Origin of the sequence: Methylobacter tundripaludum SV96 (assembly GCF_000190755.2) — a bacterium.
GTDB lineage: Bacteria > Pseudomonadota > Gammaproteobacteria > Methylococcales > Methylomonadaceae > Methylobacter_A > Methylobacter_A tundripaludum.
The window spans coordinates 1,958,485-2,016,155 of sequence record NZ_JH109152.1 but is presented as its reverse complement, the minus strand read 5'-3'; the positions used below and the strand labels follow the sequence as shown (position 1 = coordinate 2,016,155).

55 protein-coding genes and 1 other annotated feature (2 of these 56 only partly in view) are annotated in these 57,671 nt (G+C 49.3%); of the genes, 31 read left to right on the top strand and 24 right to left on the bottom strand.

Annotated features, from left to right (window positions below; translation table 11 throughout):
• A protein-coding gene (waaC, locus tag METTU_RS09175) for a lipopolysaccharide heptosyltransferase I (protein WP_006891138.1) crosses the window boundary here: on the top strand, window positions 1-890 show its 3' portion. 115 nt of this gene lie to the left of the window's left edge; the window shows 890 of its 1,005 coding nt (coding positions 116-1,005); its start codon lies off the left edge, out of view; the stop codon is at window positions 888-890.
• 238 nt (window positions 891-1,128) lie between these two features.
• Here the strand turns inward: waaC and METTU_RS22370 are convergent, their stop codons facing one another.
• The 3 genes from METTU_RS22370 to metG all read right to left on the bottom strand — a co-directional run bounded on the left by METTU_RS22370 (window position 1,129) and on the right by metG (window position 4,842).
• Window positions 1,129-1,407 (bottom strand): VPEID-CTERM sorting domain-containing protein, encoded by a 279-nt coding sequence (locus tag METTU_RS22370; protein ID WP_006891136.1) that lies wholly within the window; start codon window positions 1,405-1,407, stop codon window positions 1,129-1,131.
• Window positions 1,408-1,882: 475 nt separating this feature from the next.
• The gene (locus tag METTU_RS09170) at window positions 1,883-2,461 is read right to left on the bottom strand and encodes an RnfABCDGE type electron transport complex subunit B (protein ID WP_006891135.1); all 579 of its coding nucleotides are present in this window, start codon (window positions 2,459-2,461) and stop codon (window positions 1,883-1,885) included.
• 362 nt (window positions 2,462-2,823) lie between these two features.
• Window positions 2,824-4,842, bottom strand: a complete 2,019-nt coding sequence (gene metG, locus METTU_RS09165; protein WP_006891134.1) for a methionine--tRNA ligase — start codon at window positions 4,840-4,842, stop codon at window positions 2,824-2,826.
• A gap of 189 nt (window positions 4,843-5,031) precedes the next feature.
• Here metG and apbC point away from each other — a divergent pair, with 189 nt between their 5' ends.
• On the top strand, window positions 5,032-6,123 hold the full coding sequence (gene apbC / locus METTU_RS09160; RefSeq protein ID WP_006891133.1) for an iron-sulfur cluster carrier protein ApbC: 1,092 nt from the start codon (window positions 5,032-5,034) through the stop codon (window positions 6,121-6,123).
• Between the two features lie 206 nt (window positions 6,124-6,329).
• Complete coding sequence (dcd, locus tag METTU_RS09155; RefSeq protein WP_006891132.1) at window positions 6,330-6,896, top strand: dCTP deaminase; 567 nt, start codon at window positions 6,330-6,332, stop codon at window positions 6,894-6,896.
• A 99-nt stretch (window positions 6,897-6,995) separates the two neighbouring features.
• On the opposite strand, the gene METTU_RS09150 is transcribed toward dcd, so the two are convergent.
• Entirely contained in the window at window positions 6,996-7,253 is a 258-nt protein-coding gene (locus METTU_RS09150) for a YcgL domain-containing protein (protein WP_006891131.1), read from the bottom strand.
• A gap of 86 nt (window positions 7,254-7,339) precedes the next feature.
• Between METTU_RS09150 and METTU_RS09145 the strand changes: the two genes are divergently transcribed.
• From METTU_RS09145 to METTU_RS09130, 4 genes are all read left to right on the top strand, one after another.
• Entirely contained in the window at window positions 7,340-7,945 is a 606-nt protein-coding gene (locus METTU_RS09145; protein ID WP_006891130.1) for a CPBP family intramembrane glutamic endopeptidase, read from the top strand.
• A 133-nt stretch (window positions 7,946-8,078) separates the two neighbouring features.
• Complete coding sequence (locus METTU_RS09140) at window positions 8,079-8,516, top strand: Hsp20/alpha crystallin family protein (RefSeq protein WP_006891129.1); 438 nt, start codon at window positions 8,079-8,081, stop codon at window positions 8,514-8,516.
• A gap of 393 nt (window positions 8,517-8,909) precedes the next feature.
• On the top strand, window positions 8,910-9,866 hold the full coding sequence (locus METTU_RS09135; RefSeq protein ID WP_006891127.1) for a DnaJ C-terminal domain-containing protein: 957 nt from the start codon (window positions 8,910-8,912) through the stop codon (window positions 9,864-9,866).
• Window positions 9,863-10,180 (top strand): chaperone modulator CbpM, encoded by a 318-nt coding sequence (locus tag METTU_RS09130; protein WP_006891126.1) that lies wholly within the window; start codon window positions 9,863-9,865, stop codon window positions 10,178-10,180. Before METTU_RS09135 ends, METTU_RS09130 begins: the two co-directional genes overlap by 4 nt.
• A gap of 157 nt (window positions 10,181-10,337) precedes the next feature.
• Here METTU_RS09130 and METTU_RS09125 read toward each other — a convergent pair whose 3' ends face one another.
• Window positions 10,338-11,930, bottom strand: coding sequence for an OprO/OprP family phosphate-selective porin (locus METTU_RS09125; protein WP_006891125.1), 1,593 nt, complete (start codon window positions 11,928-11,930; stop codon window positions 10,338-10,340).
• A gap of 177 nt (window positions 11,931-12,107) precedes the next feature.
• Here METTU_RS09125 and METTU_RS24010 point away from each other — a divergent pair, with 177 nt between their 5' ends.
• From METTU_RS24010 to mazF, 3 genes are read left to right on the top strand one after another with little or no spacing between them, the layout of a single operon-like run.
• Window positions 12,108-12,320: a hypothetical protein gene (locus METTU_RS24010; protein WP_217182803.1), complete on the top strand. Its 213-nt coding sequence runs from the start codon at window positions 12,108-12,110 to the stop codon at window positions 12,318-12,320.
• Entirely contained in the window at window positions 12,289-12,534 is a 246-nt protein-coding gene (locus tag METTU_RS09115; RefSeq protein WP_006891124.1) for an AbrB/MazE/SpoVT family DNA-binding domain-containing protein, read from the top strand. The genes METTU_RS24010 and METTU_RS09115 overlap by 32 nt, the downstream gene beginning before the upstream one ends.
• Window positions 12,534-12,866, top strand: coding sequence for an endoribonuclease MazF (gene mazF, locus METTU_RS09110; protein ID WP_006891123.1), 333 nt, complete (start codon window positions 12,534-12,536; stop codon window positions 12,864-12,866). Before METTU_RS09115 ends, mazF begins: the two co-directional genes overlap by 1 nt.
• 194 nt (window positions 12,867-13,060) lie before the next feature.
• Here mazF and METTU_RS09105 read toward each other — a convergent pair whose 3' ends face one another.
• Window positions 13,061-14,434: a sensor histidine kinase N-terminal domain-containing protein gene (locus METTU_RS09105; RefSeq protein ID WP_006891122.1), complete on the bottom strand. Its 1,374-nt coding sequence runs from the start codon at window positions 14,432-14,434 to the stop codon at window positions 13,061-13,063.
• Window positions 14,427-15,101, bottom strand: coding sequence for a response regulator (locus METTU_RS09100; protein WP_006891121.1), 675 nt, complete (start codon window positions 15,099-15,101; stop codon window positions 14,427-14,429). Before METTU_RS09100 ends, METTU_RS09105 begins: the two co-directional genes overlap by 8 nt.
• Before the next feature lie 90 nt (window positions 15,102-15,191).
• Between METTU_RS09100 and METTU_RS09095 the strand changes: the two genes are divergently transcribed.
• The 4 genes from METTU_RS09095 to METTU_RS09080 all read left to right on the top strand — a co-directional run bounded on the left by METTU_RS09095 (window position 15,192) and on the right by METTU_RS09080 (window position 20,055).
• On the top strand, window positions 15,192-15,833 hold the full coding sequence (locus METTU_RS09095) for a carbonic anhydrase family protein (protein WP_006891120.1): 642 nt from the start codon (window positions 15,192-15,194) through the stop codon (window positions 15,831-15,833).
• Between the two features lie 97 nt (window positions 15,834-15,930).
• Window positions 15,931-18,246, top strand: coding sequence for a SulP family inorganic anion transporter (locus tag METTU_RS09090; RefSeq protein WP_006891119.1), 2,316 nt, complete (start codon window positions 15,931-15,933; stop codon window positions 18,244-18,246).
• 402 nt (window positions 18,247-18,648) lie between these two features.
• Window positions 18,649-19,275, top strand: coding sequence for a DUF5610 domain-containing protein (locus METTU_RS09085; RefSeq protein ID WP_006891118.1), 627 nt, complete (start codon window positions 18,649-18,651; stop codon window positions 19,273-19,275).
• 276 nt (window positions 19,276-19,551) lie between these two features.
• Complete coding sequence (locus METTU_RS09080; RefSeq protein WP_040580297.1) at window positions 19,552-20,055, top strand: RcnB family protein; 504 nt, start codon at window positions 19,552-19,554, stop codon at window positions 20,053-20,055.
• 213 nt (window positions 20,056-20,268) lie between these two features.
• On the opposite strand, the gene METTU_RS09075 is transcribed toward METTU_RS09080, so the two are convergent.
• The 4 genes from METTU_RS09075 to recC all read right to left on the bottom strand — a co-directional run bounded on the left by METTU_RS09075 (window position 20,269) and on the right by recC (window position 25,419).
• Entirely contained in the window at window positions 20,269-20,772 is a 504-nt protein-coding gene (locus METTU_RS09075) for a hypothetical protein (protein WP_006891116.1), read from the bottom strand.
• A gap of 157 nt (window positions 20,773-20,929) precedes the next feature.
• The gene (locus tag METTU_RS09070) at window positions 20,930-21,388 is read right to left on the bottom strand and encodes a hypothetical protein (RefSeq protein ID WP_006891115.1); all 459 of its coding nucleotides are present in this window, start codon (window positions 21,386-21,388) and stop codon (window positions 20,930-20,932) included.
• Window positions 21,389-21,459: 71 nt separating this feature from the next.
• Window positions 21,460-21,990, bottom strand: a complete 531-nt coding sequence (locus tag METTU_RS09065; protein WP_169624879.1) for a hypothetical protein — start codon at window positions 21,988-21,990, stop codon at window positions 21,460-21,462.
• Window positions 21,991-22,185: 195 nt separating this feature from the next.
• Window positions 22,186-25,419 carry an exodeoxyribonuclease V subunit gamma gene (recC, locus tag METTU_RS09060; protein ID WP_006891113.1) on the bottom strand — a complete coding sequence of 1,078 codons (3,234 nt, stop codon included), beginning with the start codon at window positions 25,417-25,419 and terminating at the stop codon, window positions 22,186-22,188.
• Window positions 25,420-25,664: 245 nt separating this feature from the next.
• Between recC and rpiA the strand changes: the two genes are divergently transcribed.
• Window positions 25,665-26,318 (top strand): ribose-5-phosphate isomerase RpiA, encoded by a 654-nt coding sequence (gene rpiA, locus METTU_RS09055; protein WP_006891112.1) that lies wholly within the window; start codon window positions 25,665-25,667, stop codon window positions 26,316-26,318.
• A gap of 83 nt (window positions 26,319-26,401) precedes the next feature.
• Here rpiA and gspD read toward each other — a convergent pair whose 3' ends face one another.
• The 11 genes from gspD to gspE form a co-directional block, all read right to left on the bottom strand.
• Window positions 26,402-28,540: a type II secretion system secretin GspD gene (gene gspD / locus METTU_RS09050; RefSeq protein ID WP_006891111.1), complete on the bottom strand. Its 2,139-nt coding sequence runs from the start codon at window positions 28,538-28,540 to the stop codon at window positions 26,402-26,404.
• Window positions 28,537-29,190 (bottom strand): hypothetical protein, encoded by a 654-nt coding sequence (locus METTU_RS09045; protein WP_006891110.1) that lies wholly within the window; start codon window positions 29,188-29,190, stop codon window positions 28,537-28,539. Before METTU_RS09045 ends, gspD begins: the two co-directional genes overlap by 4 nt.
• Window positions 29,187-29,774 carry a type II secretion system protein GspM gene (gene gspM / locus METTU_RS09040; protein WP_006891109.1) on the bottom strand — a complete coding sequence of 196 codons (588 nt, stop codon included), beginning with the start codon at window positions 29,772-29,774 and terminating at the stop codon, window positions 29,187-29,189. Before gspM ends, METTU_RS09045 begins: the two co-directional genes overlap by 4 nt.
• Window positions 29,771-30,943: a PilN domain-containing protein gene (locus METTU_RS09035; RefSeq protein WP_006891108.1), complete on the bottom strand. Its 1,173-nt coding sequence runs from the start codon at window positions 30,941-30,943 to the stop codon at window positions 29,771-29,773. Before METTU_RS09035 ends, gspM begins: the two co-directional genes overlap by 4 nt.
• Window positions 30,918-31,928 carry a type II secretion system minor pseudopilin gene (locus METTU_RS09030; RefSeq protein WP_006891105.1) on the bottom strand — a complete coding sequence of 337 codons (1,011 nt, stop codon included), beginning with the start codon at window positions 31,926-31,928 and terminating at the stop codon, window positions 30,918-30,920. Before METTU_RS09030 ends, METTU_RS09035 begins: the two co-directional genes overlap by 26 nt.
• On the bottom strand, window positions 31,925-32,701 hold the full coding sequence (locus METTU_RS09025; protein ID WP_006891104.1) for a prepilin-type N-terminal cleavage/methylation domain-containing protein: 777 nt from the start codon (window positions 32,699-32,701) through the stop codon (window positions 31,925-31,927). Before METTU_RS09025 ends, METTU_RS09030 begins: the two co-directional genes overlap by 4 nt.
• Window positions 32,698-33,099, bottom strand: a complete 402-nt coding sequence (locus METTU_RS09020) for a type IV pilus modification PilV family protein (protein ID WP_006891102.1) — start codon at window positions 33,097-33,099, stop codon at window positions 32,698-32,700. Before METTU_RS09020 ends, METTU_RS09025 begins: the two co-directional genes overlap by 4 nt.
• On the bottom strand, window positions 33,092-33,616 hold the full coding sequence (locus tag METTU_RS09015) for a GspH/FimT family protein (RefSeq protein ID WP_006891101.1): 525 nt from the start codon (window positions 33,614-33,616) through the stop codon (window positions 33,092-33,094). Before METTU_RS09015 ends, METTU_RS09020 begins: the two co-directional genes overlap by 8 nt.
• The gene (gene gspG, locus METTU_RS09010; protein ID WP_006891100.1) at window positions 33,607-34,080 is read right to left on the bottom strand and encodes a type II secretion system major pseudopilin GspG; all 474 of its coding nucleotides are present in this window, start codon (window positions 34,078-34,080) and stop codon (window positions 33,607-33,609) included. Before gspG ends, METTU_RS09015 begins: the two co-directional genes overlap by 10 nt.
• Window positions 34,081-34,092: 12 nt before the next feature.
• On the bottom strand, window positions 34,093-35,307 hold the full coding sequence (locus METTU_RS09005; protein ID WP_006891097.1) for a type II secretion system F family protein: 1,215 nt from the start codon (window positions 35,305-35,307) through the stop codon (window positions 34,093-34,095).
• Window positions 35,308-35,605: 298 nt separating this feature from the next.
• Complete coding sequence (gspE, locus tag METTU_RS09000) at window positions 35,606-37,288, bottom strand: type II secretion system ATPase GspE (RefSeq protein ID WP_006891096.1); 1,683 nt, start codon at window positions 37,286-37,288, stop codon at window positions 35,606-35,608.
• A gap of 576 nt (window positions 37,289-37,864) precedes the next feature.
• Here gspE and guaB point away from each other — a divergent pair.
• The 3 genes from guaB to tadA all read left to right on the top strand — a co-directional run bounded on the left by guaB (window position 37,865) and on the right by tadA (window position 41,492).
• Window positions 37,865-39,331: an IMP dehydrogenase gene (guaB, locus tag METTU_RS08995; RefSeq protein WP_006891094.1), complete on the top strand. Its 1,467-nt coding sequence runs from the start codon at window positions 37,865-37,867 to the stop codon at window positions 39,329-39,331.
• A 122-nt stretch (window positions 39,332-39,453) separates the two neighbouring features.
• Complete coding sequence (gene guaA / locus METTU_RS08990) at window positions 39,454-41,040, top strand: glutamine-hydrolyzing GMP synthase (protein ID WP_006891093.1); 1,587 nt, start codon at window positions 39,454-39,456, stop codon at window positions 41,038-41,040.
• A complete protein-coding gene (tadA, locus tag METTU_RS08985; protein WP_006891091.1) occupies window positions 41,031-41,492 on the top strand; it encodes a tRNA adenosine(34) deaminase TadA in 462 nt (153 codons plus the stop codon). Before guaA ends, tadA begins: the two co-directional genes overlap by 10 nt.
• A gap of 13 nt (window positions 41,493-41,505) precedes the next feature.
• On the opposite strand, the gene mltF is transcribed toward tadA, so the two are convergent.
• Together mltF and pgi are read right to left on the bottom strand one after the other, a co-directional pair.
• Window positions 41,506-42,969, bottom strand: coding sequence for a membrane-bound lytic murein transglycosylase MltF (mltF, locus tag METTU_RS08980; protein WP_006891090.1), 1,464 nt, complete (start codon window positions 42,967-42,969; stop codon window positions 41,506-41,508).
• A gap of 23 nt (window positions 42,970-42,992) precedes the next feature.
• On the bottom strand, window positions 42,993-44,630 hold the full coding sequence (gene pgi, locus METTU_RS08975; protein WP_006891089.1) for a glucose-6-phosphate isomerase: 1,638 nt from the start codon (window positions 44,628-44,630) through the stop codon (window positions 42,993-42,995).
• 271 nt (window positions 44,631-44,901) lie between these two features.
• Here pgi and METTU_RS08970 point away from each other — a divergent pair, with 271 nt between their 5' ends.
• The 13 genes from METTU_RS08970 (at window position 44,902) to rfaD (ending at window position 56,837) form a co-directional block, all read left to right on the top strand.
• Window positions 44,902-45,492, top strand: coding sequence for a hypothetical protein (locus METTU_RS08970; protein WP_040580281.1), 591 nt, complete (start codon window positions 44,902-44,904; stop codon window positions 45,490-45,492).
• Between the two features lie 135 nt (window positions 45,493-45,627).
• Window positions 45,628-46,527: a cupredoxin domain-containing protein gene (locus METTU_RS08965; RefSeq protein WP_006891086.1), complete on the top strand. Its 900-nt coding sequence runs from the start codon at window positions 45,628-45,630 to the stop codon at window positions 46,525-46,527.
• 63 nt (window positions 46,528-46,590) lie between these two features.
• A complete protein-coding gene (locus METTU_RS08960; protein WP_006891084.1) occupies window positions 46,591-47,016 on the top strand; it encodes a YqaA family protein in 426 nt (141 codons plus the stop codon).
• 79 nt (window positions 47,017-47,095) lie between these two features.
• Window positions 47,096-47,881, top strand: coding sequence for a hypothetical protein (locus METTU_RS08955; RefSeq protein WP_006891082.1), 786 nt, complete (start codon window positions 47,096-47,098; stop codon window positions 47,879-47,881).
• Between the two features lie 98 nt (window positions 47,882-47,979).
• The gene (locus METTU_RS08950) at window positions 47,980-48,405 is read left to right on the top strand and encodes a desulfoferrodoxin family protein (protein WP_006891080.1); all 426 of its coding nucleotides are present in this window, start codon (window positions 47,980-47,982) and stop codon (window positions 48,403-48,405) included.
• A gap of 105 nt (window positions 48,406-48,510) precedes the next feature.
• Window positions 48,511-49,614, top strand: a complete 1,104-nt coding sequence (rfaQ, locus tag METTU_RS08945) for a putative lipopolysaccharide heptosyltransferase III (protein ID WP_006891078.1) — start codon at window positions 48,511-48,513, stop codon at window positions 49,612-49,614.
• A gap of 117 nt (window positions 49,615-49,731) precedes the next feature.
• Complete coding sequence (locus METTU_RS08940) at window positions 49,732-50,457, top strand: glycosyltransferase family 25 protein (RefSeq protein WP_006891077.1); 726 nt, start codon at window positions 49,732-49,734, stop codon at window positions 50,455-50,457.
• A 25-nt stretch (window positions 50,458-50,482) separates the two neighbouring features.
• Window positions 50,483-51,229, top strand: coding sequence for a glycosyltransferase family 2 protein (locus tag METTU_RS08935; RefSeq protein WP_006891075.1), 747 nt, complete (start codon window positions 50,483-50,485; stop codon window positions 51,227-51,229).
• 2 nt (window positions 51,230-51,231) lie between these two features.
• Window positions 51,232-52,080: a glycosyltransferase family 2 protein gene (locus METTU_RS08930; RefSeq protein WP_006891074.1), complete on the top strand. Its 849-nt coding sequence runs from the start codon at window positions 51,232-51,234 to the stop codon at window positions 52,078-52,080.
• 29 nt (window positions 52,081-52,109) lie between these two features.
• A complete protein-coding gene (msbA, locus tag METTU_RS08925) occupies window positions 52,110-53,903 on the top strand; it encodes a lipid A export permease/ATP-binding protein MsbA (RefSeq protein WP_006891073.1) in 1,794 nt (597 codons plus the stop codon).
• A gap of 11 nt (window positions 53,904-53,914) precedes the next feature.
• Window positions 53,915-54,472: a D-sedoheptulose-7-phosphate isomerase gene (locus tag METTU_RS08920; RefSeq protein ID WP_040579725.1), complete on the top strand. Its 558-nt coding sequence runs from the start codon at window positions 53,915-53,917 to the stop codon at window positions 54,470-54,472.
• Window positions 54,472-55,896, top strand: a complete 1,425-nt coding sequence (gene hldE / locus METTU_RS08915) for a bifunctional D-glycero-beta-D-manno-heptose-7-phosphate kinase/D-glycero-beta-D-manno-heptose 1-phosphate adenylyltransferase HldE (RefSeq protein WP_006891071.1) — start codon at window positions 54,472-54,474, stop codon at window positions 55,894-55,896. The genes METTU_RS08920 and hldE overlap by 1 nt, the downstream gene beginning before the upstream one ends.
• Complete coding sequence (rfaD, locus tag METTU_RS08910; protein WP_006891070.1) at window positions 55,893-56,837, top strand: ADP-glyceromanno-heptose 6-epimerase; 945 nt, start codon at window positions 55,893-55,895, stop codon at window positions 56,835-56,837. Before hldE ends, rfaD begins: the two co-directional genes overlap by 4 nt.
• A 447-nt stretch (window positions 56,838-57,284) precedes the next feature.
• Window positions 57,285-57,671, top strand: a sequence feature (16S ribosomal RNA rRNA prediction is too short); it runs 115 nt beyond the window's last position.

The window sequence follows — 57,671 nt, the reverse complement described above, 5'->3', positions numbered from 1 at the left end:
TTGAGGAGCGCTTTGCCGAGGTTTTAAAAAACAATCCCGACATCGATAATATTCTGACGGTTAACCTGAAAGCCTTAAAAACCAACAAGGCCGGGATTTTTGCGCAGCTCAAGAAAATTCGCGGCTATGCAAGTAACAATTATGACCTGGTTATCGACGCCCAAGGGCTGATCAAGTCGGCCGCCACCGCCAAGATTATAGGAAAGCGCATCGCCGGATTCGATGCCGATTCAATCCGAGAAAAAGCCGCGTCATGGTTTTATGACATCAAAGTCGCCTGTGCTTATGATGTCAACACCATCGACAGAAATGCCTTGATACTGTCCAGTCCCTTAGGCATCGACATCAGCACCGAGCAAATCCTCAACAAAAAGCCGTTTTTGTTTTTTAACAACGAAGACCCGCAAATTTATGACTACCTGTTAAAAGACCGGATCAATATTGTGCTGGTGATCGGTTCAACCTGGGACAGCCGCAACTATCCGGCCGCCAAGTTTGTAAAAATAGCAGAGGCGTTGCAGCAAAACTGCCTGGTCATCTGGGGTAGCGAGCAGGAAAAAGCCAGCGCGGAATGGATGGCGATGCAATCCGACCTGATTAAAGTCATGCCCAAGCTGGATTTGAACAGCCTGAAGGCATTGATTGCCAAGGCCGATTTACTGATCGGCAACGATACCGGGCCGACCCACATGGCTTGGGGATTAAACAGGCCATCAATCACCATTTTCGGCCCGACGCCGGTCAGCCGGGTTTACCAGACCGACATCAACAAAGCGGTTAAGTCCGCATCCATCGTTAATCCGTATAAACTCGACAAGCGGGATTATTCGATTAAGGATATTGATGAGCAGGAGATTATCAAGCAGGCGAAGTTTTTATTGTCGTTATGAAAACGTGGTTAGATCTAATGCTTTGCAGTTTCTATAATGAACCCAAACTTAAAGTATTGGGGTACTTCGATTGAGCTGAATGCCTCCTAAATACCGACAGGCCGTCGACCGTATCAATAGTGGATTCGCCGGAAATAAGACCTTGAGCTACGCTTGCGAGGTCTTATTCTGGTCTACACCACTAACAATAAGTCTACGGCTTTGCCGGGGCGATTTAACTCGATCGCTATAATAAATTTTAAGAGCGTTTAGCTCGATATTTTTCACTAGCTATCAATAAACTGCCAATTAATATGGCAATTGCATTAGTTCCTGATGATGCATTAATTTCTGGAGCTTGTGCTACACCACCATGACCTATTATATTATGGTCTCCTCCTGTGTTAGTGGCAGGGATATTGTTGTTAATAAAAGCTTCTATTGGGGGGCGTTGATCAGGGTGTTTAACAAAGTAAGCAACGCCACCGGCTGAAGCTAAAAAAACAGATAAAATAAGTGCTATTAAATAATTTGACATAATAATTACCTCACGTTAGCTATATTTATAACCTGAATTGGTATAAACAAAACCAGAATATAGGAAAAGATAATTTATACCATTCGTTGAAATACTTAATCTTAGAAAAACGTCAAATTAAATAACGGTGGACTGCTGCAAATGGGCGGAACTCAACGACCAAAATTATCATTCTGGTGAATCTATTGGTTCTTCTCGATTACGTGGGTAACGTTGCAAGGCGGATTGTTTGTGGGGTGACCCTACGTCATCCTATTTCTTAGTACTGTAGGTCGAAATAAGCTGGTTCGAGCGACAGAGAGAACTAGCGTTTCCGGCAAACACCCCAGATTCGCCGGAAAAGCTTCCGCTCCTTACCTACATCCATGTAGGCAACGCCACCTCGCGCTACGCGCTTGGATGGTCTTATTCCGGTCTACGCCATTTTGATCGGGGTTGGGGGACGGGATTGTACCCCCCCAACCCGACCGCTATCCTATTTTTTAGCCGCTTGCATCTTCAGAAATGCCTGTTTCTTCTTTTTCACACGCTCCGCTTTTTCAGCTTCTTCTTGTTCCTTGCGCGAACAGCGCGCATCGTAGCGCCGTTTTGCCTGGGCGGATTTTTGCGCCCGAGTTTTTTCGGCATTGTTTGGCGGCGCGGCTTGCATGATGATGCAATCGACCGGACAAGGCGCTATACACAATTCGCAACCGGTACATTCCGAGGCTATAACCGTGTGCATCAATTTTGCCGCGCCCACTATCGCATCGACAGGACAATCGGCGATACATTTAACGCAACCGATGCAGTCTTCCTCGATAATAAACGCGACGCTTGGGGGCTTGTGCAGACCGAATTCGGTATTCAGCGGCTTGGGAGAGACGCCTAATAAATCGGCCAGGTCCCGTATGCCCTCGTCACCGCCTGGCGGGCACTGGTTGATGTCCGCTACGCCCGAGGCGATGGCCTCGGCGTAGGGGCGGCAGCCTTGAAAGCTGCATTGTCCGCATTGGGTCTGCGGCAGTAATGCATTGATTCGGTCGATCAAAGTAGGATTTTCGAACATAGGCATCTACACAAGCCCTATAGCGGTCATTCCGGCAGGGATTGCCGGAAGTACGACCGCAAGGATAGGGGAGCTAGAATCGCGTCTGGAACAGCGATCGAGAGCAATATATGGGGCAATTGCCGAGAGCACAGGGATGTGAAGAATATACAAAAAAGGTTTCATACGACTAAAAAAATGATTATCGATCCCTGAGCATTGCCATCCATGGCGTCTGGATCCCGGCACAAATCTGTCTGGAACAGATTTGCATTAACCCGAAGGGCGTCAGGCAGGGAAAGCCTGACGTGAATCCCTGCCGCGATGACGTGCTTCGAAGATTCTTATGTTAATAGTTCCCAGGCCGGAGCGTGGTAACGATAACGAAGTTACTTAACCCGCATCCCCGGCTCGGCACCTTCATCGGGACTCAAAACCCAAATATCCTTGCCACCGGGACCTGCCGCCAGCACCATGCCTTCGGATAGGCCGAAACGCATTTTCCTCGGCGCAAGATTGGCGATGACCAGGGTCAGCTTTCCTTCCAGATCTTCCGGGCTATAGGCGGATTTAATCCCGGCAAAGATGTTGCGGGTTTCATCGCCGATATCCACGGTCAACTGCAGCAACTTGTCCGCGCCTTCGACGTGATCGGCCTTGATGATTCTGGCGATACGCAAATCGAGTTTGGCGAAATCGTCAAACTCAATGGTGTCGGCTATCGGTTCGAATTTTTTAGCTTTCACAGGCTCGGCGGTTTTTTCCAGGTTTTCTTTGGACGCTTCGATAATCGCCGCGATTTTATCGGCTTCAACCCGCGTCATCAGCGGTTTGAATTCGTTGATCGCGTGATTTAACAAAGGTTTGGCATCAACCGGCCAGGCTTGCGCTTCGATATTTAAAAAGCTTTCCGCATTACCTGCCAACACAGGAATAACCGGTTTCAAGTAAACGGCCAGCAGCCGGAACAGGTTGAGTCCCATGGTGCAGACTTCGTGCAGTTCTTGGTCCTTGCCTTCTTCCTTGGCGATCAGCCACGGTTTTTTCTCGTCGATATACTGATTGGCTTTATCGGCCAGCGCCATGATTTCGCGCATGGCTTTGCCGAATTCGCGGGCCTCGTAAAGTTCGGCAATTTGCGTGTTGGCGGTAACGAATTCATGGAACAGGGCTTGTTCCGAACATTGTTCCGACAACCTGTTATCAAAGCGTTTGGCGATAAAACCGCTGCAACGGCTGGCAATATTGACTACTTTGCCGACCAGGTCGGAATTAACCCGTTGGCTGAAATCGTCGAAATTCAAGTCCAGATCGTCGACCCCGGCGCTGAGCTTGGCGGCAAAATAATAACGCAGGTATTCAGGATTCAGGTGGTCCAGGTAGGTTCTGGCTTTGATAAAGGTGCCGCGCGATTTGGACATTTTTTCGCCGTTCACGGTTAAAAAACCGTGCGCGAAAATCGCACTGGGCGTCCTGAAATGCGCGCCGCTCAACATCGCAGGCCAGAATAAGGCATGGAAATAAATGATGTCTTTGCCGATGAAATGATACAGCTCGGCATCGCTGTTTTTGGACCAGAATTCATTGAAGTCCAGTCCCTGCTTATCGCACAGGTTTTTAAAGCTGGCCATGTAGCCGATCGGCGCATCCAGCCACACATAAAAATATTTGCCCGGCGCATCGGGGATTTCAAAGCCGAAATAGGGCGCGTCGCGGCTTATGTCCCATTGCTGCAAACCGCCATCCAGCCATTCGGCCAATTTGTTGCTGACTTCGGGCTGCAAGTGACCGGCATGGGTCCACTCGCGCAACATGTCGCTAAAGTTGGCCAGGTCGAAAAAATAATGCACGGAATCTTTATCGACGGGCTTTGCGCCTGAAATTGCCGAAACCGCGTTTTTCAGCTCGGTCGGCGCATAGGTTGTACCGCAGACTTCGCAGCCGTCGCCGTATTGATCGGCCGCGCCGCATTTGGGGCATTCGCCTTTGATAAAGCGGTCGGACAAAAACATGTTCTTAACCGGATCAAAAGCCTGGGTAATGGTGCGCGAGCTGATATGTCCGGCATCGCGTAAACGCTCGTAAACCAGCGATGACAAGGCCTTATTTTCTTCGGAATGGGTGCTGTGGTAATTATCGAACGCCACGCTGAACTCGGTAAAGTCGGCCAGATGCTCTTTGCCGACCTGGGCGATCAGTTGTTCCGGGGTAATGCCTTCGCGATCCGCCCTGAGCATGATCGGCGTGCCGTGGGTGTCGTCCGCGCAAACGTAATAGCAGAGGTTGCCGCGTTGTTTCTGGAAACGCACCCAAATGTCGGTTTGAATGTATTCAACCAGGTGACCGAGATGAATGGGGCCGTTGGCGTAAGGCAGTGCGCTGGTGACGAGGATTTTTCTATCTGACATAGTGTAAAAGCTCAAGCAATTCGAAGGCAAAATTAGCTGGTTATTATGGCATAAAATAAACGCAAGCTGCGATTATCGGGCATCTAAAAAGTGCAATATAACGGGGGAGTCGGTAAAATGTTTTGTATCTTGAGCTAAATGCTTGGTTATTGATCAGGCGCATTTTATTGACACCTATGGAGCATGGACATGGCAAGCATCGAAAAGGCTGATGTAGAAGATCTTCTGCAAACATTCATCGACCCCAACAATGGAACCGATCTGGTTTCGGCAAAATCGGTCAAAGCCATCGTTATCGATGGTAACAACGTCAGCGTTAAACTGGAGTTGGGCTATCCCGCCAAAAGCTATATCGCCGAACTCAAAGCCGCAGTTGAAGAGCATCTGAAAACATTGGCAGGCATCGGCGATGTCAGCGTTGAAGTCAGCGTAAAAATTCTTTCCCATGCCGTACAACAGGCATTAAAGCCGCTGCCCAACGTCAAAAACATTATCGCCGTGGCCTCCGGCAAAGGCGGCGTCGGTAAGTCGACGACGGCGGTCAACCTGGCACTGGCGCTGGCCGCAGAAGGCGCTAATGTCGGCATTCTGGATGCGGACATTTACGGACCCAGTATCCCGATGATGCTGGGACTTTCGGGCCTTCCTGAAAGCAAAGACCAAAAAACCATGATGCCCAAGATCGCTTACGGCGTGCAGACGATTTCTATCGGCTATCTGGTTGAGGCCGATCAAGCCATGATCTGGCGCGGCCCGATGGTTACCACGGCCTTGCAGCAACTGCTCAAAGACACCAACTGGGACAACCTGGATTACCTGGTTATCGATTTGCCGCCCGGCACCGGCGATATTCAGCTAACCTTGTCGCAGCAGATTCCGGTCAGTGGCGCGATTATCGTCACCACGCCGCAGGATATTGCCCTGATTGATGCCCAGCGCGGCTTGGGCATGTTCGAGAAAGTCAACGTGCCGGTATTGGGTCTGGTTGAAAACATGAGCATGCATATTTGCAGCAACTGCGGCCATGAAGAAGCCATATTCGGTGAAGGCGGCGGGCTTGCGATGGCCGAGCGTAACCGAATCGAGTTTCTCGGTTCCTTGCCTTTGGACATTAATATCCGGCAATTTGCCGATTCCGGCAGGCCGACCGTGGTTGCCGACCCGGACGGGCGGCCTGCGCAAATTTACAGGCAGATTGCACGTAAAACAGCGGCCAGACTGGCGTTGAAGGCTAAGGATTTCACCACGAAGTTTCCCAAGATCGTCGTGCAGAATACCTGATTGTATCGGTTCCGTAAAAACCTACTTAGCCATCGAATACAATGGAACGCAGATGACGCGGATGAATATGATGAACACGGATAATTCAATAAAAATCTTACATATCATAATTATCAGCGTCATCTGCGTTCTATTTTTCTAACTGCTGAGTAATTACGTTCTATGTTAAAATCCGCCTTTTTAAATCAATCAGGTAGTAATACTCCATGAGCATTAAGTCGGACAAGTGGATACGTCGCATGGCGGAACAACAGGGCATGATCGAACCGTTTGAAAGCGGCCAAGTCAGGGATTCGGAACGCGGCCGGGTCATTTCCTACGGCACATCCAGTTACGGCTACGATGTCCGGTGTTCGGACGAATTCAAGATTTTCACCAATATCAATTCCGCGATCGTCGATCCCAAAGACTTTGATTCAAACAGCTTTGTCGACGTTAAGTCCGATGTCTGCATTATCCCGCCGAACTCATTCGCCTTGGCCAGAACGGTTGAATACTTCCGCATTCCCCGCGATGTATTGACGATTTGCCTTGGAAAATCTACCTATGCCAGATGCGGCATTATCGTTAATGTCACCCCGCTGGAACCCGAATGGGAAGGCCATGTGACGCTGGAGTTTTCCAATACCACCACGCTGCCCGCAAAAATCTATGCCAATGAAGGCGTGGCGCAAATGCTGTTTTTCGGCGGCGACGAAATTTGTGAAACCTCTTACAAAGACCGGGGCGGCAAGTATCAGGGACAAACCGGCGTTACCTTGCCGAAAGCGTAAATAGATTGATTCACCACGAAGGCACGAAGAGCACGAAGTTTTTGCCTCAGCTTTTCTCCGTGCTCTTCGTGCCTTCGTGGTTTTATGCTTTTATCAAAATTACTGAATTGTTACCGGCGCAGGCAGATTGATCGGCGGTAGCTGCACAAAAAAGCCTTTCGCCTTCAGGCTATCAATCACTTTTCCGGCTTCTTCCTTGGCCAGTTTACGTTCCGGCGTCAGCTCCAAATCCATCACAAATTCCATTTTGCCAAAGCTGCTGAAAAGCGCTTCCGGTACCCTCGAAAAATCGTCTTTTTTATCAACATACAAATAAAGATGTTCTTTTTTCAAGCTTTTATAAATAAAACACAGCATAGTGTTAGTCGCAATAATGAATCAAAAACCACCATTTTAACCATTTTTGATTAGAATGACCTTTTCTTGCTGCTCAGTTAATAGAAATGGATAAACATCCTACCAACCACGATGGTTTTTTTAAAAAGGCTTGTGCTTTTGAAGCGGCCCTGATTTTGGTCGCGGTTTTTTTAGGTTGGATCGCGGACATCAATCCTTTCGCTGACCTGTATTTTTCAGAGTCGGCCATCGCTTACGGCGTGATAGGGACAATACCTTTATTTTTACTGTTCCTGACCCTGGAGCAAATGCAGACAGAGTCATTAATAAAGATTAAAAACATGCTGTTTGAGACCTTGGGCTCCAATTTGCATCGTTACCACTGGACTGATTTATTGATACTGGCGTCAATTGCCGGGCTATCGGAAGAGCTGTTGTTTCGCGGTGTTATCCAGCCCTGGATGGAGTCTTCCTGGGGTTTGACCGCAGGCTTGGTCGGCAGCAATATTATTTTCGGCCTGGCTCATGCCGTGACGCCGCTTTATGCGGTGCTGGCGGCTTTAGTAGGGATTTATTTGGGTTTATCTATGGATTATGGCGGTGACAGGAATTTACTACTTCCGATTGTTATTCACGGCTTATACGATTTCCTGGCGTTTATCGCGCTGCTGCGTGCGTACCGGGCAAGTCGCTTAACCGATTCAAAAGAGTAACATTAAAAATCTAACGCCCAATTACATTAAGCGACTTGACAAAAAAACCGCTGCCCCCACATATTTAATGAAGACAAGTAATCGTTTTCAAGTTTGTTATTGAATTAAGACATTAATCTTTAGGAGACAAGAAATGGCTATCGTACGTTATGAACCGTGGGGATTACTGAACCAATTACAAAGAGAACTGACGCTTTCGCGGGATGAAAAAGCGGGTGAAGGTTCGATTGCAACCGCAGAATGGGCTCCTGCGGTCGATATAAAAGAAGAAGTCGATAAATTCGTTATCCTTGCCGATATTCCAGGTGTTAAACCGGAAAACATCGAAGTCAGCATGGAAGCAGGCGTGTTGACGGTAAAAGGCGAAAAAGAAACCGAATCCAAAACTGAAAAAGAAGGCTATAAACGGGTCGAAAGAACCTCCGGTTCTTTTTATCGTCGATTCAGCCTGCCCGATTCTGCCGATGGCGATGCCATCAATGCAAAATGCAAACTCGGCGTACTGGAAATCATCATTCCCAAACGGGAAGCCATTAAACCAAAACGCATCAATGTCATGTCGGAGGAATAATTCCAGGCTCCCATTACGCCATTAATCCGGATTTTGTAAAAATAGAACAACCTGAGTGGTAGGCATACCCTAAAGGCAACCCAATAGGTGAATAAGATGCCAATGATCACTTTTACTCTGTTTGTAAAGCGCCTGCTGCTATGTTTAGCCATTCTGGTTGTTCATTATATTTTCGCGTTTGTCCCCATATCGGAGTTCTTTTTACTCTATATTATTTTTTTCAAGCCGAAATGGTTTGAGGTTTTTTAAGCTTGAATGATTGGCGGCCGGCCTGACAAGCTTGTCGCCTTGGCTGAATGCTTGAAGCTCACCATTAACTGATTTATGCTGGCATGGAAATACCAAATCTACCTGAATTTTTCAGGTTCTCAATTGTAATCGGACGGGCACAGCATGCAGTATAAAGATTACTACAAGATAATGGGGCTATCCAGAAACTCCACTCAGGACGAAGTCAAGCGCGCCTATCGTAAACTGGCGCGTAAATACCATCCCGATGTCAGCAAGGAAAAGGATGCCGAGGCAAAATTCAAGGAACTGGGCGAAGCTTACGAAGTACTCCAGGACCCTGAAAAAAGAGCCGCTTACGATAAATTGGGTACCAAGTGGAAAGCCGGTGAGGATTTCAGGCCGCCGCCAAACTGGGATGAAGGCTTCGAGTTCAAAGGTGGCGGTTTTACCGGTGGCGACGCCGGCGCCTTTAGTGATTTTTTTGAACAATTGTTCGGACGCGCCGGATCTCGTCCTACTGACCGTGGGCCGCACGGCTTTCATGTGCGGGGACAGGACAGCCATGCAAAAATTTATATCGACCTGGAAGACAGTATCCACGGCTCGACGCGCAATATTTCCCTGAGCACGCCGGAAATGGATGTGCAAGGTTATGTAAAGGTTAAACACCGAAGCCTGAACATCAAAATTCCCAAAGGCATTAAACCCGGACAACATATCCGGCTGGCAGGGCAGGGCGACCCCGGCTCAGGCGGCGGCAAAGCCGGCGACCTGCTGCTTGAAATAGCCTTTAACAGCCACCCGCTGTATCGGGTTTCCGAAACCGACATCTACCTGGAGCTGCCCGTTACGCCTTGGGAGGCGGCATTAGGCGCTAAAATAAAAGTGCCTACGCCGGAAGGAAGCGTTGACCTGAAAATACCGCCCAATTCCCGGCAAGGCAGCAAGCTGCGTTTAAAAGGCCGAGGGCTTCCAGCCAAAACGCAGGGCGATTTTTTCGTCGTACTGCAAATCGCACTGCCGCCTGCAAACACCGAGCGCGCCAAAGCGGTCTACCAAAAAATGCAGCAAGAACTTGATTTTAACCCGCGCTTATCTTTGGGGGTAAAAAGCCTATGAATTCACATGATTTATTGCCAGTGCATACCGGAACGGTCATTGAAGATGACAGTCTGACTCTGGAGCAACTGTGCCATGCTTGCGGCGTTCATGCTGACTGGGTTATCAGTCTGGTTGAAGAAAGCATTATCGAACCGGAAGGAGACGATATACATTTGTGGCGTTTTTCAGGAACATGTCTGGTGCGGGTACGCTCCGCGCTAAGGTTGCAGCATGATCTGGGCGTCAATCTGGCCGGTATCGCGCTGGCGCTGGATTTGATGGAGGAGCTTGAAAACCTGCGTACCCAATTAAAAATAATGGGGCATGATTGAGAATATTGGCCAGTTAAGGCAGGTGATTTATAGGATTGGCGACCATAAAAAAAGCCGCACTGAAGATTCAGTGCGGCTGTGTATTGGCTTTCGCCAGAGTCAATTTCGTTAAACTGCCTTAAGAGTAAGCACCAATCTAACGAGTCTTAACCCATCTTTACCAGTCAAGCTGAACGCGTGTTTCAATCGCGTCCAAATCGGCATTGTTAAATGCACGACTAGTCGTATTGGCAACTGCTCCGGTATTAATATCCAGCGCATGAACCCAGTTAGCCATTACACGCACATGCGAATTAGGATACCAGTTGACGCCAAACTTCGCAGTTGATGTTCTTCCGCCTTTTATGTTAAGAGTATTCAAATCGAGCGCATCGTAACCCGCTGCAAGCTCCCATGCACCCCAGCCGCCTTTCATATCAAAATTACGATTGGGTTTTAAGCGATCCCAGGCACCGGTCTTGGATTTATAATTACGCGACTCGCCAGTTAAGAAATAGGTTACATAGCCGTAGTAACCATCCAGAGTTTCATTGTCATAGCCTCTGCCGGTAACATTCGTCGCGATATATTCGCCTTGTGCTGAAAACGGCCCATAGACCAGAGCAGATTCTGCGCCAAAACGGGTCAGATGATTTGCCTGGTTCCCTGTACGGCTGTTGCCTGAAGTCAGATTCCCCGTATTTACTATATTGGTACGGTCTACGTTATTATTGAGGCCGTGGGCGTACGAAATACCACCGCTACGTAACGCACTACCGTCAGCCAAATAATTGTTATTAACATTGATATACGACCCCGATGTACCTACATGCAGGAACTTGGTTTTGCTTTCCATCCACGGCATGCCGGTCACTCGAGCGTTAACTTCCCAGTTAGTATCGCCACTGCTGCCGTTACGGTTAGCGTTTCCGTTAGTGCCGGTCGCGCTGTTGCTGGCGCCGTTTGCGCCAACAGGTTCTGTTTGTAACGATGTAGCCACCTGCCAGCGATCGGTCGCATAGTTAGCGCCGATACCCATTTTGTAAGTATTCAGGTCGTCGACGAAAGTGTCGACGGCTTGGTTACGTTGGATGAATGTGATATAGCGGTTGCTGGTGGCTTCTTCTAAGCTGAACGGCTCTTTGAAAGCACCGAATTTAATTGAAAACGGTTTGGAAAAATTATAACCAATGAAAGCATCGGTAACCCCGGCGCCTGTCGTGCCGTTACCGCGAGTGAAATCGTACTCAAATTTGTAAAAACTACTTTTAAAGAATGTACCTTCAACCCCCAGACGGGCACGACGAATCGACATGCCATCAGCCAATTGGTTATTCGGATTAGGTCCGGTAGCAGTGGCGACACGGTCGGTCACATTGGTCTGAGAATCCACTTGCAAACGACCGTTAATACCGGCGGTGAAATTGCCGTCGTTGGTCGCAAAATGGATACCGTCGTCGAGTTTAACATGAGCTTTTCCAGGAGCTGTTTCTTCTTTTGCATGTTCTTCCAGCGCTTTAATAGCATTGTCTTTTAAAGCCAAATCTTCACGAATCGCTTTAATTTCTGCCTGGTCTTCTGCTTTAACCGCTGGTTTGGCAGTAGCGCTCTGAACTTTTTCGAAAGACCCCATAAGTTCCCGGCCACGACCGGGTTCTGCATAAATCTGTTTGGTTTTGGTATCAACATAAAGATCCATGGCAAAAGCGCCGGATGTTGCGCCTGCACCTAAAACGGTAGCGATTGCCAATGTAAGTTTAGATATTTTCATATTTTGCTCTTGGTTGTTATCAAAAAAGTTTGAGCAAGAATATGGAAATTAAATGACAGCTTAATGACGGTTTTATTACAGTTTGATGACAGGGCAACAAATCGGCAAATAAGTTGTAAGTTTGCAAAAAAATAAATTTGTTGGCCGGGCTTGTTGCCATTTCTAATAAAAACCAACATGTTACCGATTGTCTTTTTAGCAACAAAAAACGCTATAGGTTCGGCGTTAATCATACTGTCACTTGCACGCTATGCGTTAAATAACCCTTTAAAAGCTGGTTTATGTGGCTACAAAGTTGCTACCATACTGAGGAGTCGCTACAATGAAGCTACTTTAAATATTCTTCGAGAGAATGGCGATGCAAACTCAAATCAAGAAGTGGGGCAATAGCGCGGTGGTGCGTTTACCGGCAACGATGCTCGCACAGTTAAATCTTAGCGTGGGGTCACCGGTAGACCTCAAAACAGAAGGCGACCGGCTTGTTATAGAGCCAAGCTTGAATCGCGAGTACAAATTATCTGATCTTTTGGAGGGCATTACCCCTGATAATTTGCACGAATCAATAGATTGGGGCGAGGCAGTCGGTCGGGAGGTTGCTGCCTGATGGCGACAAAATACGCTCCAGAGCGCGGTGACATCGTGTGGCTCACCTTTGATCCACAGGCTGGGCACGAACAGGCCGGTCGTCGACCAGCGTTGGTACTATCGCCAAAGGCCTACAACGCAAAGACAAGTTTGGCTCTAATTTGCCCTATCACTAGCCAGACGAAAGGATATCCATTCGAGGTGGCGCTACCCAATGGCCACGTAAACGGTGTGATTCTGGCTGATCAAGTGCGCAATCTCGATTGGACAGCGAGGCGTGCAGAGAAAATTTCTTCGGTTTCCGACGAGGTTCTATCTGAGGTGTTGGCGAAGCTATCGGCGTTAATGTAATTCAAGCCTCTAAACTCAAGCGGGACGAGGGTTTGTAACCCCGTCCCTAACGTTTTGCGGGTCGCTGAGCTAAGTGGCTATACTCCATCAACTCAAAACATTCCGAACGGGGCAACATGCCCCGTCCGGCACTGGGGTCCAAACTATCTGAAGAATAAACTCAATTCGGTCCGCAACAGTCAACGGGTTTATTTTCACGGTTCCTTAAAAAACAGCTCGATTTGAGTGCCGCCTACCGCACTAAGGCGGTGTAACTCAAGCCGCGCCTTATGCAAATCGGCAATTTCCTTGACGATTGCCAGTCCCAATCCGCAACCGTCGCCGGGGCTTCCGGGGATGCGATAAAATCGTTCGAAAACTTTGCCCATTTCAACCTCAGGTATACCGGGTCCATCATCTTCGACGATCAGGCAGGGCGATGGGTAAGATTGGACTTTAACTATTATATTGCCCTGGTCATGACCGTAACAAATGGCGTTATCCAACAAGTTAGCCAGCAATTCCCGCAGCAGAACTTCATCGCCGCGCACATACAATGCCCGCTTAGAGCCTTCAAAACTAAGCTCCATATGCCGCTGCAACGCTTTAGGCACCCAGTCCATGCAGGTTTCTTTTGCCAGTTTGCATAAATCGACCGGCCGCAATTCATAATCGCCATCAATGGGTTCCGACCGGGCTAATATCAATAATTGCGTGGTCAGATGCGACATCCGGTCGGCGCTGCCTTGGATCTGTATCAGCGCAGGCTTCATTGCCGACAAGTCCTGTTCGCGCTGGGCACGTTCGACTTGCAGTTTCAGGCCCGCCAGCGGGGTGCGCAATTGGTGCGCGGCATTGGCAATAAAACGTTGCTGGGTGGCGATAGCTAAGCCCAAGCGTTCCAATAAATCATTAATGGTATCGGTCAGCGTCCGCACTTCCAAAAAAACATGCTGTTCTGGAATGGGCCGCAAATCACGCGACGAGCGCTGGGCGATTTCATTGGCTAAAGTGTGCAAGGGCCGCAAGCCGCGTTTTACGCCAACGACCAGATAAATGCCGGCCAACAAAACCAGCACCATCTGCGGCACCAGGTCGGCCAACAAAATATCCATCATCATGTTGCGCCGTTTATTCAAGGTCTCGGCAACGTGGACGAATACCTTTTCCGAGCTATGCTCAGGCGTAATCAACATAGACACCACCCTGACCGGTTCGCCATACATTTCGTCGTCAAAATAAACAGGCCGCGTCCAATCGGTTTCCACATCAAACGGCTCGGGTACGAATTTGTCGCCCGCCAGCATGCCTTGTTCTTCCGAGATGATTTTAAAATAGGTTTTGTCCGATTCATCCCATTTAAAAATCTCAAGTGCGGCCGGAGGCAATTCGACGATCACTTTGCCGTCGCGCACCTTGATTTCCTGGGTTAGCGACCGAGCGGAATCGAGCAGCCAGCGGTCGTAAGCCACGTCGACATGGTGCAAGGTGACAAAATAAGACAGCACCGACTCGACGCTGATAAAAAAAATCAACGGAACGGCCAAGCGTAAAAGAATCTCGGTTTTGAGACTGCGCTGTTTATTCATCATCCGACCTCTCCAGCAAATAACCGAGTCCGCGCACCGTCCTGATCACCGCGCCATAAGGTTCGATGCGTTTGCGCAAGCGATGTACGTAGATTTCAACAGCATTATCGGTCAGCGCGTCGCCATCCACGGCCAGACGTTGCGCTATGCGGTCTTTACTGACGACTTTTCCGGCCTGAATCAGCAGGATTTCCAGTACGCCGTATTCCCGCGCCGACAGGTTGATCGTCTGGCCGTCGACCAAAACCTGATGGTTATGGGTGTCCAGTGCCAAACGGCCGATCACAATATCGTTGCTAAAGCCCCCGTAACAACGCCGAATCAGCGCGTGAACCCTGGCTTCCAATTCCCGGAGCTCAAAGGGTTTGGTCATATAGTCGTCAGCGCCCTGTTCAATGCCGTTGATCCTGTCGTTGACGCCGTCGCGCGCCGTCAAAATCAAAATCGGCAACGGAATTTTCCTGCTGCGCAGTTTGCGCAGCAGTTCCAGCCCGTCCATATCCGGCAGCCCCAAATCCAGCACGATCAAATCGAAGCCTTGCGCCTGAAGCAGCTGATCCGCATAACCGCCGGTCGTGGCGGAAGTCACCGAATAACCGCTGCCGCTCAAGGTGTGCGTCAAGCCGTCAGCCAGAACGGCGTCGTCTTCTATCAATAAAATGTTCATGCACTCATGGTGTTGCGAAAGGTTGTTGAAAGGTTAAGGGGCTAGGATAAGCGTTACCAATCTACACAGTGATATACAAAATCCGAAAAAATGAAAACGTTAACTAAAGAATTACAAGCCGCCATTACTCCGGCTATGGCCTTGGACTTATTAAAAGAAGGCAATAAGCGCTTTGTAAACAACCTTAAAGTAAACCGCAACCTGTTGCAACAGGCGAATGAAACCTCCGACGGCCAACACCCGTTTGCGGTTATTTTAAGCTGCATAGATTCCCGCACATCGGTCGAGTTGATTTTCGATCAGGGCTTGGGCGACGTGCTGAGCGTACGCATTGCCGGAAATGTCATCAATGAAGATATTTTAGGCAGCATGGAATTCAGCTGCAAAATATTAGGGGCTAAGATAATCGTGGTTTTGGGGCACAGCAAATGCGGAGCGATAAAAGGCGCTTGCGATCACCTGGAAATGGGCAATCTGACTGCGCTGTTAAGCAAAATACTACCCGCTGTCTACGCTGAAAAATCCGTGACCAAAAACCGCGATTCCGACAACGAGGAATTTGTCGAAAAAGTAGCCGCGATTAATGTAAAAAAAACAGTGCATGCCATTATCGAGCGCAGTCCCATTTTAAAAGAAATGATTCTAAGCCGCGCGATTGAGATTATCGGCGGCAATCATGATATTGCCAGCGGCGAAGTCCGTTTTTATGACGACACTTTGATTGTTGGCTGATGTTACAGCCATTAAATCTACAACTGAAAGATACATCAGGCTATAAATAAAGCATGCACCTAAAAAACAGCACACCCCATTCACGAGGAAATCACCCATGATTTTGCAACGATTAAAGCTTTTCAACACCTTGTTTGACAGTCGCTGGGAGGATTTAACCCGCGAAACCTGGATACAGACGACCTATCGGGACTTTAGCGCCGGATTGATCGTAGCGCTGACCGCAATTCCGATGGCCATGGGTTTTTCAATGGCGATGGGGCTTCGTCCTGAGCAAGGCATTATTGCCGGTGCTTTGGCCTGTGCGGTAGGCCGAACCTGGGGCGGCTCCAAATATCAGGTTTACGGCCCTACCGCAGCCTTTATTCCGTTAATTGCCGGGCTAATGGCCAAGTACGGCGAAGCAGGCGGCGGCACCTTTCCGGAAGCCCATGGGTTTCTGGTGTTGGTGTCGATCATAGCCGGTGTGATATTAATGCTGATGGGCGTATTCGGCCTCGGCAAATACGCCAAACTGGTGCCGAATTCGATCGTCGTCGGTTTTACCGTCGGCATTGCGGCCGTTATCGCGCTGACCAATGTCGAGGATATTCTGGGCTTGGAAAACTTCAAGGACTTACTGGGCCAGGATGAGGACATAAAAGGCGGTATTTTGCATAATATTACGCTCGCCTTCTCTAATCTGGACAAAATAAACGGCTGGTCGGTACTGATAGGCTTGGGCACCTTTGTCTTGACCAAGTATCTGTTGCGCGTTTCGGTATTTATTCCGGCTCCGCTGATCGCTATCGCAACATCGACGGTGGTGGCGGCAACATTATTGGGCGATAAGGGGATTATCGTCGTCGGCGATATTTACGGCTCAATCCCTAACCATTTTTTCGTCTTTACGCCGCCTGTTCTGCCGGGCATGACTTCGGGCGTTATCATCGATATTATCTATTTCGCCTTAGCCATCGTCTTCGTTTCCGGGGTCGAGAGCCTGCTTTGTTCGTCGATGGCCGACCGTCTTGCCGATAACCGTAAAACCCCGTTCAATCCCGACAAGGAATTTTGGGGCCAGGGCTTGGTGCAAATTATTGTACCGCTGGTCAACGGCTTTCCCTGCACCGGCGCTCTGGCCCGGACTGCAACCAGTATCAAGGCCGGAGCCGTCACTCCGCTGGCGGGTTATTTCAAGGCGATCCTCAAACTGGCTTTGGCTTATTATATAGCCAGCTATCTGGAACTTGTCCCGATGGCCTGTATCGGCGGCATTTTACTGTGGGTGGCGAGCAATATGTTTAAACCGGCTGAAATCAAAGAAGTCTTGAAACACAATAAATTTCATGCAAGCTTGATGCTTTATACCGCGATTATGGTGCCCATGACCGACTTTCTGACCGGCGTTCTTTCCGCGTTGATTCTTTATGCCGTGCTGTTTAAATTTCTGGATAAACCGGTTAAGCGCGAAGAACATCTCGTGGAAATTACTGGCGAAGCGCAAAAAATCATGGCTTCGCCCGGACAATTTAATTGCGTTACCGTTCCCTTGTCGATGACCGATGAAGATGCTGAGTTACTGCATTATGCCTCCACGCTTGCAGCGCGGGACATTGCCAAGGAATTCCGTTTCGTGCATGTGATTCCGCCGCAAAAGCAACCGATGCGGCCAAAACAGGAAGAGTCCATCAAACAGCGCATTTACGATGAAGTCGAAAAATATTTCGATGCGGCTGCTATAGAAGAGGTGACATTAAGCGCTCACGTCATGAGCGGTGCATCGCGTCTCGACAAGCTGATTGAATATACGGTTACCTCCAACTCAGACCTGATTCTGCTGGGTCATCGTAAAAGCCGCACAGGGCAACGCTCGTTGGGCCGCCGCTTAGCGATGGTCACCAACGCCTCGGTCTGGATGGTACCTGAGGACACCGCCCGCGACATCAAGCGGATTATGGTTCCCATCGATTTTTCCCAGCCTTCGGCAGACAGTTTATCGCAGGCGACTGCGCTGGCGAAACTGCACGGCTTGAGCGAGATAACGGCGGTACATGTCTATTTCGACGATTCGACGGTACGCTACGAGGAGCATATTAGCGAGATCAAATGGCATGAGGTGCATGCCTTTGAGGAGTTCTTGTCCAATATCGATACGCACGGCATAACCATCAAACCTGATTTTGTCGAGAGCAGCATCCCAGCCAAGGCGATTTTGCGCAGAGCCAAGGAACTTGAAGCCGATCTGATCGTAATGAGTACCCGCGGTCACAGCAACGCGGTGACTATTCTGCTCGGCAGTGTAACCTCGGAACTGATGGCGGATTCGCCGATTCCAATTGTTGCCATTAAACATTTCGGCGATAAACTGGGCCTGTTTGATACTTTAATCGCCAACCGGTTCTGGGAACATTCCGAACCTAAAACCAGCTAAATCTTCCTTCAGCAAATACCGGCCTGTGACTATCAGGCCGGTATTCTTTTTGGGATATTGACCACAAACAAGTTGCGCATCTGCCGATTGTTCAGCCATTTTGTGTATGAGGATCCCTGTCCTTTGTCAGCAAAGCCAAGTTTATCGAGCATGACACTCTGGAAACAGTCGAGGATTTTCGGCTAGGCGCAGGATGGCGACATGACTGATTTATGCGGCAAGGAAAAGATAAAAAAACATGAGGCTTTAGCGGTGCCGTATGACCCGGTTAATTTATCCTGAAAAAAGACATTCAGTTTGTGTGTTAGTGGCCGATAATTACAGTGTAAATGTTTATTTTCTTCTGACAAAAGAAACTGAATACTTGTAACGTTAGCACTCACTTTGATGAGGGGAATGTCGATGGAAATTAAATCAGAACAACCGTCAAGCTACACGGTCAATGCCGCTAAAACGACCAAACAGGCCGGCGTACCGTCCGATATCCACGTATCGGAACAGGCGCACACAAAAAAAGCCGACGATGTGCAGGACTCGGCGGCGGTCACGACCAAAAAACAATTAAACCAAAGCATTTTACAAGCCTCTATGGATGTGAGCCTGAGCGCCGGCAACCAACCGATGGTCTTATTATTTAAGACTGCGATTGAAGGCGTTAACAAGGCGTTAGAGGGGCAACTTGGCCCCAACGCCATTCAACATGCCTATGAAGACGGTCTCGATGTATCGCCGCAAGCCACTGCTGATCGGATTGTACAAATGAGTACGGCTTTTTTTGATAAGTATCAGGCTAGCCATCCGGACTTAAGCACCGAAGACGCCCTAAGCTCATTCACAAAGGTGATTAGCGGCGGAATCGATAAAGGTTTTAAAGATGCTCGGGATATTTTGGAGGGTCTTAACGTATTAAAGGAAGGCAATATCGCCAACAATATTGACGCTACTTACGACTTAGTGCAAAAAGGTCTACAAGCCTTTGTGGATAATTATAAAAAACCGGAACAGACGAAGTCTGACGCTTCGGCATAAGGTTTGTGGCTATGCCAATTGGTGTGTATTGCGCGCACAAGGTTGGGCATAAAAGGCATGCTCAACAGGAATGGATGACAGGGCTAAAGCATAAGATATAGCTTCCCGGGCAGTTCGTCGTATTTTGTCAGGGTCTTTACCTATTGAATGACGGCATTATCGCCAGTAGTATTGCGTCCTAAGCAAACTTCAAAATTCGTTATCGCATTGCGCGCAAACAAGGCAGTGAGCAGATATTAACTTTCTTATGTGGATAAAATCATGCAGCAATTAACCTTGAAAACAAGTCACATCCTACCCCTTGTCATCGCCGGAATGCTGGCGACCGGCCCGGCGCTCGCCGACAAGCCTTCATGGGGCGGTCACGATAAAGCCGAAAAACATGAGCGGCGGGACAAGCAAAGCCATGACAGGGATCGCGATGATCGGTCGTTTCATCAAAGAGACGAGCACGACTTTAGAGGGCAGCGTTATTTCGACGACCGGCATCGAGTCGTCATCAATGATTACTATGCCGAACAGTTTCGCACCGGCCATTGTCCGCCGGGCCTCGCCAAAAAGCATAACGGTTGTGTTCCGCCCGGACAGGCAAAAAAGTGGCAGATAGGTTATCCGCTGCCGCGTAACGTGATTTACTACGATTTGCCGCCGGCGATCGTCATGCAGCTGGGGCCGCCACAGCCCGGCTACCGTTACGCGCGCGTGGATTCCGATATACTGTTAATCGCGATAGGGACGGGGTTGGTTGTGGATGCTATTTTGGGTTTGAGCGGGAATTAAAAATCGTCGTATTTAAAGGAGGGGCATTGCGCCCTTTTCGAAGTCCTACTGCACTGGAAATCTTGATACCCGAAACGGTTTGCCCGTTGGTTAACTTCATAGGCCGGAATAAGACCACTCAAGCGTAGCGCGAGGTGGCGTTTCCGGCCTACATGGCTGAGAGAGCTGGGAAAGAAATATAGAAAACCGAATTTTGATGTGCGGTGTGTGTAATCAATCGCGAAGCCATTTTTGCATGATGGGAAAAGGCTCGATGCCTAATTCCGCGGCCTTATTGTTGGTATAAGCCATATCGGCATCTTCAATGCCTTTGAAACCAATATAGACACCCACCCGAAAATTGAACAGCAACGATTGAGATGCTCCTTTATAGCCGTTATTGTGGAAGAGTATTTCATGATCGATTCCAAGAGCAACAACGGCGGCCCAAGACCAGGCAATCGCTTCGACTTCGTAGGAATTGCCGATTTCATCGATCTTTCCGACATTACCGGTAGCATAATGTCTCAGGTGACTTGGAACCATTGCGATATGCCCGGCTTCGTGGAGCAAATCGCCGGGGTAGAGTAATTTCTCTTCGTCAACCAGCAATTTTCCCTTTTCAATATAAATGCCGGGAATGAATGTCTCTTCACTAAATGGTTTTTCAATGACTTCGATGCCAACTTCCCGGATGAAGTCCACCATCTTTGCCGTTACCGAATTACAGAATGCCATGCGTTTTCCTAAAAATGTTTAATAGCTGCAAAATGTCGTGATAGTCGTTTAAATCGTAGGGTAAGGTGAACACAGTGAACCGCATCAATCGAGAGTAACGTAAAAGGTGCGGTTCGTTCCTTACCACACCCTACGGCCCTATTGCACCGGAAACGCATTACCGCGTTGACTTCATTATCTCAACCACGGAAATGGTGCTTGGAACCAAGCACTCTCCGCTAAAGGGCAATACATCACAGCATCTCTCCGACTGCTTTACTCTATAAGTACCCGGAAAGACTTCTGGGCAAATTTCTTGCGAATCACGCTCGATAAATAATGTCTTTATTGAGCCTTTTCTCCACGAACTAGGAGTTTTGTATCCTGATTTTTTCTGTTCAAAGCCAGAGGACTTAATTTTACCGACAATTAACGTGCCGACTATTGTCTCGCCCTGCTGTTGGATGTATTCGGGTTTTCCAGGAAACCAATCGATTTTGGATTTTGAAGCATCAAATTTCACTCCTTGGCATTGCTCAAACTCTATTTCGGCGGTTACCAGTGGCATGAATAGACACTTTGCGTTACAAACTCCGAGGAAACCTATGAAGAAAACAAGACCGATGATTACTCGCATTTTTCTCTATTATTGCCTAACGTGGAGCTAAGGAGCGGCGTGCTTTTGCGCAGTCCCACTTGAGCGCAGGGTTAGTAGCCATGCTTCTTCTCTAGCGCAGACATGAAGTTGAAAAGCTGTTCAATTAACCAAGTAACGTCACCATACAGTTCATCCCATAAATCGTCTGAAATCTGAAGGTCGGTGGAACTCTTTGGGTGCATAAGAAGATGGCGCTTTTTAAGAACGCGTTGCGCGCGATGCCACTCAGAGCCGCCGAAGTTTGGCGCGGGCTGCAACTCAAATAGTTTGTACGCAACACGAAGAGTGAGCTTTATGCGCTCGTTCGCATCGAAGTTACGCTCTGAACGGAGGACTTCCGTCTCTTTTTGACCGATTTCAGGTGCAATGCACTCGAAGCTGACCGCGCACATTTCGCGAAGACAATGTACGTAGCCTTCAATAAGCGACGCACTGACGCGAATGTAGTTGCGGCGCCAATGCTGCGAGTCGGATTCACCATCAAGTAAGGCCAATAGGTCTTTCTGCAAGATGTCTGACAGCGCGAAGTAATTGTTAAACGCGGCATCCATTCGTTCTTGCGGCGAGAGTGGCGTATTCATGGCGGCTAACATAATATATACGACATAGATTGTCTTATAAAAAACCTATTTTGTCGTATATCCCTCATCATTCCATCCAATTGATTGTTTTGCTTGGGTCGAGTATAAAACAACAGAATATGGCATACAAACAAAAACAACCCAGCTTCCGCGCTTAAAAAGTTGATGGGCGGCGGGATTGAGGCTGATTTGTTTTTAATGCGTTGAATCCCAAACCGGCTGCAACAAACTTTGGCATTGCAACTCAAACGACTCACCCAGCACCGGCCCCAAGTCCGCCACATTGCCGTAAAGCCGCCTGAGTTCCGGCTCGTAGGGTTGCTCTACGGCTCTGGACAATTGCTCGATTGCGGCATCCAACGCCGACTTTGAGGCGCGGCTGCTGGCTTTCAGCTTGTGGGCCTGTTTGATGTAGGCCATGGCCGGTTCGACAAAAAACGCATCGGGCTGTTTTCGGCCTAGCCGGTATATTTCTATCAATGCGCTCAGCTGCTCCGGCTGGCAATGTTCGGGCATAAATTCCAAGTCCTCATCGGTGCTGAGCAAAAACGACGACTGCGGCTGAACTGCGTTAATGATGAGGTGATGCAGCAACGCACAGACAAAATCCTTGCCCTTAAGATCGGCGTAGCGATAAAACAGGCTGCCGTGTTGATAAAGGTTGCCGAGCTTGCCGACCAAGCGGTAGCCGTTGATGCTTATGTCTACCGGTAAATCGTCCAACGGCTCGCCCAGGTTTTTGGCTTTGATTCGTTCGACAAAGCCATTAATTACCTGCTGCTGTCGGTCGAACTCCAGCTCTCCCGGCACTCCCGCCAACCACCGACCTTGGGCCTGCAGTTTTTTTACCGCGACCGGTTTGCCGTTTAGCGCCTCGTGTATCCATTCATGATAAATAGCGTAACCCTCCAGCTTGGCGACAGAAAACGGCTCACGCTCTTCGGCATCGGCTTCCATGCCGCTAAAGCGTAAATCCATTTGTCGCTGCATGAAGTGACGTTGAGGATGCCGGAAGAAACTGAACAATTCGCTTAGCTCGATGACTTCGGTTTCCTCGGTTTCTGGGGGGAGGGCGCCTTGCCACCACAAGTCAGCTTGGGCGACCGGCCGGTCGCCCCTACGGGACAATGCCCTGGCGGTTTCGCAATCGGCTTCGGAAAAGCTGAATACATCCGAAGTTCCGTCGAAATAACGCCGACTGAATGGCTGTAGCGGGTGCCGGGTAATCAAGTCGCCGCCGCGCTGCAAAACCTCCAGCAATTCGCTGATCACCACCGACGGCGGAATGGCGTCGTTGTGGCTGATCGACTGGCCGATGTAGGTCATAATCAGCTGCTGTCTGGCCGACAACAGGATTTCCAGGAACTGATAGCGGTCATCGCTGCGGCGCGAGCGGTCGCCTTTGCGAAAGTGTTGGGCCAGCAAGTCAAAGGTCGGGTTACGGTCGATTTTGGGGAACTCGCCGTCATTCATGCCCAACAGCGCAATCACTTTGAACGGAATAGACCGCATCGGCAGCATCGAACAAAAGGTCAGCTGGCCGCGCAAAAAACCGTTGGATGATTTGCGCTCGGCGACCATGCCTTCCAGCCAGCTGATAATCACTTGCAGCTCGACATCGTCATTGTGCACGGCGGCCAGCTCGGCGGATAATTCCGCCAGCAGTTCGTTAAGCTGCTGGCGTTCGACCGGTTCCGCAGCCGCCAATAACTGGTCGGCGTAATAATAAAGCTGTGTGCTCCAGTTTTTTAGCGGTTTCGCCTGTTTGAGTTCCTTGCCGGCTTTAAACAACAGCTGCATAAAATCGCACAAGCCGCCCAAGGCCAGCGCCGAGGAGCCTTCAATATCCCGATAAGGCAATACGTCGGCAACAAAATCCTGATCGCTGCCTACCGCATAGCCCATCAGCAACCGGTCCAGCGTCGCCTGCCAGGTGTTTTCGCTCAGTTCGGGGAGGCCGAGTTCTTGCTTGTGTTGCGCCGACTTGCCCCAGCGCACATGGGTATCCTGAACCCAGTGATTGATCAGCTCCAGGTCGACCTCGGACAAGCCGAAACCCGGATACACCACCGGCTGCTCCAGTAAATCCAGCACTGTCTGCCAGCCGAAACGGCTTTGGCTTAAGTCCAAAAAGCGGATGAAGGCGTCCAGCGCGTTGTTGCTCAGGCGCAAGCTGCGGTCGGCGATGGCATGTTGGATGTCGTCGAACACGGCGGAAATAAACGGCTCGTACACCTGAATATCAGGCGCCATCACCACAATGTCGCGCAGCTCCAGCGTCGGGTCGTTTTCCAGTCCTTGCAGCAGCTGGTTTTTTAACACTTCCACCTCGCGCATTCGGGAGTGGCAGGCATGAATGCTGATCGAGTCGTCTTTTTGAAGCGGCTGTTCATCCAGGCTATTATTTAAAATACCGTTTTGCAGCCGTTGCAGATTATTTTGCGCCTCGCTCAGCTCAAAGCTTTCCGGTTCCAAATCGAATTGCGCCTGCTCCAGCAACATCTCCTGAAACTCGCGCCCCTGTTGGCCTAATGTCGATAACAAGGGATGGCCGGTAAAATTTTCGTCGTTCGCTCTCTGCCGTTTGCTGGCCAGATCGGCCCAAAAATCCTGTGCCGGATTGAGTAAATAAAGATGCAGTTGGCAATGTTTGGACAGGCCTTCCAAATAACTTAAAAATAACGGCGGCATGGTATTAAGTCCGAACACCGAAATCCGCTCCGGCAATTGCGCGCTAAACGCGCCTTCTTCTGCGGCATTCAACTTGGCGATTACATCCAGCCATAACGAGCCCCGGTGCTTGTTGCCGGTCTGCTCGGTTATTTGCAGCCACACTGCTTGTTGCCAGCGTTCGGTTGCCGTTTGATGCAGCAATTGGCCCTTTTGCCAGGCCGCCAGCATATCCGGCCGCATCATCTGGTATTGGTCGAAAATCTGCGCCAGCTGCTGGGCCAGCTGGTAGCGTTTTAAGGCGACATTTTCGCCGGACAGGTATTGCGTTAACGGCAAAAACACCTCGCCGTCCAATCGGTCGCATCGGTTCCCTACCGATTGCGACACTTCTGACCTCCAGGGAGGGAGGAAATGCCGAGGACTGCCGGGAGCAGTCTCGGCCGTCATCCCTGGCAGTCGACGCAGCAACGCTTCAATCCGCCAGAGCATTAAATTACGCTCGAAAGCCGCATCGCTTAAGCGGCTGTCGATGTTCTGCGCCAGAGAGCTGAAAAACTTGCCGGGAAATAAAAACTCGTAATTCCCCCAGACTTTAAATTGACTGGCTAACTGCTGCGATAACCACCGTTCCATGCCCTGGCTTTGAATCAAGAAGACTTCCTTGGCAAAAGGCGATGCCAGCGCCGAGTTCTCAATGACGGCGGTCAGGTGAAAGACCAGGTTTTCGGTTTTATTGGAGCTGTGCAGGATGAACATGAGGGCTTTAATTTATCGTAGCGGCATTTTTTAAAAATCAGCGGGGTAATCTTTGTATAGCGATCGAGATAAGTTTATCCTGTAAACGTAGGGTGCGCTGTGCGCACCTTAGCTCCCACGGTGCGCATGGCACGCGCTACAGCGGATGTCTTTCTGCCCGAGAGAACAAAACTTTTCCGGACAACTCTATCTGCTGTATTATCACACACCCTTTACATACCTATAACTAAAATCAGGATAACCTTATGACTCAAGATGAACTAAAGCAAAAAGTGGCTCAAGCCGCTTTACACTATATTAAAGATGTTGCCATTATCGGCGTAGGTACAGGTTCTACCGTTAATCACTTTATTGATTATTTGGTCGATTTCAGGGCGGATATTGAGGGCGCTGTTTCCAGCTCGATTGCAAGTACCGAACGCTTAAAGAAAATCGGCATCCCGGTGCTTGATTTGAATGCGGTGGGTACGCTGGACGTTTATGTGGACGGAGCAGACGAAGTCAATCCCCATAAACAGCTGGTCAAAGGCGGCGGCGGCGCGTTGACTCGCGAAAAGATTATCGCCGCAGCCAGCAAAAAATTCGTCTGTATTGCCGACGAGACCAAATGCGTCGATGTGCTGGGCAAATTCCCTTTGCCGGTTGAAGTCGTTCCGATGGCCAGAAGTTATGTTGCCCGAGAGCTTGTTAAATTAGGCGGTCAGCCGGTATGGCGGGAAAACTTTATTACCGATAACCACAATGTGATTCTCGATGTGCATAACCTGGATATTATCGAGCCGATCAAACTGGAACAAATCATCAACAATATTACCGGCGTAGTCACCGTCGGCATTTTTGCGATGCGCCCTGCGGATGTCGTGTTAATCGGCAAGGGTAATGAAGTAACTACGCTTTAAAATAGTTGGCAGCCGGCCGGGGCGCACTGCACCCGGCTTGCACCCCTGCATAACGCCATTTACCACAAAGTTTTTCTCATCGGCTATTCTACTGCCGGACTTCCTGGAGCAGCGGCTTTATACTCATAAATTCCGGTTAATTTGCGCTTGAATTCGTCAGAAATCAGCCTGGAATCCTGCTTGCTTTTTACTACGCGCGGTGTAATCAGAACAACGAGTTCATTTTTGATATTTTCTCTGTCCGTATTGCCGAATAATGGCCCTATCCATGGCAGCTCATTTAGCCAAGGAATTCCTCCAATTGCATTACTATTGTTATTGTCAATCAAACCGCCTAACACGATAGTTTCACTATCCTGTACAGCGACAGAACTCTCAATCTCTTTTTTCTGGATGGTGGGTGAAGTATTAACCCCTGTCTCCGTTTTGACAGCAGAGCTAACAGTTTGCTTTATGTCCATAATAACCATGCCGTTTGCATTGACCCTGGGAGTAACCTCCAGGGTAACGCCGGTATCCTTGTATTGTATTGAACTCTGTATAGCGGTGGTCGCTCCTGTGGTGCCACCACTACCGACGACGCTTCCTAACGTGCCTGTTTGTATCGGCACCTGATCGCCGACGTTGATTTTAGCTTCTTGATTATTCAGCACCATTAAAGAGGGTGATGAAATAATGTTGACATTGCCTTTATTAGCCTGGGCGCTTAACAAGGCATTAACTATGCCGGAGTTATAAATTGCGGTCAATCCGCCTGATGTAAAAGCCGCAGCACTTGCCGTGGCTATACTGCCTAGTGTAGCCGCGCCATTGCCGCTACTGATGCTACTGCCGCCATGATCTAAAAACCATTGTATTCCGTACTTTAATGAGTCTGTCAATTTCACGGAAACTATAGTCGCATCAATCAACACCTGTAACGGCAATAAGTCCAGCTGCTTGATAACAGGGAGAATAACTTCGTACTCCTGCGGCGTGGCGACAACAATGACCGAATTATTGGCCACGTCCGAAATAATTCTTACCTCGCCCACATTGGCAACCTCCGCCTCTCCGGTTGGCGTGGATGTTTTTGGAACGTTTTGTTTTTCAGGCGCTTTATTGGTTAATTCAGCCGCCTTTTCTCCAGGTGCAACTTTGGCGGATTTTTCTTTCTTGGCAGCACCGGTAAAAATCTCATTCAACGTTGCTGCCAGTTCTTCAGCATCGACATTTTGAACCCTATAAACATTCACTCCGCCGCCGGATGCAGTATTTGCCCGATCCAGGCGAAATATCCAGTTTTCAATATCCTTTAAATAGCCGGCCTGATGCGTAATCGCCATCACGGCATTCAATCTTTCAACCGGAATAAAACGAAAAAAGTTACTCTCTCCTTCCTTGCCCTCTTTACGAAAAATCTCCTCCAGTTCTTTAATAATAGTTTCCGGCTCAACATGGGCTAATGGAAACAGGCCAAAAGATTGTCCTTTCAACACATCGACATCAAAAACGCTGACCATGTCCATTACCCGTCCCAGTTCATTAGGGGTGCCGGATGCGATCAGGATATTGCGCGTACTATCGACATTGAGAATGGTCTTTTCCTGCACCAGTGGTTTGATCACATCGACAATATCTTGCACGGCGACATTTCTAACCGGAATAACCCTGACTTGAAAGCCGGACCTTCCGCCAGTATTGGGCGCTGCAAAACTGGAGCTGTACAGGGCTTCGCTGGCCGGTTCGATGTGGTAAATGCTGGCATCCTTAACCAGGACGGCATTGTTCATGCGCAGCAGCATTTCAAGGGTGGGAATCAGCTCCTCTTTACTTAAGGGATCGGTCGTTTGCAGGGTGACCTTGCCGGCCACCTTGGGACTGAGTACGTAGTTTTGTCCAAGGATGTCGCTTAAGATAACTTTGGCCACTTCACCCAAATCGGCTTCATCAAAATTGAGACTGTATGCACCCTCGCCGCGGCTTTGGGGTGTTCTATGCTGCGTTGCGGCTCCCGGTATAAACCGGTTGGTACCGGGAAACAACTCAGGCTTTTCCCGCGTTACCGCAGTAGCGGGCGCTTTGTTTTTCAGTTGTTCAATAGACACATCGGTTTGCTCTTTTCTCACCGGCGTCAACGGCAGTTTTGCCATAGGCTGAGGCCCGAGCGATTCACAACTTGACAGCGTTAAACCCAAGACCACCAAACAAGACGTTGTTGTTACTTTTTTGATATTAATCATTGTGGGTTTCCCTCCGGTGTATCTTCAGTATTATCTGTTGCAGGTTCTGGAATAGCTGCTGGAACAGGCGCTGGTGCAGGAGCAGTAGCAGGCGCGGGCGCCGGTGTACTCGGCGTTGGACTGTTTTCCCCCTGCGGTAATGCTTTTAATTTCGGCTTTCGAAGCAGTAGTTCCTTCTCGGTACTACCTTGTTTAAGCACGACCCGGTCATTTTTTATTTCAGTCAATTTCCAGCCGTCAATATCGTCGCCGACGGTTATTTTTCGAGTGTGATCTTTGACAAGCTTTGATTTAGGCCGACCGAATAAGGCCGAGACGGTTTTTTTTGTGCTGTAAATTCCGTTCAGTTGCCAATCAAAGCTCTCGGATTTAGAGGCGGCGCTTTGCGCTGTCTCCTGATTCGGCTCAGCTACCGGCCTTCTGTCTTTAATAAATAACGGCCTGGCAACCAGGTCAACGTAACTTTCTTCCGGCTGTTTGGTCAATTCTATTTCGGGCAACTCATCCGTTTTATAGTCTTGCGGTTTTTCCGAGGTAAGCGACGTCAGCAAACGGTGTCGCATATAGCTTGCATACAGCCACTCTCCGGTAATAATCAAGCACAGGCTAATGCAGGCGGATACCAGCAATTTCATGAGTTTATTATTCATTCCGGCAGCCTCCTCATAAAGCTGACCGCCTGAAAATTAATATTTAATTCGTTACTCGGTTCGATCTGGCGCGTTGTCCTGCTTCTTACGCCGCGCATCGGCCTGATCTCTATCTGATTGATAATAAGCAGCGGAGTCGATGTTTCCAGCTTGTACAGCACCGCCCGTAACACTTCGCTATTACCCGTCATCCTTACGCTGACGGTTATCCGGCTAAATTCATTTTTGGTGCTAAGGGGGAGCGCCTGAGTGCTGCTCAATTGCCCGCCTGCCTCCGTAATTACTTTTTTAATGAACTCCTGAACCTCGGCGGACGCTAAAGCGCCGGTACTCTGCCGGTTCAAAAGGCCACGATTTTGATACTGTTCTTTTATGGCGATCATGCTGGCAATGACAGCGTCTTTTCTTGCCAGAATCCGCTCATATTGCTGTATCCTGAAAACAAGATTATTTTTGGCGTCGAGCAGTTCCAATCCTTTGTTAGCCAGCGGCACTATAACGGCCAGACTGACAAGCAGTATTGCCGCAACCAATAGGGCGACGGCCAACCATCGCTGCATTTGCTTACTTCCGATGTCGATCACTTGCGTCTCCCGATAGCCAAGGACGGTGTGTATGCCAAAGCAGCCGGTGCGGCGTTCGATTGGGCGGGGGGAGCCGCAACCGCCGGGGTAACGTCAACGGTAACCTGGAAGCGCTCCTGCCCGCTGGCTTTATCCTGGGTGACCGGCGAGACAAACCGGGCGTTGGCAAACAATTCGGAGTCTTCCAAAACGCCGATCAATGCCGAAGCGGCGGGCGACTCGCCCTGTATTTGCAGATGCCCGTCCGAGTACTGTATGTAGGACAACCAGGTATTATCTTTGATTAGCGCACTTAAGGTATTCAACATCTCAATGACCGGTGGAGCCGCATTTTTCTCCGCTATCAATAGCCGTGTTTCGTCTATCATCGCATCGATCTCCAGCTGCAGGGCCTTAACTTCCTTGGCATCCTTTTCTATGGCATCGATTTTTTCCTGCAAGGCATTGACCGTTTGATATTCAAACAAGACCGGCAGCGCCAGCACCGCGCCCAACAATAAAAAGATCGCCGCAATCAGTGCCGTGTAAATCAGTCGCGGTGTATTTGCGGTTTTGTCCCTTAGGCTCTCCGGCAATAAATTGTAGCCGTCATAACGTTGCTCAAGATCATTCGGCGTCGCCTCGTAATCGACGAACAGCGGCGACATGTCCATGGCCTTGATGTCTTCATACAGCGCATCAAGCGTTTCCTTGGGCGTTAATACCAGCATGACCCTGATTTGTCCGGGTTCATGCTCGCCTTCCAGCGGCTTAACCGCAAAATAAACCTGTTCCGCCTTAAACGGCGTATAGCGGTCAAGTTCATAGGCGACAACTTGGGACAGGTTTTCTTTGACGGCAACCGGCAAGGCGAGTTCTTTTTGAATGGCCTCTTGCGCTGTTAGCCGAAGGATTAAATTCGCTTTAGCCAGCCGTTCATCGTTGGCTCGCAAGGCTTTATATTGCGCTATGCCCGAAGCGTTGCGCTCCAGTATTGCCAAAGGCTCGGCTTGCTCATTAAGTCTGTAGGTCAGCGCTAATTGATTGCCTTCGGGACGAACGATGATGAAGCCCCGTTTTTCATTAACCAACTGTCTGATCTTTTCAGGCACCAGAAAGTCAAGTTCGCGCAGCCACCAGCGGAAGAACTTTTTAACGTCCAGATCAATGGTTGAATTCAGGTTCGGCATACTGTCTCACAAGTAACTCATCTGTTTCATCTGTAAATAAGGAACCATCGACGGCGGCGTTACGCTGCCATTTCAGAACCTGAAACGGCGACGCCCCCGGAGGACTATCCGATTTTTTTATCACCGTATTGATGACGGCCGTTGTGCCATCATCCAACAGCGCTTCGGCAATAACCGCCATCACGCCTTGTTGCGCCGCGCCATTACCGGCAGCGACAGCTATTGCAGGCGCATTCTCACCCGTTTGTCCGGATACCCTATTAGAACCTACTACCGGAACTGTCGGCGCCGGTAGGCCGTTTATAGCACTTTCCCGCCTTGCTGCGATATATTCGTTTATCAATTCGGGATCCATTCCCGGCAGTACCTGCAAAACTTCTTGGGATGCCTGGGTCAAATCGACCTGCGGTTGTCCCGAATAGACTGTGACCCGGTTTTCAAGCCACTTGAAGACGGGATCATTCATACCCAATACCAGCTGTAATTCCTCAATAGACTGGAACGGCTTGTTGCGAGGCCCGTAGTTTAATCCTGCGTCTTTATATTCTTCTTTCTCCGCGCCCTCTATATGCATCAGGTCATCCGCATCACGCCAATCGAGAATCGCATTGACCAACCGGGTTTGCAACTGCTCATCAACTGGCGCGTGAACCATGAGCCCTTGTAACAGCGTCTGGTCCGCGCTGTTTAAATCCACCTTGCCTGCTTCAGAGAGTAGCCGAACTCTGACCTTCGAATCCGCGTAATCCAGTTGGTAAATGCTGCCATCGGTATGCCAGCGTTGTAGCGGGTCGGGATGCATTAGCATCAGTTCTGCAACGGCAAGCCCAGATTCCGCGATAGCCGCGGCCTGGGCATTATTACTGCTGCCGGTTACGATGCCCGCTTCCCGCCGCATACTCAGCGCAAAACTACCGGCCATAATGGTCAGCAGGCTCAACACCCACAAAACCAGAACCAGGGCGAAACCATCAGACCGGATCAATTGGGGGCCTCCGCCGGTGCGGCAACATTTGTCGGGTTGCCTTCAAGCGCTGTGCTGCCGGTTTCGCCTGTAACGTTAAGCGCTATAATCATTTCCGGCCAAAAAACGCCATTTGTCGTGTTGATGCTGATTTTGACCAATCGGGGGTGAACGCCTTTTTCCAGCCATTCATCCTGCCAGCTGCTTTTGCCCTCATCATCAGCGCCAAAATAAGCCAGCGTAAAATCGCTGACATGCCTTAACAAGACCTCCTCTTCCCGGTGCCACTCTTCACCTTCGGTTACCGGAAAAAACGGTGTTAGGGAAACCTTGATGACCTGTTCTTTATCTTCTTGCTGCGGCTGTATCGAAAACAGCTGCATACCCGCTCTACCGACACTTGCAGGAAAAACCGAGACAAACTGCAAGGACTTTTTTTTGCCTTGAAAAGAAAATGTTTTATTCTGGTTTTCCGTCGCGGTGCCCGATTCCGCCCGGCTTGCGGCAGACTCGCCATCCCCGGCGGAAAAATCATTCCATACAGGGAGGGCTGAGGATAAATGCCGCTGAAAAAAGTTATAGACTACGGCGACCTCATTGACTTCGGCTATTTTGTTTTCTCCCTGTTCCCAGCTTTGGGCGCAAATTCTCAAGCTGCTGAACAAGAGCACCACCATAATGCTTAATAGTGTCATTGCTATCAGAACCTCAATTAGCGTAAAGCCCGCCGCGGCGCTGGAAGAATGGCGCTTCGCCCTTCGCCCTTCGCCCTTCGCCTTGCTTGTACCGTTCATAACACCTTATTCACCAGTTTCAATGTTGTTAACTCAACCTGTCTACCGGCGGCACGGGCATCCTCCCCCCAGCTTACGACAACCTTAATCTTAAAAAGCACTGCCGTTATAGCCGTGACGTCTAAATTTTCAGCAGTGAACTGGAACGGGCTGACGGACACCCGCCAATGGTATTTTTCATTTTCCAGCCCGGTCGCTTCGCTTGGCTTTAAGGGCGCTTCAATGCCTGTTTGGGCCATTAGCGATTCAGCAATTTGGACGGCTGCGGTATATTCCTCGGCAACGCCTGCGGTATTAACACCGGCAGAAAATATCTTCAGCAAAATCCCCAAGGAAAGCGCCAGGATTGAAAACGCAATCAGGATTTCCAGTAAAGAAAAGCCGCATTGTCTATTCATTTTCAAGCTCAATTTGGCCGGTTAACCAATTTATATCGATTTTCCACGATGTCTGTCCCCGCTCCAGCGTGATTCTTCCTCCGGTAGAGGAACCATCGGCAAAAAAACGGATGTTCGCCGTGCCTTCCCCGGTTAATTCGGTTTGCGCAGTCACCACGGTGACATCAATACCCTTGGGTATTTGATAAAGCTTGTCCCGACCGCTGACCCTGTAACTGTTGTTACCAAGATCAAGGGCAACCGTGGTTTCTTGATGCGTCATTAAAGCCTGGCCTCTGGCATAACGCAGCGCCGATACCATATCTCGTGCCGCCGCCTTGATTTCTGTTGTGTCACTCCCTGATGACAGGTTAAGACCGATCACGGAAAAACCCAAAACAACGACAAAAAGCACTACGGTCAACTCCAGCAAGGTAAAGCCGCGCTGCGGCTTGCCTCCCACGTAGCGCGCAGGAACGAGACATCTTCCGCCTTTCGCCTTGCGCCTTTTGCCTTGCGCCTCAAAAATTATTCCCAACTAACAATATCCTGATCTTCGCCTTCGCCGCCTTCCTTGCCATCTGCCCCGTAGGTGAACAAATCAAATTTCCCGTGCTCGCCGGGAGCGACATAATGATATTCCTGCTGCCATGGATCCAACGGCATCTTGGCTTTGCGCAAATAAGGGCCATTCCAGCGTTTGGCGCTGTCGGGCGATTCAATGAGGGCCTTCAAGCCTTGCTCGGAACTCGGATAGTTGCCTAGATCCAGTTTGTACATATCCAGGGCGGCCGCCAGATCTTCAATCTGCACCTTGGCCGCTTTGGTTTTGGATTCGCCCATGTGCTTCATAACCTGCGGCCCGACTATCCCGGCCAGCATCGCAATAATGCCCAGCACCACCAATAATTCAAGCAGGGTAAAACCGCGGTGGCGAAGGGCTAAAGGCGAAAGGCGCAAAGAGCCTGCCTTTTTCGCCTCGTGCCTTAATATTTTTTTCATAATGTTTTCCTCTTAAAAAGCCAAATCATTAACACTCAGGATAGCCAGCAGAATCGATACGATGATGCCTGCAATCATCAATCCCAGTGAAATTATCAACGCCGGTTCCAGCAATGCCAGCATACGCTGTATTGCCACTCTAAGCTGTTTATCGTAAATCGTCGCCACCCGCAGCAGCATTTCTTCGAGACGTCCGGTCTCTTCGCCCATTTTTATCATTTGCATGGCCATCTTTGGGAATATGCCTTTCTCCAATAAGGCATCCGACATATTTCTACCCTGTTTCAACTGCTCTTCGGTGTCCTGAATGGCCGCCGCCAAAACCAGGTTGTCTACCGTTTCGCGAACGATAACCAGAGCCGCCAGTATCGAAACGCCATTACCCAGTAAAGTGCCCAGCGTGCGGCTGATGTTGGCGGTTTCCTTGTTCAGGATAATCGTCCCCGCCAGCGGCAGCTTCAAAAAACGCCCGTCCCAAATCTTCTTTTTTACCGGATCGGCCATCTGAAGGTTCATATAGCCGGTGATTAATATCACACCTAAAACCAGCATCCACCAATAGCTTTGCAGCCATTCGGCCAAGCCCACCACGATCTGGGTCGATACCGGCAGTGCCTTGCCTGCGCTTTCAAACATCTCGGAAAACTGCGGCACTACAAAAGTCAGCATCACAAACAGCGAGGCCAGCGACATGATCAACAAAATGGCCGGGTAGATCAATGCCGTACTGACCGTCTCTTTCAATTCACGGGAGCGCTCCAGATACTCGGACAAGCGCCCCAGTACTTCGCCCAGACTGCCGCCCGCCTCACCGGCGCGTATCATGTTCAGGTAAAACTTGCTGAAAATGCCGGACTGTTTTTCCAGCGCATCGGCCAAGGTTGCGCCGCCTTTTACTTTCTCCAGAACCCTGCCGATCAACTTGGTCACCCGCTCGTTGTCTTCAGTCAAGTCGATCAATACCAGCAAGGATTTATCCAAAGGCAAACCGGATTCCAGCAAGGTTGCCAATTCGCCGGTGAACAGGGCGATGTCCTTTTGCGATAATTTGGTCTGCTTGATGCCCAGCCTTAAACCCAGAAACGATTTGGCGCCGGCCGGGACTACGCGAATAGGAATGTAGCCTTCCGTCTGTAACGTTGCAATCAACTGCTGTTCATCAACCGCATCCCTGACGCCCTCTTCGGTTTCGCCCAGACTGTTAACCGCTTTATAGGCAAATAACATACGACTACTCAGCAGCAAAAGAATACGACTGCAGGGATGCAGGAGGTAGAGCAACGCAGGAGCGGTTGCCGAGAACACGGATGACGCGGATTTGACGGATTGTCGCTGATAAAGCTAAATCTTTGCTCCGTTTTTGCTAGTTCCCAAGCTCCAGCTTGGGAATTCGGTGCGGGAAGCTCCAGCTTTCCGTCTCGCGAAGCTGGAGCTTCGTCAACTGGGTTCCCAAGCTGGAGCTTGGGAACCAGCGTAACCACCCCCGTCATCTGTGTTCTATTAAAGTCGGCATATCCTAATAGCATTAGGTTTCCGACGTGACCCGTAGCACTTCTTCCAGCGTGGTAATGCCTTGCAGGGCTTTGACCAAGCCGTTTTCGTACATCGTTGTCATGCCTTCCTCAATGGCGAGTCTTTGAATGGCTCCGGCTTCTTCATGCGCCATAATCAATTTGCGGAGCGGATCGGTCATTTGCAGAAACTCGATAATCGCCAGCCGCCCGCGGTAACCTAAACCCCCGCATGACGGGCAACCTACAGGTTTGTATAAAACAATATCGCCTTCTGGCGTAAACCGCCTTAATCTCATGCCGTCGATAATGTCTTGGGATGGCGTATAGCGTTGCTTGCACGCAGGACACAGTTTTCTTACCAGGCGTTGCGCCAATATGCCGTTAACGGTGGAGGTGAGCAGGTATTCTTCCAGGCCCATATCCAGCAAGCGGGTTACACCGCCGGCCGCATCGTTAGTATGCAGCGTCGATAATACCAAATGCCCGGTCAGCGCCGATTGCACGGCGATTCTTGCGGTTTCCAGATCGCGCATCTCGCCGATCATGATTACGTCGGGATCTTGCCGCACGATAGAACGCAGCGCCGACGCAAAGGTTAGGCCTATTTGCGGTTTTGCCTGAATCTGATTGACCCCGTCCATCTGGTATTCGACCGGATCTTCAACGGTGATGATTTTTCGCTCGGAAGTGTTGAGTTGTTTTAACGCGGCATACATCGTGGTGGATTTTCCGCTACCGGTAGGGCCGGTAATCAGGATAATCCCGTGCGGTTGGGACAGTACCTCGATAAACTGCTGCAAATGTTTGCCGGAAAAGCCCAGTGCGGCAAAATCCAGTACCGTAGTTTCCTTGTCCAGCAAGCGGATCACCACGCTTTCGCCGTACATCGTCGGTATGGTCGAAACCCGTAAATCCAGTTCCTTGCCCAGCATTTGCACTTTGATGCGGCCATCCTGCGGCAGACGGCGCTCGGCGATGTTCAGCTTGGCCATGATCTTGACCCGCGAAATCACCGCTGCGGTGGATTTGACCGAAGGCGCGTCTATTTCCTTTAACACGCCATCGACACGCAGCCTGACTTTTAGCGATTGCTCAAAGGGCTCGATGTGAATATCCGAGGCCCTGCTTTCAATCGCCCGCTGCATGATCAAATTGACCATTTTGATCACCGGCGCTTCACTGGCCAAGTCTTTTAAATGCTCCAGATCTTCCTCGCCCAGATCATCGACGGCCAGATCGTCAACGAGTTTATCCATTTGCGAGCGGCCTTCGCCATACTGCACTTCCAGCGCCGCATCGATTTCCGAAAGCAGGCCGACTTTGGCGATGATGTTTTTTCCGGTCGCCAGCTTTAACGCGTCAATGACAAAGCGGTCTTCGGGGTCCATCAGTGCAACGGTGATGTCGTCATTGTGAGTCAAGCCGATGACATGGTAGTTTTTTAAAAACCGTAACGGTACGGTTTCCGGCAGCTGCATTTCCAGCGGATAGTGATCCGGTGTAACCTTTTCAAAGCGGCCCGATTCAACAAAAGCGTCGGCTACATCAAGCTCCGAACACAGCCCCAGTTTGACCAGCAACTGCGGCACACTTTCCGATACAGATGTCTTCTGTACGCGCTCGACTTTTTTTAATTCTGCGGCAGAAAGCTTCTGTCTATGCTGCAAAACGGTTAACAACGATTCATATGCCATTATCCAAAAAGACCGGTTGGTATTGTAGTTAGTGTCAGTAGGTTAGAGTGTTCGACTTGTTCAATCAATAAGTGCTATCACCTATCGAATGAACCTGCGATTTAGCTTAATGCTTTATATTAACAAAGTCTCAGGTAGTTTTTAATTCCAAGCGATTTTCTTGGGATTAAAATTTCTGCTTTTAAGTTGGGCTGTCTTGGTGCGGGGCTAAAAACCGGTTTTCGCTCATAACGACAATAAAAATTTTGCAGGCTCATTGATGTCCTTAATTATTTATATAGATTGACGATTAAAGCAGGCTTAAGCGCATTGATTGAATCAATGGAGGGCATACTTGAGTGATTTTTAAATTTTAGTGCGGCCTAAAATAAATTCAGATAGCTGCCTATAAAGCCACGAGGGTGTTTACTCACAACGGCCGTGGCTAATAAACCTAAACGCTAGATGCCGAAAACGCACATCTCCTCAACCGAAAATTCCGCAATTATGCAACAAATCATGGGTTTCGCTCGCGCTCTACCCATCCTACGATGTATAATGCGCGGTTATTTTTCACTGAGTTATAAGGTGTGGTTTATGCAAATTATTCAGGAAGCGCTCACGTTTGATGACGTTTTATTAGTGCCTGCGCACTCGACTGTGCTGCCACGCGACGTAGAAATGAAGACCCAGCTGACGCGGGGCATTACGCTCAATATCCCTCTGGTTGCGGCGGCGATGGATACGGTTACCGAAGCCCGGCTGGCGATTGCGATTGCCCAGGAAGGCGGTATCGGCATTATTCATAAGAATATGACGGCCGAGCAGCAGGCGCGTGAAGTCCGTAGCGTTAAAAAATACGAGAGCGGAGTGATTAAAGATCCGATCACCGTTACGCCGGATGTGAGCATACGGGACGTGATCACCTTAACCCGATCCAAAAATATTTCCGGCGTACCGGTGGTCAATGGCGATGAGTTGGTCGGTATTGTGACCAGCCGTGACTTGCGCTTTGAGACGCGCTTTGATGAGCCGGTTTCAAAAGTCATGACGCCCAAAGAGCGTTTGATTACGGTGGGTGAAAATGCCGATCGTAAAGAAGTGATTGCCTTGTTACATGAACATCGCATCGAAAAAGTGCTGGTGGTCAATGATGCTTTCCATTTGCGCGGCATGATTACGGTAAAAGATATACAAAAAGCCAAAGATTACCCGTTGGCCTGTAAAGACGAACAGGAACGGTTGCGGGTCGGCGCGGCAATCGGTACCGGGCAAGGTACGGAAGAGCGTGTCGCCGCCCTGGTTGCCGCCGGTGTGGACGTGATTATCGTCGATACCGCTCACGGACATTCTCAAGGCGTATTGGACAGGGTGCGTTGGGTAAAGCAGAACTATCCTGATGTGCAGGTTATCGGCGGCAACATTGCCACGGCGGCGGCAGCGCTGGCCTTGGTTGAGGCAGGCGCGGACGGCGTTAAAGTCGGCATCGGCCCCGGTTCTATCTGTACGACCCGTATTATTGCCGGTGTCGGTGTGCCGCAAATTACCGCAGTCAGCAATGTCGCCGATGCGCTAAAAGGAACCGGCGTGCCGTTGATTGCCGATGGCGGTATCCGTTATTCCGGCGATGTCGCCAAAGCGCTGGCTGCCGGTGCCTATGCGGTGATGTTGGGCGGTTTGTTTGCCGGAACCGAGGAAGCGCCGGGAGAGATCGAGTTGTTTCAGGGACGGTCTTATAAATCCTATCGCGGCATGGGTTCTTTGGGCGCGATGTCGCAACAGCAAGGTTCCAGCGATCGCTATTTTCAGGAAGAAACCGATTCGGCTGAAAAATTGGTGCCGGAAGGTATAGAAGGCCGGGTACCGTATAAAGGCAGTTTGCTGGCCGTTATTCATCAGTTACTGGGCGGTATTCGTGCCAGCATGGGTTACACGGGCAGCCAAACCATTGCGATGATGCATGAAAAAGCGCAGTTTGTGCGGGTGTCCAGTGCCGGTATGCGCGAAAGCCATGTGCATGACGTGACCATCACTAAAGAAGCGCCTAATTACCGGATGGAGTGAGTTTAGGCGAAAGACGAAAGGCGAAGGGCTAAAGGTTGACCTAATTTTGAAGCTCGGTTTTTTCGCCTTTCGTCCTTTGCCCTTCGCCCTTAACCTTTCGCCTGATCTAAAAGAGTTCTATCGTGAAACAACAATCCCCAAACATCCATACCCACAAAATCCTGATTCTGGATTTCGGCTCGCAATACACTCAACTGATCGCGCGTCGTATTCGTGAAATCGGCGTCTATTGCGAAATTTATTCCTGCGAATGCGACGCTGAACAAGTCAAAAAATTCGCACCCAACGGCATTATTTTATCCGGCGGCCCTGACACGGTAACCAGCGGCGATACGCCCAGAGCGCCGCAAATCGTTTTCGAGTTGGGCGTTCCGGTACTGGGCATCTGCTATGGTTTGCAAACCATGGCCGAGCAATTGGGCGGCAAGGTCGAAAGTTCCGATCATCGGGAGTTCGGCTATGCGCAAATCAGGGCGCGCGGCCATTCGAAATTGCTGACCGGCATTGAGGATCATTTGTCGTCCGAAGGCTATGGCCTGCTGGACGTCTGGATGAGCCACGGCGATCGCGTGGTTGATTTGCCGAGCGGTTTTAGTCTGATTGCCAGCTCGGACGGTGCGCCGATTGCCGGTATCGCTAATGAAGACAAGGGCTTTTACGGCTTGCAGTTTCATCCCGAAGTCACCCACACCAAACAAGGCGGACGGATATTGTCGCGGTTTGTGTTGGAGATTTGCGGCTGCGAAGCGTTGTGGACATCCAGCAATATTATCGAAGACAGCATCGAAGTCGTTAGGAAAACGGTCGGCACCGATCATGTGGTTTTGGGCTTGTCCGGCGGCGTTGATTCGTCGGTTGTTGCCGCGCTGCTGCACAAGGCCATTGAGGACCAGTTGACCTGCGTTTTTGTCGATACCGGCTTGCTGCGTCTGCACGAAGGCGATCAAGTGATGGCGACTTTTGCCGAGCACATGGGCGTCAAGGTTATCCGGGTGGACGCCGAGCAGCGCTATCTGGACGCCTTGAGCGGCATCACCGACCCGGAACAAAAACGCAAAATCATCGGCAGCCTGTTTATTGATATTTTTGACGAGGAAGCCGCGAAAATAGCCGATGCAAAATGGCTGGCGCAAGGCACGATTTATCCCGATGTGATCGAGTCGGCCGGTTCCAAAAGCGGCAAAGCGCATTTGATCAAGTCGCATCACAATGTCGGCGGTTTGCCGGAAAATATGCTGTTAAAACTGGTTGAGCCGTTGCGCGAACTGTTCAAGGACGAAGTCAGGAAGCTGGGCGTAGAGCTGGGTTTGCCTGCGGATATGGTTTATCGCCATCCGTTTCCCGGTCCCGGTTTGGGCGTCAGAATTTTAGGCGAAGTGAAAAAGGAATTTGCCGATTTATTGCGCCAGGCCGATGCCATTTTTATCGAAGAGCTGTATCGCCATGATCTGTATGACAAGGTCAGTCAGGCGTTTGCGGTATTTCTGCCGGTCAAGTCGGTCGGCGTGATGGGCGACGGTCGGCGTTACGATTATGTGATCGCCATCCGCGCCGTCGAAACCATCGATTTTATGACCGCTCGCTGGGCGCATTTGCCGTATGAGTTTCTGGATTTGATTTCCCGGCGCATTATCAATGAAGTCCCCGGCATTTCCCGTGTCGCTTACGACATCAGCGGCAAGCCTCCCGCAACGATTGAATGGGAATAAACCAGACCACGGATGAAGCATGGATGCGTCATGCCATCAGGCTGGCGCAACGGGCCGAGCAACAGGGTGAGGTCCCGGTCGGCGCTATCGTAGTCAGGGACAATCGATGTATCGCAGAAGGCTGGAATATTCCGATAACCAGCCATGATCCGACCGCCCACGCCGAAGTGGTGGCAATGCGAGGCGCCGGAGTTCACGTTCAAAATTATCGTTTGAATGATGCGACCTTGTACGTGACGTTGGAGCCTTGCGTGATGTGCATAGGGGCAATGAGTCATGCACGGATCAAGCGGCTGGTGTTCGGCGCGTACGATCCCAAACGAGGCGCGGTGTGCAATGCACTAAGCCTGACCGATGCGCCTTTTTTAAATCACCGGATCAGTTGGGATGGCGGCGTGCTGGAAACGGAATGCTCGGAAATGCTGAGGGATTTTTTTAAAGCCAGGCGGTAGGAATAAAAGGCTTTTAAAGCGCCGCCGGATCAATAGTGACCGCTTCATGCTCAGGATCTTCGCTATCGACTTCCATGGCATTTTTCTTGATTTGGTTTTCTTCGGTTAGCCAGACCAGTAAGTCGTAATAACTGCGGATATTTTCCACAAATTCAACCGGTTCCTGGCCTCGGGCGTAGCCGTGCTTGGTCTGTTGGTGCCATTTTTCCTGAGTCAGCAAGGGCAGTCGCTGTTTGACATCCATCCATTTATCGGGGTTGCCGCCTTGCTTTGTTGTCAATGCTCTGGCGTCTTCAAGATGGCCCAGCCCGACATTGTATGAGGCTAAGGCAAACCAGGTGCGATCCGGTTCCGGAATTTGTTCGGAGATAGTTTGGATTCTTTGCTGAAAATAGCGGGCGCCGCCGGCGATGCTTTGCGCCGGATCGGTGCGATTTTTGATGCCGAGTCCAGCGGCCGTGTCATTGGTTAACATCATAATGCCTTCGACGCCGGTCGGGGAAACGGCTTTATCCAGCCAGCGGGATTCCTGATAGCCGATTGCGGCCAATAAGCGCCAGTCTATGTTGTATTGCGCTGCCGCCGAATTAAAATATTTTTGATACAGCGGGAGCCTGCTTTTTTGTTGCTGGCGAAATTTACAGTTGCCGATATAGCTCAAGCTGCTGGTATGTCCGTAATGTTTTTCAAGGAGCTGGTCGAGCGTCTTGTCCTTTTTTATACGCTCGAAAAAACGCGTCACTTCATCGTATAAGCTGTTGTCGTCCGATGGGCTTAACGCCCAAGCCAGTTGACGGGGTTCGGAAATGTCGAACGCAATGTTAAGTTTGGGGTAAAAGCGGCGGATTAAAACGGTCTGGTTCGAGTCGGCTACGGTGTAATCGATAAGTCCTTCGTTAACCAGGTACAGCAAGCCATCGGTATCCAGCTCATCGTTAACATTCCAGGCCAGGTCAGGCGTATCCCTCTGTAGATAGATCAGGCTGTCGATGTGGCTGGTGCTTTTGGCAACTTCGATAATGCCGTGGGTCAGGCTGCTGATATTATTGGGGCGGCGAGTGCCCGACCGGTAAATGAGCTGTTCGGTTATTTCATGGTAGGCGGGAGCAAAGCGCATTTTTTTGTTACGCCGCTCGGTGACGGTCAGGCCTGCGGCTGCGATGTCGGCCTTGCCTTTGGTGATGCGGTTTAAAATATCATCAAAGGTATTGGGTGTTTCGAATTTTACTTTAACGCCTAACTGGTCGGCGAACAGCACAACCAGGTCATACTCAAGGCCGGTGTAGCCTTCCGGGCTTTCATAATAGGTTGTGGGATCGTTTCGGGTTAATACGTGTAAGACTCCTGTCCGCTTGATTTGTTCCAGTTTGTTGCGCGACAGGAATCCGTTATCGCAAGTCGTCAGCGTGGCTGCAAAAATAACGCCGATAATCAGTCTGGGCAGTCGAATCAAGGTTGCCGGTCGCATCGATTCCATACCGATTGCGACACTTCCGCTGTTTACGGCAGTCGTGATTGTTTGTAGGCATTAATCAATGCATTGGTTGAGCTATCGTGGCTGTCGATGATCTTGTCATTTTGAAGTTCCGGCAGGATGATTTTGGCTAAGGTTTTTCCTAATTCCACGCCCATCTGGTCAAATGAGTTGATATTCCAGATGACGCCCTGAACATAAATTTTATGTTCATAAAATGCAATCAGCGAGCCTAAGGTTTTGGGTGTCAGTTTGCTGAATAAAAACGAATTGGACGGTTTATTGCCGTCAAATATTTTGGAGGCGACCAATACGGCGTCGGCCTGATCTTCGGCTGATAATTCCTGTTTAACTTCTTCGGCTGTTTTGCCTTTCATCAAGGCTTCCGGTTGGGCGAGAAAGTTTGAAATCAAAATATCATGATGCTCGGGCAGCTTGTAGTGACTGTTTGCGGCGGCCAGAAAGTCGCAGGGTATGAGTTTGGTACCCTGATGGATCAGCTGGAAAAAAGCATGTTGGCCATTGGTGCCGGGTTGTCCCCAGATAATCTGGCCGGTGCTGTAATCTACTTTATCACCATTAAGATCTATGCTTTTACCATTGCTTTCCATGTCGCCTTGCTGAAAATAATCGGCGAAATAAAGCATGGACTGGTCGTAAGGCAACAGGGCGTGGGATTCGGCGTTATAAAAGTTGTTATACCAAATGCCGAGCAAGCCCATGATGACCGGGATATTTTTTTCAAAAGGCGTGGCGCGAAAATGCTCGTCGACTTCATAAGCGCCTTGTAAAAGCTCCTCGAAGTTATCCATGCCGACATATAAAGCGATAGACAGCCCTATGGCCGACCACAGCGAATAACGTCCGCCGACCCAATGCCTGAACTCGAACATATTATTGGTATCTATACCGAATTCGGCAACATTCCGGGTGCTTGTAGAAATGGCGACAAAATGCTTGGCAATGGCCTGTTGATCTTGCGCGCTGTCAAGGAACCAGCTTCTTGCCGATTTTGCATTGGTCATGGTTTCTTGCGTGGTAAATGTTTTAGACGCAATAAGAAAGAGTGTCGTTTCAGGAGATAAGTGCTTGAGGGTCTCAACAAGATCGGCCTGGTCGATATTGGAAACAAAGTGAACTTTTAATGTTTCTGAAGCATAGGGCGTAAGCGCCGTAGAAACCATTTTCGGTCCTAAATCGGAACCGCCTATGCCGATGTTAACGATGTCGGTAATTGCCTTGCCGGTATAGCCGCGCCATTCGCCTGAGCGCACGCGGGTGCTGAAAGTTCGCATTTTGGCAAGAACGCTGTTGATTTGCGGCATCACATCCTGCCCGTCGACATAAACAGGTTGATTGCTTCTGTTGCGTAAGGCGGTATGCAGGACGGATCTGTGTTCGGTCTTATTTATTTCCGCCCCGGAAAACATGGCTTTGATTTTTGCGTCCAGCCCGGCATGTTTAGCAAGATCAATCAGTAAAGGCAGGGTTTGATCGGTTATTCTGTTTTTGGAGTAATCAAATAAAATGTCGTTGAAATGGAGGGAGAACTTGGCATGGCGGGTATTGTCAGCGTTAAAGCTGTCGCGTAGGAGGATGTTTTTGGTTTCGTTGTGATGTGTTATTAAAGCTGTCCAGGCTGTAGAAGTGGTCAAAGATGACATGCGTAAAGCTCCGTTTGAATAAAGTTAACTTAAGTCTACGAAAAGCAGGGAAGGATAGCAATAGTATAGCGGTGCATTATCTTTTGCTTATATACTGGCGCTTGCGGGTTGCTCTTCCATCAATTCCTTTATTTGACCAAATCGATGTGCTAGAGTTAACCGCTGCTATTGCTCAAAAATACAGCAGAAGATGCTTATTTTCGATAGGTTTAAAATTGATAGCATTTACATCTTTCTCATAATAATAATTTTATCAAAACTGGAAGGCATTATGAACAGTACACACATTTTAAGAAAGGGTTTCCTGGTACTTCTGGGATTGTTATTTTCTGCATCGTTATGGGCGCACGGCGGAGCCGCAGGCACCGATACTGACCAATGTAAATTTGAATTGGAGCCTACTCATTGGCTGCATTATACCGCTTATCAACCTAACGCATTTCCCGCAGAAGATTTTTGCGCCAATCTTCCTCGCGCTAATGAAATGACTTTACTTGTATTCGACTATCAAGATATGAAATACAGGGATATGGCGGTTGAGTTTGAGGTGACAAAAGAGCCAGAAGGTACTCGCGTATTCTTCTTGCCAGCGGCAAAACATAAAAAAGGCACTGTTGAATTAAAACTGCCAAATGGTGTGCCTGAGCCAGGCAAATACCTGATTCATATTACTCTGGTTCCTGATGCGGGTAATAGATTAGATGCGCACATGGGTTTTAGTGCAGGCGGTGGTAAAGCAGTGAGCAAAAACAATCTACTCCTGTATGCATTTTTCGCATTGGCCGGTCTATATGTACTTTATCTGTCACACGCCGGTTTCAAAAGCAAGGTAGATGAAGCGATAGCGAAGCTTAAAAGCTAAGCAGACAGTTGTTGATGCCATTGCGCCGTTACGGGTAGCGTTCACCGCAACAGGGCAATGGCATCGCCTACAGGGATGTGGGTAAGATGGAGGAGCGGAAGCTTTGATTTTATTGAATAATAGAGGTAATGAATAATGGTGAAGTTATTATCGGCTGGGGTACTGATTTTTCTTTTTTCTGCGCCGGTATCGGCAGTGGAGTATGAAGATCATGATGGTATGCTCATGGATCACGGTGATGGCCATTTAATGGACATGGCCGGCGGTATGGTCATGGGTCAAAATTCCAGTACATTACCGGGTGGCTGCGACAGTATCGCTGAGACCAAGGAAATTACTGTGCATGCCGGTCATAAATATGCCGAGAAATTTCCCGGCAGAATGTTTGCATTCGATACTCAGGAATTTAATTTTAAGCCATGCACCAAGCTGACCGTTCATTTCATCAATGATGATAATGTCCGTCATCAATGGATGATGCACGGCTTGCCCAAGTATTTATACCCCAAAGGTATGTTCCATTTGGAAATATCAGGGCCTGCAAAAATCTCCGGAACATTGATCCTGCCTCCCGGCGATAAAACCTATCTGGTGCATTGCGACATCGCCCAGCATATGGAAAAAGGTATGAAAGCCCAGTTGAAAGTCGGTAAAGGCGATGGCGATCTGCCCAGTATTCCAGGAGTGACGGCTTATGTGATAGCCGATGATTACAAGGGAAGCCTGTCGACAGTGATGGCCGACGTTTCAGCCGCAGCTGAAGCCGCACCGACTGTTGTCGCCAATAAGCCTGCGCCGGTAATACAGCCGCCAAAAGAAGATTCCGTTATTTCAGGTGTTACTGTGATCGGTCTGGTGATCGGCTTGCTGTTTGCGCCATTTTTGGCGAAAAAATTTAAAGGTATGAGTGTATCAGAGGCGATCGCCACTATTTTTGATTGGGTGAGAGCGGGTATTGAGTTGGTTGTAAAGCTGTTGTCCCGTTTGGTGAAGCTGGTTATTTCCAATAAAAACAAGATATTGCCTGGCAGATGAGTCCAGGCAACATAAAAATCCCTGCGCTTTTTTGAGTGCAGGGATTTTTTTTGAGAGAAAAAAGTGCAAGACATAGGGTTTGAAATAGGCGGGCTGTTCCTCAGCGCATTTATATCGTCAACGATAGCGCCAGGGGGCTCGGAAGCCGTTTTGGCTTATATGGTAGCGGCAGGACATTATCAGGTTGGGCTTTTAGTCATCGTTGCAACAATAGGCAACACGCTGGGTGCCATGACCACATGGGGCTTGGGTGTGCTGGCGGCTAAAAAATTCCCGGTTGCCACGCTTTTATCGGAAAAAAAACAGAAAGCGTTGGATGTCGTTAGAAAAAAAGGTATCTGGACGCTGTTTTTTACCTGGTTGCCGGTGGTTGGGGATGCCTTGTGTTTTGCGGGCGGATGGCTAAAACTGCCATTCTTCCAGGCTTGTTTAATCATATTGCTGGGTAAGTTGGGTCGATATGCGGTGATAGCCTGGATGTTTGGCTAGTGTTGGATCGATCCGACCGGTTGTCCCTACAGGCCTGAGCACTGGTAGCGTTAAAAAATAAAATTCAAAAGAGGTCGTTGTGTTACGTCATTTTCCACCAGTTAACGTCGCTTACGCCCATAGAAAACGGGACTATTTTATAGCGGCGTTTACTTTTTTTTGCGTGGCGGTCTGCTTAGTGAGCGACGCGAATGCGAGTTTGGAAAAGCAAAATGCCCTCGGCGTTTGCGCCTGGGTGTTTGTGATCGGTTTGTTGCTCGGTGAAAATAGGGAAATCAGAGTGCAGGTTGCCATCGCTGTCATTTTTGCCACTATCGGCGAGCATTTTGCGTCGCCTTTTATGGGCGGATACACGTATCGGTTTGAGAATGTGCCCGCTTATGTGCCGCCCGGCCACGGCATGGTTTATTTAACCGCTGTCGCGCTGGGGCGTTCCGGATTATTCCAGCGTTATGCCAGAGAAATCGCTACTTCGGTGGTATTGGTGTGCGGCGCATGGTCAATTTGGGGTATCAGCGGTTATGCCGAACGGGGCGATTCAGTAGGCGCATTACTGTTTTGTGTTTTTCTGGGTTATCTTTTTAAAGGTCGCTCGCCAATGGTTTATCTGGCGGCCTTTTTTATTACCACATGGCTGGAGTTAATTGGCACTGCCGTCGAGACCTGGAAATGGGCGGCAATCGATCCGGTTCTGAGCCTGCCTCAGGGGAATCCTCCTAGCGGAGTTGCTGCCTGGTATTGTCTGGTCGATGCGGTAGCCATGGGCGGGGCCGCGCCGGTATTAAGAAGCGCGAAGAATGCTCGCGACTGGATAAAATCCGGCAAATTGCGGAAAAATGCATATCAAGGTGCGGAGAATGAATAAGGTGCTTAGATGAAATCGCGTCGATCGGATTTGCTAGTATAAGTAAAACCCCTCTGTGATAAACAGGGATAATCAGTAATCAAAAAAGAGTGAGTGTTATGGAACGTCGTGATTTTATTAGATTAAGTGTAGCGGGTGTGAGCGCCGGTATAATCGTGCCAACAATTGCGCTGGCTGACAGCGGCAAACAGGCAGCTACAGGAAACATCTATTATACAAAAGAGGCGCCCGGTCGCTGGAGCGATAAGGTTGCAACGCACTTGCCCAACATTGAAATAGAAAAAACGGGAGGAAATGTCGCTGTAAAAATCGTAACAGCGCATGAAATGAAAGGTTACGAGCACTATATTGTTAAACATGTTTTGCTGGATCAAAACTATAAGTTTATAGATGAATACCTTTTTAATCCTACTAAGGACACGGCAGCAATATCAACCTTTACACTGCATGACTACAGTGGACCGATTTACGCATTGAGTATGTGCAATAAGCATGACCTTTGGTTAAACGGCGCAGAAGTGTAAGGATGTTTTAGATTATTATTTTGGCGTTGATTTTATTGCAAGCAGCTCATTGAGTCGCGTTAACTTCAATGATCTGCTAGTAATCGCCGGAACATAATTCAATCAATGAAAAGCTACCCCTCTTTACAGCCAAAGCCAACAAAAATCCTGGTAATCGCAATGCGGTACCTAGGCGATGTGCTGCTGACAACACCCTTATTGCATTCGTTGCGGCAGGCTTATCCAGATGCTCAGCTTGATGTCTTGGTGTTTCGCAATACCGCCTCCATGCTCGAAGGCAATCCTGATATAAGTCATATCATTACTACGCCTAACCGCCCTAAGCTCCATGATTATTGGCAGTTATTACGGCAGTTGTTCAGGCGGTATGATCTTGCCATTGCGACGCAGGCCGGGGACCGCCCTTTTTTATATACATTACTTGCAGCACCATTACGGGTTGCCGTTGTGCCGCCGAAAAACACCACGGGCTGGTGGAAGCGTTTTTTTGTTCAACGCTGGACAGAATTTGACGACGACAATACGCATACGGTTCTGCAACACTTGAAGTTGCTGGAGTTGATCAATGTTCCGAAGTGTTTTTCACTGGTTCCTCCGCAAATCAATGATGCCAGCCAGTTGGTGCGGCAATTTCCTTTTTTAGCTGATAATGCCGGTTATGCCGTTTTGCACCCGCATCCACAGTGGACATACAAGCAATGGACTGTAGAAGGCTGGATAGAGATTGGCCTTTATCTTAAAAAACTGGGATTAAGACTGGTTCTTTCGGGAGGACCGGCCCGAGAGGAAGTTGATTATGTCGCCAATATCCAACGTCAACTTCCCGATGATACGATCAATCTGGCGGGCCAGGTTTCGTTGGCTCAGTTGGCAACTATTATTGCCCAGGCAAAACTATATATCGGCCCGGATACCGGTATCACTCACTTGGCGGTTGCAACAGGAATTCCGGTGATTGCGCTTTATGGGCCGACCAATCCGGTAAAGTGGGCGCCTTGGCCTGCCGGGTATAACCAAAACATAAATCCTTTTCATAAAACAGGCAGCCTGCAGCTTAACAATATCAGCTTGATTCAAGGTAAAGGGGACTGCGTCCCCTGTCATTTGGAAGGCTGTGATAAACATCGGCAAAGCCGAAGCCTGTGTCTTGATACGCTTAGCCCTGAACGGGTCAAAGACGCTATTCGGCGGGCGCTTGGAAAAGAGTAATCCTGTCGATTGAATAACGATAAATGGTGATTTGTCCGTAATTGATTTCGCTTTACTTGCGGTTTTTGGTAAAGTTTCCCGATATAGCCCCCCAAGTTTTTCAAGGTAACAGTCGGAATGCATTTAGCAACAAAACAACTGGATGGTCTTTACGTAATAAACGTAAAAGCATTCCATGAGCGTCGCGCGTTTATGGAGGCGCAGCTTTTAAGGAAAGATATGACGGCCGAGTTTGTTCTTGACGGCGACGCCGATGAGCTGACAGCCGAGATTATTAATAAGTATTTTATTGGCGACAACTTGTCGCCCAACCAAATGTCATGCGCTCTAAAACACATCATGACCCTGGAAAGCATTGTTGCAAACAAACAGCAACAGGCATTGGTTCTGGAAGATGATGCCATTTTTTCCCCAAGGTTTAACGAAGGCCTGCATTATGCGCTGGAAGAAAGCCCTCGCTTTGACGGGCCGAAAGTCATTTTTATTGGTTGCGGCGGCAACTTTTATACGCCGAAAAGCCTTAGAAAACCCGGTCAGCATTTGTACCTGGGTTCTCGCGGTCGATTTACCGATTCCTATATTATTGATTGCAACACGGCACAAAAACGGCTGGACTGGATTAGCCGCAACAAGGTTTCATTGCCGATAGACAATCAGTTTGAAAAAATCGATCGGGAACTGGGAATCAGCATGCTGTGGCTCGAAGAACCCGTGGTGGAGCAAGGCAGTAAGGCCGGCTTGTTTATGAGCGCTGTCGAAAAAGCCCCGCCTGTCTGGTTGCAGCGCCTGTTGTTCAATTGGGAAAAGCTTAAGCGAAAACACATTTATCAATTATGGCGCTAACAATTTATTCTTCTATCGATACGCCATGCTTAGTGTAGTCATCATTACAAAAAACGAAGCCGGGCATATCGCTCGTTGTCTGGAGTCAATTTCATGGGCCGACGAGATTGTCGTTCTGGATTCAGGTAGCGAGGATGATACGGTCGCGATCTGTCGTCGATACACCGATAATGTTTACCAAACAGACTGGCCCGGCTTCGGTATTCAGAAACAACGCGCTGTCGATAAAGCCAGCGGCGACTGGATTTTATCGGTAGATGCCGACGAAGTTGTAACGCCGGAATTAAGGTCGGAAATCGAAACAGCGCTCCGGCAGGAAGGCTATAACGGCTATGAGATTCCGCGTCTTTCCAGCTATTGCGGCAGGCAAATGCGCCATGGCGGCTGGTGGCCGGATCATGTGCTTAGGCTGTTTCGTCGTGATTGCGGTCAGTTTACTGATTCAGTCGTTCATGAGCGTATTATTGTTCAGGGGCAAATCGGGCAGTTAACCACTCCGTTGCTGCATGATGCTTTTATAAACCTGGATGAGGTTTTGCATAAAGTGAATTGCTATTCGACCTTGGGTGCTGAGTTGCTTTATCAACGGGGCGTTCGCTCATCTTTGAGCAAGGCCATCTTAAAAGCGTTTTGGACATTCATTCGCACCTATTGGCTTAAAGCCGCTATTCTGGACGGGCGGGAAGGGCTGATGCTGTCGATTTCCAATGCGGAAGGCGCTTATTATAAGTATCTTAAACTGCTGGAATTGCAAAACCGGCAGTCCCGTTAACAATGAATTTAATCTCTGTTATCGTAACCACCTATAACTGGCCGGCCGCATTAGAACTCTGTCTGGACAGCTTGTTTGCCCAGCGCGATCCGGCGTTTGAAATTATCATCGCTGATGATGGCTCCACACCGGTCAATCAGGCGCAGGCCCAAGCCTATAGCGCTAAAAGCCCGGTGCCCATTCAATATGTGCATCATGATGATCACGGATTCAGGGCGGGAACCATCAGGAATAAGGCGGTTGCGAGCAGTCAGGGTGAATATTTGCTGTTTATCGATGGCGACTGCATTCTTGGGCCTGATTTTATCGCACGGCACCGGCAGTTGGCGGAGTCCGGGTATTTTGTGCCGGGAAACAGGGTGCTGCTAAGCGAGTCGTTTACTCAGGAAGTTATTGAAAAACATATTCCATTGCACCAAAAACCGCTGAGTCATTTTATTTCCCTTTGGCTACAAAAAAAGATCAACCGGATTTCCGCCTTTATTCGGCTGCCCTTAGGGTTTTTAAGAAAATCGCAACCTGATAAGTGGCAAAAAGCCATGACCTGCAATTTGGCGCTCTGGAAAAGCGACTTTATACGGACTAATGGTTTTGATGAGCTTTTTGAAGGCTGGGGTTTTGAGGATTCCGACCTGGTTATTCGCTTGATACACGCCGGCATTAAACGCAAGGAAGGGCGATTTGCGGTGCCTGTGCTGCATTTATGGCACCCTCATAATGACAAAAGCAAACAAGACCTTAATTACCAACGATTGTTGGACCGCCTGAAGCAGTGGGATTTTATTGTCGCAACAAAAGGCGTCTCCCAGTATCTTTTGAGTAGCTCCTCGACTCAGCGCAAGATTAAATAGCTTTACCTGTTAATGAAATTTTCAAAAATATGAACAAAGCATCCAAAGCAAGCACTCAAATATATAAGCGGCTATTGACCTATGTAAAGCCGCATCGTGGTCTTTTTGCAATCAGTATTGTTGGCTTCCTGATGTATTCAGGCACCCAGACCTTATTTGCGGCATTGATCAAGCATATCATCGATACCTTGCAAACCGAGAGCCGGGAGGGAATGTATTATTTGCCGTTATTGTTTAGCGGTTTAATTGTAGTGCATGGGATTGGCGCATATTTGGGCAACTATTTTCTGGCTAAAGTATCCACCAATGTCGTACATGCCTTGCGCTGTGAAATTTTTAATCAGTATACGCGACTGCCGACAGCCTACTTTGACGCGAATAACAGCGGATACATGATTTCAAGGATAACCAATAATGTCGGGCAGGTTACCCAGGCCACCACGGACGCAGTGCGTACCTTTGTACGCGAAGGCTTTACTGCGATAGGCTTGTTAATCTATTTGTTTTATTCAAACTGGATGTTGTCGCTGGTTTTTATCGCTATAGCGCCGATTATTGTGGTGCTGGTGAGCTATGTGAGTAAGCGTCTCCGTGGAATCAGTAAAAAAATACAAGAATCGATTGGCGACATGACGCATATCACGTCGGAATTGGTGGGCGGACACCGGGTAGTGCGCAGTTACGGCGGCGAAGAATACGAGCGTCGGCGCTTTCTGGAAAGCAGTCTATACAACCGGAGGCAATCGCTAAAGCTGTCAACGACGATGGCGATACACAATCCGATCATGCAGTTTATTATCGCCATCGCATTGTCATTTCTGATGTATATGGCTTTGTTTTTCATGAAGCAAGCCAGTGTCGGCGAGTTTGTCGGCTACCTGACGGCGGCATTTTTATTGCCGAGGCCTATCAGGCAGTTGAGTGATGCAAATGGCGATATTCAAAAAGGCATCGCGGCGGCCGAATCGTTATTCGAAATTCTGGATGAGCCGGGAGAGTTGGATGAGGGCACGTATCAAGCCGAAAGATGCAAAGGCGCCCTAGAATTCAAAAATTTGACCTTTCAATATGCGGGCGCAAATGAGCCTGCGCTGATCGACATCAATTTTAAGGCCGAGCCGGGACAGACCATTGCGCTGGTAGGGGCTTCCGGCGGCGGTAAAAGTACGCTCGCCAATTTGGTTTCGCGTTTTTATCCGCATGATACCGGCGAGATATTGCTGGACGGTGTGGAAATTAATACGTATGAGTTGGCAAATTTGAGGAAACAGTTGGCGCTGGTCAACCAGCAAGTCACTTTATTCAATGACACGATAGCCAACAATATCGCCTACGGGTCGCTTGCGACCGCAACCCGAAGCGAAATAACTCAGGCTGCAACCGACGCTTATGCGATGGAATTTATCGCCAAGTATGAACAGGGGCTGGATACGGAAATAGGCGAGAATGGCGTCAAACTATCCGGCGGACAACGGCAAAGGTTAGCGTTGGCCAGGGCATTGCTGAAAGACGCCCCCATATTGATACTGGATGAGGCAACATCGGCGCTCGATACCGAATCGGAGCGGTTTATACAGGCGGCGCTGCAAAAAGTCATGAGCAATAGGACGACGCTGGTTATTGCCCATCGACTGTCGACCATTGAAAATGCAGATATAATTTTGGTTATGGATCACGGGCGCATCGTGGAAAGAGGCTCTCATCAGGAGCTGATTGCAAAAAATGGAGCCTATGCGCGTTTGCATTCCATGCAATTTAAGGAACATCGCAAGGGCGATCAACCGATCGCCGCTACTGAAGCATTACATTCAGACATTGCCTAGGGGGCATTATTTTGAAGACATTTATTTCCGAGCTTGAAGAGCATAAGGCCATGATGGAGCGCTTGGCTGATTGTTCCGGGGCTATTGAGGCGGCCGGAGCGTTGCTGATTGAAACATTAAGGCAGGGCGGGAAAATATTGTTGTGCGGCAATGGCGGCAGTGCGGCCGATTGTCAGCATATCGCTGCGGAGTTGGTGGTCAGATATGAAAAAAACCGGAAGGCTCTGGCTGCCATTGCGTTGACCACAGACAGCTCGATTTTAACGGCGCACAGCAATGATATAGGATTCGATACGGTCTATTCCAGGCAGATTGAAGCCATTGCCAATGAAAAAGATTGCCTGATTGCTATTTCCACATCAGGAACCAGCAAAAATATATTAAACGCGGTGGACGCTGCAAGGTTGAAAGGTATGGCTGTTATCGGGTTAACCGGGTGTGAAGGCGGCGAGTTGAGCAGGCAGGTTACGCATTCGGTGATCGTTCCCTCGGATGTGACTGCAAGAATTCAGGAGGCGCATATATTGATAGGCCACTGGTGGTGTGGCGCGATTGAGGGGGCTTATTGATGTTGGCAGCTGCACCTGAGTTTGGGCAAGCTCGGATCATAGTCATTGGCGATGTGATGCTGGATCGATACTGGTCCGGGCAGGCCGCGCGCATTTCGCCGGAAGCGCCGGTGCCGGTGGTCAGGGTTAAAACTATTGAAGATCGCGTCGGTGGCGCGGGCAATGTCGCGCTCAATATTGCCAAATTAGGCGGCAAGGTGACTCTGCTGGCCGTTGTCGGTGATGATGCCGAGGGCGATGCACTAAGGCGGCTGCTGGAAGCGGAAGGCGTGGTCTGCGATTTTGTGGTCGAGCAGGAAATTCGCAGCATCTGCAAGTTGCGGGTTATGGCGCAACATCAGCAGCTCATCCGTATTGATTTTGAAGAGACGTCCCTTAAGTTTGATTCGGATGCCTTGTTGTCGCGGCTGGTTAAGCATTTGCCTGAAAATAACACGGTTGTTTTCTCGGATTACGGCAAAGGAACCTTGGCGGATGTTTCAACATATATTATTGAAGCCAAGCAAGCCGGTATTAAGGTTTTGGTGGATCCGAAAGGTGCGGATTATCAGTGTTATGCGCATGCAGACCTGATAACGCCAAACCTGTCTGAATTGCAGACGGTGGTCGGCGTTGCTGGAAACGAAGATGATTTAATTGAAAAAGGGCGAGCGCTGTTAAAACAGTATCAAATCCCGACGCTTTTGCTGACTCGCGGCGAGGCGGGTATGACGTTGATACAGGATGCCCAAGTGCATTCATTGCCGGCTCAGGCCAAGGATGTTTTTGATGTTACCGGTGCCGGAGATACGGTTATTGCGGTGATGGCGTTGGCTGTGGCGCTGGATATGGCGTTGTATGACGCGATGTATCTGGCCAACCTGGCGGGCGGTATAGTGGTCGGAAAACTGGGTACATCGACAGTGTCGATGCAGGAGTTGACACGGGCCATGCACGGCGACCGGGATTCCCAATACGGTATCGTTTCGGAAGACGAACTGGCGCGGATAATGGTCGGCGCTAAAGCCCATGATGAACGGATCATCATGACCAACGGGTGCTTCGATTTATTGCACGCCGGGCATGTGACTTATTTGCAGCAGGCCAAGGCACTGGGCGAACGCTTGGTAGTGGCGGTAAATTCCGATGCGTCGGTCAGGCAGCTCAAGGGCGAGTCCCGGCCTATTAACGGCTTGCAGGAACGGATGACGGTTCTGGCGGCGTTAGCCTGCGTGGACTGGGTGGTTTCATTCGAAGAGGAAACGCCTGAAAGATTGTATTGCCGGCTGTTGCCGGACGTCATCGTCAAGGGTGGCGATTACAGCTCGGAGCAAGTCGCCGGTGGCGATTGCGTTATTCGGGCGGGTGGAGAAGTAAAGATTTTGCAATTTGTTGACGGGCAATCTACAACTGCGATGATTAAAAAAGCGAGGGGACTGGAATGATTGTTGTTACGGGTGGGGCTGGTTTTATTGGAAGTAATCTTATTCGAGCATTAAACCAGCGAGGCGAGCGAAATATATTGCTGGTTGATCATTTGGTTAATGGGCGAAAAATGCACAATATAGCCGATCTTGATGTCGCCGATTACATGGACAAGGAGGAGTTTATCGAGAAAATTGGCGTGGCTCATTTTTTTGATGGGGTACGGGCGGTTTTTCATCAGGGGGCCTGTTCTGCGACGACGGAGTGGGATGGAAAGTATGTGATGATGAATAATTATGATTATTCCAAGCGTTTATTGCATTGGTGCATCGCAAAGAACGTCGCATTTATGTACGCATCTTCCGCTTCGGTTTATGGGACTGGCGAGCATGGATTTCGGGTTGATCGTAGCTGCGAGCATCCTATCAATATGTACGCCTATTCAAAATTTCAATTCGATCAATATGTCCGTCCCTTATTAACTAAAACAAAAAGTCCGATTGTCGGTTTTCGCTATTTTAATGTTTACGGACCAAGAGAGCAGCATAAAGGCTCTATGAGTAGCACTGCATTTCATTTTAATCGGCAGGTTATTGAGCAAAAAAGAGCAAAGTTGTTTGAGGGTTGCGATGGCATGGCTAATGGCGAACAAAAGCGGGACTTTGTTCATGTTGATGATGTTGTGGATGTAAATTTGTGGTTTTTGGATCATCCGGAGCAACGCGGTATTTATAACGTAGGAACGGGGCGAGCGGAAACGTTTAATGTGGTCGCTCAGGCAGTGACTGATTGGCATAAAGAAGGGGAGATTGAGTATATCCCGTTTCCCGAGCATTTAAAGGGCGCGTATCAGAGCTATACCCAAGCGGATATTTCCGGGCTAAGAGAGGCTGGGTACACGAAGGACTTTTTGACCGTTAAGCAAGGCGTCGCAAGATATTTGGATTGGTTGAATGCATAAAGAGCGTTTATAAGAAAATAACTTCTTGACGCAGGCTGAAAAGGCTGTAGAATGCGCAGTTCTTTCAGGGCAGGCGCCTTGGCAGAGACAGCAACAAGAAATAAAGTTGGCAAGGATGTTGACAAGCGGACTGAGTAGGTTATAATGGTCGGCTTCATCGGGGTTCGGTAAATGGCTTCGGTGGTTCGGAATGAAAAATAAAGTTAACAGGGTGTTGACAAACTGAATTGGATCTGTATAATTGTCCAGCTCAACCGGGGTTTAACTCCACGCTCTTTAAAAACCTGATCAAAATAATTTGTGTGGGTGCTTGTGATGAACGATTTATGCTTGTAATAAATAGTCGACACAAGAACTACACGTAAAAAGTAATTTATACGTTTAATTCTGTAGTCGAGCCAAGATTGGCTACTCATCTTATTGAGTGGCAAAATGATATAAACTGAAGAGTTTGATCATGGCTCAGATTGAACGCTGGCGGTATGCTTAACACATGCAAGTCGAACGGTAACAGGCCTTCGGGCGCTGACGAGTGGCGGACGGGTGAGTAACGCGTAGGAATCTGCCTCATAGTGGGGGACAACGTGGGGAAACTCACGCTAATACCGCATACGCCCTACGGGGGAAAGCGGGGGAGTCTTCGGACCTCGCGCTATGAGATGAGCCTGCGTTAGATTAGCTAGTTGGTAGGGTAAAGGCCTACCAAGGCGACGATCTATAGCTGGTCTGAGAGGACGATCAGCCACACTGGGACTGAGACACGGCCCAGACTCCTACGGGAGGCAGCAGTGGGGAATATTGGACAATGGGCGAAAGCCTGATCCAGCAATACCG

Coding starts and splice junctions, on each gene's coding strand:
- METTU_RS22370 (WP_006891136.1), bottom strand. CDS start 1,407: ATGTCAAATTATTTAATAGCACTTATTTTATCTGTTTTTTTAGCTTCA.
- METTU_RS09170 (WP_006891135.1), bottom strand. CDS start 2,461: ATGCCTATGTTCGAAAATCCTACTTTGATCGACCGAATCAATGCATTA.
- metG (WP_006891134.1), bottom strand. CDS start 4,842: ATGTCAGATAGAAAAATCCTCGTCACCAGCGCACTGCCTTACGCCAAC.
- apbC (WP_006891133.1), top strand. CDS start 5,032: ATGGCAAGCATCGAAAAGGCTGATGTAGAAGATCTTCTGCAAACATTC.
- dcd (WP_006891132.1), top strand. CDS start 6,330: ATGAGCATTAAGTCGGACAAGTGGATACGTCGCATGGCGGAACAACAG.
- METTU_RS09150 (WP_006891131.1), bottom strand. CDS start 7,253: ATGCTGTGTTTTATTTATAAAAGCTTGAAAAAAGAACATCTTTATTTG.
- METTU_RS09145 (WP_006891130.1), top strand. CDS start 7,340: ATGGATAAACATCCTACCAACCACGATGGTTTTTTTAAAAAGGCTTGT.
- METTU_RS09140 (WP_006891129.1), top strand. CDS start 8,079: ATGGCTATCGTACGTTATGAACCGTGGGGATTACTGAACCAATTACAA.
- METTU_RS09135 (WP_006891127.1), top strand. CDS start 8,910: ATGCAGTATAAAGATTACTACAAGATAATGGGGCTATCCAGAAACTCC.
- METTU_RS09130 (WP_006891126.1), top strand. CDS start 9,863: ATGAATTCACATGATTTATTGCCAGTGCATACCGGAACGGTCATTGAA.
- METTU_RS09125 (WP_006891125.1), bottom strand. CDS start 11,930: ATGAAAATATCTAAACTTACATTGGCAATCGCTACCGTTTTAGGTGCA.
- METTU_RS24010 (WP_217182803.1), top strand. CDS start 12,108: ATGTTACCGATTGTCTTTTTAGCAACAAAAAACGCTATAGGTTCGGCG.
- METTU_RS09115 (WP_006891124.1), top strand. CDS start 12,289: ATGCAAACTCAAATCAAGAAGTGGGGCAATAGCGCGGTGGTGCGTTTA.
- mazF (WP_006891123.1), top strand. CDS start 12,534: ATGGCGACAAAATACGCTCCAGAGCGCGGTGACATCGTGTGGCTCACC.
- METTU_RS09105 (WP_006891122.1), bottom strand. CDS start 14,434: ATGAATAAACAGCGCAGTCTCAAAACCGAGATTCTTTTACGCTTGGCC.
- METTU_RS09100 (WP_006891121.1), bottom strand. CDS start 15,101: ATGAACATTTTATTGATAGAAGACGACGCCGTTCTGGCTGACGGCTTG.
- METTU_RS09095 (WP_006891120.1), top strand. CDS start 15,192: ATGAAAACGTTAACTAAAGAATTACAAGCCGCCATTACTCCGGCTATG.
- METTU_RS09090 (WP_006891119.1), top strand. CDS start 15,931: ATGATTTTGCAACGATTAAAGCTTTTCAACACCTTGTTTGACAGTCGC.
- METTU_RS09085 (WP_006891118.1), top strand. CDS start 18,649: ATGGAAATTAAATCAGAACAACCGTCAAGCTACACGGTCAATGCCGCT.
- METTU_RS09075 (WP_006891116.1), bottom strand. CDS start 20,772: ATGGCATTCTGTAATTCGGTAACGGCAAAGATGGTGGACTTCATCCGG.
- METTU_RS09070 (WP_006891115.1), bottom strand. CDS start 21,388: ATGCGAGTAATCATCGGTCTTGTTTTCTTCATAGGTTTCCTCGGAGTT.
- METTU_RS09065 (WP_169624879.1), bottom strand. CDS start 21,990: ATGAATACGCCACTCTCGCCGCAAGAACGAATGGATGCCGCGTTTAAC.
- recC (WP_006891113.1), bottom strand. CDS start 25,419: ATGTTCATCCTGCACAGCTCCAATAAAACCGAAAACCTGGTCTTTCAC.
- rpiA (WP_006891112.1), top strand. CDS start 25,665: ATGACTCAAGATGAACTAAAGCAAAAAGTGGCTCAAGCCGCTTTACAC.
- gspD (WP_006891111.1), bottom strand. CDS start 28,540: ATGATTAATATCAAAAAAGTAACAACAACGTCTTGTTTGGTGGTCTTG.
- METTU_RS09045 (WP_006891110.1), bottom strand. CDS start 29,190: ATGAATAATAAACTCATGAAATTGCTGGTATCCGCCTGCATTAGCCTG.
- METTU_RS09035 (WP_006891108.1), bottom strand. CDS start 30,943: ATGCCGAACCTGAATTCAACCATTGATCTGGACGTTAAAAAGTTCTTC.
- METTU_RS09025 (WP_006891104.1), bottom strand. CDS start 32,701: ATGAACGGTACAAGCAAGGCGAAGGGCGAAGGGCGAAGGGCGAAGCGC.
- METTU_RS09020 (WP_006891102.1), bottom strand. CDS start 33,099: ATGAATAGACAATGCGGCTTTTCTTTACTGGAAATCCTGATTGCGTTT.
- gspG (WP_006891100.1), bottom strand. CDS start 34,080: ATGAAAAAAATATTAAGGCACGAGGCGAAAAAGGCAGGCTCTTTGCGC.
- METTU_RS09005 (WP_006891097.1), bottom strand. CDS start 35,307: ATGTTATTTGCCTATAAAGCGGTTAACAGTCTGGGCGAAACCGAAGAG.
- gspE (WP_006891096.1), bottom strand. CDS start 37,288: ATGGCATATGAATCGTTGTTAACCGTTTTGCAGCATAGACAGAAGCTT.
- guaB (WP_006891094.1), top strand. CDS start 37,865: ATGCAAATTATTCAGGAAGCGCTCACGTTTGATGACGTTTTATTAGTG.
- tadA (WP_006891091.1), top strand. CDS start 41,031: ATGGGAATAAACCAGACCACGGATGAAGCATGGATGCGTCATGCCATC.
- mltF (WP_006891090.1), bottom strand. CDS start 42,969: ATGGAATCGATGCGACCGGCAACCTTGATTCGACTGCCCAGACTGATT.
- pgi (WP_006891089.1), bottom strand. CDS start 44,630: ATGTCATCTTTGACCACTTCTACAGCCTGGACAGCTTTAATAACACAT.
- METTU_RS08970 (WP_040580281.1), top strand. CDS start 44,902: ATGAACAGTACACACATTTTAAGAAAGGGTTTCCTGGTACTTCTGGGA.
- METTU_RS08965 (WP_006891086.1), top strand. CDS start 45,628: ATGGTGAAGTTATTATCGGCTGGGGTACTGATTTTTCTTTTTTCTGCG.
- METTU_RS08950 (WP_006891080.1), top strand. CDS start 47,980: ATGGAACGTCGTGATTTTATTAGATTAAGTGTAGCGGGTGTGAGCGCC.
- rfaQ (WP_006891078.1), top strand. CDS start 48,511: ATGAAAAGCTACCCCTCTTTACAGCCAAAGCCAACAAAAATCCTGGTA.
- METTU_RS08940 (WP_006891077.1), top strand. CDS start 49,732: ATGCATTTAGCAACAAAACAACTGGATGGTCTTTACGTAATAAACGTA.
- METTU_RS08935 (WP_006891075.1), top strand. CDS start 50,483: ATGCTTAGTGTAGTCATCATTACAAAAAACGAAGCCGGGCATATCGCT.
- METTU_RS08930 (WP_006891074.1), top strand. CDS start 51,232: ATGAATTTAATCTCTGTTATCGTAACCACCTATAACTGGCCGGCCGCA.
- msbA (WP_006891073.1), top strand. CDS start 52,110: ATGAACAAAGCATCCAAAGCAAGCACTCAAATATATAAGCGGCTATTG.
- hldE (WP_006891071.1), top strand. CDS start 54,472: ATGTTGGCAGCTGCACCTGAGTTTGGGCAAGCTCGGATCATAGTCATT.
- rfaD (WP_006891070.1), top strand. CDS start 55,893: ATGATTGTTGTTACGGGTGGGGCTGGTTTTATTGGAAGTAATCTTATT.